The 57,671-nt window shown below is 55.7% G+C and carries 53 protein-coding genes, 2 tRNA genes and 1 other RNA gene (2 of these 56 cut by a window edge); 19 read left to right on the top strand and 37 right to left on the bottom strand.

Annotated features, from left to right (window positions below; genetic code table 11):
- The 12 genes from DW724_RS09665 to nifJ form a co-directional block, all read right to left on the bottom strand.
- Positions 1-334: the start of a purine-nucleoside phosphorylase gene (locus tag DW724_RS09665; RefSeq protein WP_118761311.1), read on the bottom strand. It extends 485 nt beyond the left edge of the window; only the first 334 of its 819 coding nucleotides appear in the window; its start codon is at positions 332-334; the stop codon falls past the left edge of the window.
- Positions 335-346: 12 nt separating this feature from the next.
- Positions 347-1,633 carry an amidohydrolase gene (locus tag DW724_RS09660; RefSeq protein ID WP_118761310.1) on the bottom strand — a complete coding sequence of 429 codons (1,287 nt, stop codon included), beginning with the start codon at positions 1,631-1,633 and terminating at the stop codon, positions 347-349.
- An 18-nt stretch (positions 1,634-1,651) separates the two neighbouring features.
- Positions 1,652-2,143: a GNAT family N-acetyltransferase gene (locus tag DW724_RS09655; RefSeq protein ID WP_118761309.1), complete on the bottom strand. Its 492-nt coding sequence runs from the start codon at positions 2,141-2,143 to the stop codon at positions 1,652-1,654.
- 552 nt (positions 2,144-2,695) lie between these two features.
- Positions 2,696-3,400 carry an RNA polymerase sporulation sigma factor SigE gene (gene sigE / locus DW724_RS09650; RefSeq protein ID WP_117751267.1) on the bottom strand — a complete coding sequence of 235 codons (705 nt, stop codon included), beginning with the start codon at positions 3,398-3,400 and terminating at the stop codon, positions 2,696-2,698.
- Between the two features lie 13 nt (positions 3,401-3,413).
- Positions 3,414-4,238 carry a sigma-E processing peptidase SpoIIGA gene (locus DW724_RS09645; protein ID WP_118761308.1) on the bottom strand — a complete coding sequence of 275 codons (825 nt, stop codon included), beginning with the start codon at positions 4,236-4,238 and terminating at the stop codon, positions 3,414-3,416.
- Positions 4,239-4,518: 280 nt separating this feature from the next.
- The gene (locus DW724_RS09640; RefSeq protein ID WP_118761307.1) at positions 4,519-5,523 is read right to left on the bottom strand and encodes a M42 family metallopeptidase; all 1,005 of its coding nucleotides are present in this window, start codon (positions 5,521-5,523) and stop codon (positions 4,519-4,521) included.
- Entirely contained in the window at positions 5,520-6,542 is a 1,023-nt protein-coding gene (locus DW724_RS09635; protein ID WP_118761306.1) for a M42 family metallopeptidase, read from the bottom strand. The genes DW724_RS09640 and DW724_RS09635 overlap by 4 nt, the downstream gene beginning before the upstream one ends.
- Positions 6,539-7,576, bottom strand: a complete 1,038-nt coding sequence (locus DW724_RS09630; RefSeq protein ID WP_118761305.1) for a M42 family metallopeptidase — start codon at positions 7,574-7,576, stop codon at positions 6,539-6,541. The genes DW724_RS09635 and DW724_RS09630 overlap by 4 nt, the downstream gene beginning before the upstream one ends.
- A 117-nt stretch (positions 7,577-7,693) precedes the next feature.
- Complete coding sequence (locus DW724_RS09625; protein ID WP_118761304.1) at positions 7,694-9,316, bottom strand: S-layer homology domain-containing protein; 1,623 nt, start codon at positions 9,314-9,316, stop codon at positions 7,694-7,696.
- Positions 9,317-9,435: 119 nt separating this feature from the next.
- The gene (locus tag DW724_RS09620) at positions 9,436-10,272 is read right to left on the bottom strand and encodes a hypothetical protein (protein WP_118761303.1); all 837 of its coding nucleotides are present in this window, start codon (positions 10,270-10,272) and stop codon (positions 9,436-9,438) included.
- Between the two features lie 12 nt (positions 10,273-10,284).
- Positions 10,285-11,118, bottom strand: a complete 834-nt coding sequence (locus DW724_RS09615) for a hypothetical protein (protein ID WP_118761302.1) — start codon at positions 11,116-11,118, stop codon at positions 10,285-10,287.
- Positions 11,119-11,764: 646 nt separating this feature from the next.
- A complete protein-coding gene (nifJ, locus tag DW724_RS09610; RefSeq protein WP_118761301.1) occupies positions 11,765-15,325 on the bottom strand; it encodes a pyruvate:ferredoxin (flavodoxin) oxidoreductase in 3,561 nt (1,186 codons plus the stop codon).
- Positions 15,326-15,643: 318 nt separating this feature from the next.
- Here nifJ and DW724_RS09605 point away from each other — a divergent pair, with 318 nt between their 5' ends.
- A complete protein-coding gene (locus tag DW724_RS09605) occupies positions 15,644-17,167 on the top strand; it encodes a YifB family Mg chelatase-like AAA ATPase (protein WP_118761300.1) in 1,524 nt (507 codons plus the stop codon).
- Positions 17,168-17,294: 127 nt separating this feature from the next.
- Complete coding sequence (locus DW724_RS09600) at positions 17,295-18,527, top strand: S-layer homology domain-containing protein (RefSeq protein ID WP_118761299.1); 1,233 nt, start codon at positions 17,295-17,297, stop codon at positions 18,525-18,527.
- Between the two features lie 411 nt (positions 18,528-18,938).
- On the opposite strand, the gene DW724_RS09595 is transcribed toward DW724_RS09600, so the two are convergent.
- Positions 18,939-19,172, bottom strand: a complete 234-nt coding sequence (locus tag DW724_RS09595; protein ID WP_118284956.1) for a helix-turn-helix domain-containing protein — start codon at positions 19,170-19,172, stop codon at positions 18,939-18,941.
- A 93-nt stretch (positions 19,173-19,265) separates the two neighbouring features.
- Between DW724_RS09595 and DW724_RS09590 the strand changes: the two genes are divergently transcribed.
- Positions 19,266-19,460, top strand: coding sequence for a hypothetical protein (locus DW724_RS09590; RefSeq protein ID WP_118761298.1), 195 nt, complete (start codon positions 19,266-19,268; stop codon positions 19,458-19,460).
- A 14-nt stretch (positions 19,461-19,474) separates the two neighbouring features.
- Complete coding sequence (locus DW724_RS09585; protein WP_118761297.1) at positions 19,475-19,783, top strand: hypothetical protein; 309 nt, start codon at positions 19,475-19,477, stop codon at positions 19,781-19,783.
- A 167-nt stretch (positions 19,784-19,950) separates the two neighbouring features.
- Here DW724_RS09585 and ssrS read toward each other — a convergent pair.
- Positions 19,951-20,145: non-coding RNA, 6S RNA (ssrS, locus tag DW724_RS09580), on the bottom strand.
- A gap of 74 nt (positions 20,146-20,219) precedes the next feature.
- Complete coding sequence (locus DW724_RS09575) at positions 20,220-20,492, bottom strand: DUF1292 domain-containing protein (RefSeq protein ID WP_117492244.1); 273 nt, start codon at positions 20,490-20,492, stop codon at positions 20,220-20,222.
- 395 nt (positions 20,493-20,887) lie between these two features.
- Between DW724_RS09575 and infC the strand changes: the two genes are divergently transcribed.
- The 4 genes from infC to DW724_RS09555 all read left to right on the top strand — a co-directional run bounded on the left by infC (position 20,888) and on the right by DW724_RS09555 (position 23,422).
- Complete coding sequence (gene infC / locus DW724_RS09570; protein WP_118360706.1) at positions 20,888-21,397, top strand: translation initiation factor IF-3; 510 nt, start codon at positions 20,888-20,890, stop codon at positions 21,395-21,397.
- A 46-nt stretch (positions 21,398-21,443) separates the two neighbouring features.
- On the top strand, positions 21,444-21,647 hold the full coding sequence (rpmI, locus tag DW724_RS09565; protein ID WP_054327617.1) for a 50S ribosomal protein L35: 204 nt from the start codon (positions 21,444-21,446) through the stop codon (positions 21,645-21,647).
- Between the two features lie 38 nt (positions 21,648-21,685).
- A complete protein-coding gene (gene rplT / locus DW724_RS09560; RefSeq protein WP_110436155.1) occupies positions 21,686-22,039 on the top strand; it encodes a 50S ribosomal protein L20 in 354 nt (117 codons plus the stop codon).
- A 123-nt stretch (positions 22,040-22,162) separates the two neighbouring features.
- Positions 22,163-23,422: a copper amine oxidase N-terminal domain-containing protein gene (locus tag DW724_RS09555; RefSeq protein ID WP_118761296.1), complete on the top strand. Its 1,260-nt coding sequence runs from the start codon at positions 22,163-22,165 to the stop codon at positions 23,420-23,422.
- Between the two features lie 561 nt (positions 23,423-23,983).
- Here DW724_RS09555 and DW724_RS09550 read toward each other — a convergent pair.
- The 7 genes from DW724_RS09550 to DW724_RS09520 all read right to left on the bottom strand — a co-directional run bounded on the left by DW724_RS09550 (position 23,984) and on the right by DW724_RS09520 (position 28,383).
- A tRNA-Gly gene (locus DW724_RS09550) sits at positions 23,984-24,059 on the bottom strand.
- Between the two features lie 24 nt (positions 24,060-24,083).
- Positions 24,084-24,159: transfer RNA gene (locus DW724_RS09545), tRNA-Gly, on the bottom strand.
- A gap of 174 nt (positions 24,160-24,333) precedes the next feature.
- Positions 24,334-25,347 carry an NAD(P)H-dependent glycerol-3-phosphate dehydrogenase gene (locus DW724_RS09540; protein WP_118761295.1) on the bottom strand — a complete coding sequence of 338 codons (1,014 nt, stop codon included), beginning with the start codon at positions 25,345-25,347 and terminating at the stop codon, positions 24,334-24,336.
- 1 nt (position 25,348) lies between these two features.
- Positions 25,349-25,984 (bottom strand): glycerol-3-phosphate 1-O-acyltransferase PlsY, encoded by a 636-nt coding sequence (gene plsY, locus DW724_RS09535; RefSeq protein ID WP_118360704.1) that lies wholly within the window; start codon positions 25,982-25,984, stop codon positions 25,349-25,351.
- A gap of 12 nt (positions 25,985-25,996) precedes the next feature.
- Entirely contained in the window at positions 25,997-27,325 is a 1,329-nt protein-coding gene (der, locus tag DW724_RS09530; RefSeq protein ID WP_118284961.1) for a ribosome biogenesis GTPase Der, read from the bottom strand.
- A 317-nt stretch (positions 27,326-27,642) separates the two neighbouring features.
- The gene (gene rpmF / locus DW724_RS09525) at positions 27,643-27,828 is read right to left on the bottom strand and encodes a 50S ribosomal protein L32 (RefSeq protein ID WP_110436149.1); all 186 of its coding nucleotides are present in this window, start codon (positions 27,826-27,828) and stop codon (positions 27,643-27,645) included.
- 45 nt (positions 27,829-27,873) lie between these two features.
- On the bottom strand, positions 27,874-28,383 hold the full coding sequence (locus tag DW724_RS09520; RefSeq protein ID WP_117751772.1) for a YceD family protein: 510 nt from the start codon (positions 28,381-28,383) through the stop codon (positions 27,874-27,876).
- 175 nt (positions 28,384-28,558) lie between these two features.
- Between DW724_RS09520 and DW724_RS09515 the strand changes: the two genes are divergently transcribed.
- Complete coding sequence (locus DW724_RS09515) at positions 28,559-29,527, top strand: RluA family pseudouridine synthase (RefSeq protein ID WP_118761294.1); 969 nt, start codon at positions 28,559-28,561, stop codon at positions 29,525-29,527.
- Positions 29,528-29,614: 87 nt separating this feature from the next.
- Here DW724_RS09515 and DW724_RS16030 read toward each other — a convergent pair whose 3' ends face one another.
- Positions 29,615-31,336, bottom strand: coding sequence for an ammonium transporter (locus DW724_RS16030; RefSeq protein WP_118761392.1), 1,722 nt, complete (start codon positions 31,334-31,336; stop codon positions 29,615-29,617).
- A gap of 133 nt (positions 31,337-31,469) precedes the next feature.
- On the bottom strand, positions 31,470-33,548 hold the full coding sequence (locus DW724_RS09505) for a glutamine synthetase III family protein (protein ID WP_118761391.1): 2,079 nt from the start codon (positions 33,546-33,548) through the stop codon (positions 31,470-31,472).
- 475 nt (positions 33,549-34,023) lie between these two features.
- On the opposite strand from DW724_RS09505, the gene DW724_RS09500 reads away from it, so the two are divergent.
- The 9 genes from DW724_RS09500 to DW724_RS09460 all read left to right on the top strand — a co-directional run bounded on the left by DW724_RS09500 (position 34,024) and on the right by DW724_RS09460 (position 44,262).
- Positions 34,024-35,121: a class II glutamine amidotransferase gene (locus DW724_RS09500; protein WP_110436145.1), complete on the top strand. Its 1,098-nt coding sequence runs from the start codon at positions 34,024-34,026 to the stop codon at positions 35,119-35,121.
- Positions 35,121-36,626 carry a glutamate synthase-related protein gene (locus tag DW724_RS09495; RefSeq protein ID WP_110436144.1) on the top strand — a complete coding sequence of 502 codons (1,506 nt, stop codon included), beginning with the start codon at positions 35,121-35,123 and terminating at the stop codon, positions 36,624-36,626. The genes DW724_RS09500 and DW724_RS09495 overlap by 1 nt, the downstream gene beginning before the upstream one ends.
- A 19-nt stretch (positions 36,627-36,645) precedes the next feature.
- On the top strand, positions 36,646-37,374 hold the full coding sequence (locus tag DW724_RS09490) for a glutamate synthase (RefSeq protein ID WP_118761293.1): 729 nt from the start codon (positions 36,646-36,648) through the stop codon (positions 37,372-37,374).
- A gap of 433 nt (positions 37,375-37,807) precedes the next feature.
- Positions 37,808-39,127, top strand: a complete 1,320-nt coding sequence (locus DW724_RS09485; RefSeq protein WP_118761292.1) for a glutamine synthetase family protein — start codon at positions 37,808-37,810, stop codon at positions 39,125-39,127.
- A gap of 37 nt (positions 39,128-39,164) precedes the next feature.
- Positions 39,165-39,737, top strand: a complete 573-nt coding sequence (locus DW724_RS09480) for an ANTAR domain-containing response regulator (protein ID WP_118761291.1) — start codon at positions 39,165-39,167, stop codon at positions 39,735-39,737.
- Between the two features lie 175 nt (positions 39,738-39,912).
- Positions 39,913-40,758 (top strand): diaminopimelate epimerase, encoded by an 846-nt coding sequence (gene dapF, locus DW724_RS09475; protein WP_243105724.1) that lies wholly within the window; start codon positions 39,913-39,915, stop codon positions 40,756-40,758.
- Positions 40,755-42,371 carry a CTP synthase gene (locus DW724_RS09470; RefSeq protein WP_117489902.1) on the top strand — a complete coding sequence of 539 codons (1,617 nt, stop codon included), beginning with the start codon at positions 40,755-40,757 and terminating at the stop codon, positions 42,369-42,371. Before dapF ends, DW724_RS09470 begins: the two co-directional genes overlap by 4 nt.
- Positions 42,361-43,539, top strand: coding sequence for an LL-diaminopimelate aminotransferase (locus DW724_RS09465; RefSeq protein WP_118761289.1), 1,179 nt, complete (start codon positions 42,361-42,363; stop codon positions 43,537-43,539). Before DW724_RS09470 ends, DW724_RS09465 begins: the two co-directional genes overlap by 11 nt.
- A 72-nt stretch (positions 43,540-43,611) precedes the next feature.
- Positions 43,612-44,262, top strand: coding sequence for a ComF family protein (locus DW724_RS09460; RefSeq protein ID WP_118761288.1), 651 nt, complete (start codon positions 43,612-43,614; stop codon positions 44,260-44,262).
- Positions 44,263-44,292: 30 nt separating this feature from the next.
- Here the strand turns inward: DW724_RS09460 and DW724_RS09455 are convergent, their stop codons facing one another.
- The 5 genes from DW724_RS09455 to DW724_RS09435 form a co-directional block, all read right to left on the bottom strand.
- Positions 44,293-45,354: a helix-turn-helix domain-containing protein gene (locus DW724_RS09455; protein ID WP_158580255.1), complete on the bottom strand. Its 1,062-nt coding sequence runs from the start codon at positions 45,352-45,354 to the stop codon at positions 44,293-44,295.
- Between the two features lie 337 nt (positions 45,355-45,691).
- Positions 45,692-46,900 (bottom strand): aspartate kinase, encoded by a 1,209-nt coding sequence (locus DW724_RS09450; RefSeq protein WP_118761286.1) that lies wholly within the window; start codon positions 46,898-46,900, stop codon positions 45,692-45,694.
- A 54-nt stretch (positions 46,901-46,954) separates the two neighbouring features.
- Positions 46,955-47,845, bottom strand: a complete 891-nt coding sequence (thrB, locus tag DW724_RS09445; protein ID WP_118360693.1) for a homoserine kinase — start codon at positions 47,843-47,845, stop codon at positions 46,955-46,957.
- A gap of 15 nt (positions 47,846-47,860) precedes the next feature.
- The gene (locus tag DW724_RS09440) at positions 47,861-49,072 is read right to left on the bottom strand and encodes a homoserine dehydrogenase (protein ID WP_118761285.1); all 1,212 of its coding nucleotides are present in this window, start codon (positions 49,070-49,072) and stop codon (positions 47,861-47,863) included.
- Between the two features lie 52 nt (positions 49,073-49,124).
- Positions 49,125-49,565, bottom strand: coding sequence for an ACT domain-containing protein (locus DW724_RS09435; protein WP_117489913.1), 441 nt, complete (start codon positions 49,563-49,565; stop codon positions 49,125-49,127).
- Positions 49,566-49,794: 229 nt separating this feature from the next.
- Here DW724_RS09435 and DW724_RS09430 point away from each other — a divergent pair, with 229 nt between their 5' ends.
- Positions 49,795-51,120 (top strand): sodium-dependent transporter, encoded by a 1,326-nt coding sequence (locus tag DW724_RS09430; RefSeq protein ID WP_118761284.1) that lies wholly within the window; start codon positions 49,795-49,797, stop codon positions 51,118-51,120.
- A 411-nt stretch (positions 51,121-51,531) separates the two neighbouring features.
- Here the strand turns inward: DW724_RS09430 and DW724_RS09425 are convergent, their stop codons facing one another.
- From DW724_RS09425 to dnaB, 8 genes are all read right to left on the bottom strand, one after another.
- Positions 51,532-51,732: a helix-turn-helix transcriptional regulator gene (locus DW724_RS09425; protein ID WP_117490013.1), complete on the bottom strand. Its 201-nt coding sequence runs from the start codon at positions 51,730-51,732 to the stop codon at positions 51,532-51,534.
- A gap of 2 nt (positions 51,733-51,734) precedes the next feature.
- Positions 51,735-52,187: a hypothetical protein gene (locus tag DW724_RS09420; protein ID WP_118761283.1), complete on the bottom strand. Its 453-nt coding sequence runs from the start codon at positions 52,185-52,187 to the stop codon at positions 51,735-51,737.
- 12 nt (positions 52,188-52,199) lie between these two features.
- Complete coding sequence (locus DW724_RS09415; RefSeq protein WP_117489919.1) at positions 52,200-52,655, bottom strand: hypothetical protein; 456 nt, start codon at positions 52,653-52,655, stop codon at positions 52,200-52,202.
- An 11-nt stretch (positions 52,656-52,666) separates the two neighbouring features.
- Positions 52,667-53,128, bottom strand: coding sequence for a hypothetical protein (locus DW724_RS09410; RefSeq protein ID WP_118761282.1), 462 nt, complete (start codon positions 53,126-53,128; stop codon positions 52,667-52,669).
- Positions 53,129-53,284: 156 nt separating this feature from the next.
- Positions 53,285-55,243, bottom strand: coding sequence for an ATP-dependent zinc metalloprotease FtsH (gene ftsH / locus DW724_RS09405; protein ID WP_118479254.1), 1,959 nt, complete (start codon positions 55,241-55,243; stop codon positions 53,285-53,287).
- A gap of 37 nt (positions 55,244-55,280) precedes the next feature.
- Entirely contained in the window at positions 55,281-55,835 is a 555-nt protein-coding gene (gene hpt / locus DW724_RS09400; RefSeq protein ID WP_243105723.1) for a hypoxanthine phosphoribosyltransferase, read from the bottom strand.
- Positions 55,825-57,177: a tRNA lysidine(34) synthetase TilS gene (tilS, locus tag DW724_RS09395; protein ID WP_118761281.1), complete on the bottom strand. Its 1,353-nt coding sequence runs from the start codon at positions 57,175-57,177 to the stop codon at positions 55,825-55,827. The genes hpt and tilS overlap by 11 nt, the downstream gene beginning before the upstream one ends.
- Positions 57,178-57,180: 3 nt before the next feature.
- A protein-coding gene (gene dnaB / locus DW724_RS09390) for a replicative DNA helicase (RefSeq protein WP_188886039.1) crosses the window boundary here: on the bottom strand, positions 57,181-57,671 show its final stretch. It continues 877 nt past the right edge of the window; only the last 491 of its 1,368 coding nucleotides appear in the window; its start codon lies off the right edge, out of view; the stop codon is at positions 57,181-57,183.

Genomic DNA, 57,671 nt, shown 5'->3' with positions numbered 1-57,671 from the left:
TCGTCACGACAAGCGCCTTCACGCCCAGCGCCTTCATCACATAAACCGGATACGCCACCTCGTCCGGCGCGTAGCCCTCGTAGCCGTGCAGACGGCCCTGCATGCAGATAACACGGCGTCCGGCCAGCGTGCCGCATACCATGCGTCCTGCGTGGTCAGGCGCGGTGGATACCTTAAAATGCGGAATCTCGCCGTAAGGTACATACGTCGGGTTCTCCACCTCATCCGCCAGCGGACCGATGCCCGAGCCGAGCACCAGTGCAATTTCGGGCACAAACGGCAGCTTTTCTTTAAGATATGCTGCAGATTCCGCTACATTTGCTTTTGTCAGCATAGGTCTCCCTCCTTACAGCTGGCGCAGGATAGCGTCCGTGCGCTTCTGCGTTTCCGCCTTTACCTTTTCAATGTCGATGGTCTTGAATTCACCATCGCGGTACAGCACCTCGCCGTCCACCATGGTCAGGCGAACGTCCGCGCCCTGAGCCGCATAGACCACGTTGCAGGCGGCGTCGGTCATCGGTGTAAACTGCGGTGTATCGGTGTCGATGACGCACAGGTCAGCCTTATATCCAACCGCCAGCTTGCCGCAGTCCGTGCGCCCCTGCGAGAGCGCACCGGCGCGCGTTGCCGTGTGCAGCACCTGTGCAGGCGTCAGCAGCGTAGAATCGTGATAGAACCCCTTGTAAACCACACCGAACAGGTAAATATCCTGCAGAATATTCAGGTTGTTGTTGGAGGCTGCGCCGTCTGTGCCGAGCGCGATATTGATGCCCTTCTCCAGCATTTTCGGGATATTCGCGTAGCCGGATGCCAGCTTGAGGTTGCTCGCCGGGCAGCACGCCACGGAAACGCCGTGCTTTTTGAGGATATCGAAATCCTCGTCCTCCAGCCAGACGCAGTGCGCCGCCGTGGTCGGGGAATCGAAAATACCGTGCGCCTCCATGTACGCCGCCGGCGTCAGGCCATGACGCTGCTTGCACTCCTCGTGCTCGGTCTGCGTCTCGGACAGGTGGATGTGGATACGCGCACCCGCGTCCTTCGCGTGGGCGGCTACCGCCTCGACCACTTTGGGTGTCGAGGTATACTCGCCGTGGATACACAGATCACCGATCAGACGGCCGCCCAGCTCACCGTTCCACTCGTTCAGCAGGCGCAGATTGTCCTTGTAGGCGGCAAGGCTCTCGTAGTCGCTGTCGTCAAATACGGTCAGGCCGCGGCTGAGGTTGCACTTGATGCCGCTCTCGCGTATCGCGGGCATCATGCCGTCGAAGAAGAAATACATATCCGAGAACGAAACCGTACCGCTCGCCAGCATTTCCGCGATGGAAAGCTGCGTGCCGTAGTACGCCGCCTCGTCGTCAATCTTGTCCTCAAACGGAAATACCTTCTCACCCAGCCAGCGCTGCAGCGGCAGATTTTCCGCGTAGCCGCGCAGCAGCGTCATCGGCGCATGGCTGTGCACGTTGTAAAAGCCGCTCATCAGCAGACGGTGTTTGCCGTCGTAACGCTCGCCGTAATCCTCCTGCGGCTCGGCATCGCCGATATAGGCAATCTTTCCGTCCTTCACGCCAACGTACTGCCCGCGCTTGAACGCAAAATTCTCATCCAACAGATCAATATTGCAAAAAAGCATTGTTTTCTCCTTTTCTCTTTATAGAACGTGGTAATGCGGGATAATATCCTCGTATTCGCCGTCCTTGTTCAAAAATCCGCCCGGAATCCCGCCAAGCTGTGTGAATCCCAGCTTTTTGTACAGCGCAAGCGCACCCGTGTTGCTCTTGACGACGGCGTTGAACTGCAGCACGCGGAATCCGCACGTTTTTCCCTGTGCAATGCAGTGCTTTACCAGTTTTTCACCGATATGCTGTCCGCGCACGGTCTTTTTGACGGCGTAGCTGGCGTTACAGATATGACCGCAGCGGCCCACATTGTTCGGGTGCAGAATATACAGACCGACCAGCTCGCCAGTTGCCGCGTCGTACGCTACGCCGGTATAGGTCTGCTCAGTGAAAAAGGCATGACCGGTCACCTCGTCCAGCTTTTCCATCTGCGGAAAGGCTTTACCGTCCTCAACGACCTCGTTCCAAATTTCTGCTGCCTGTGCAGCGTCACGCTGCTCGTACTGCCGAATTTCGATCTGCATGGTATCTCATCCCTTGGGTTTTCTTTTATTATAGCATAGTGCAGGAGAAAAGAAAACTGTCGCATCGGCTGCAAACCGAGGAAACGCGCTGACGCCGCGCGGGCGCACAGTGTGCGCCCATTTCTCTACCTCTACGCAACGTCAGATACCTTACCGCTACACATGCGGGTTACTCTCCGCAAGCGCGGCATACATGACAGTGTCGCGCAACTCGTTGGCCTGGAGAATATTCTGCACAACATTTGTGAATTATCTGCGACTTGCCGAACGATACCCCATTGCGTTCTCTCCCCTCTCAACTTTTCACTCCTCACTCTTTCTTAAGGCAACACCGCACAATTAAAGCGGCGGCTCCTTGCGCAGGCTCCGGTCGCGCTGCCGCGGTGCTTTGCGGAAATTTTGTGTCCTGACTTTGGCTTCGGTTCCTTGCGCGAGTTCCGTCCGCGCTGCCGAAGTTTCACGGTAATACATCAAGTATTACCGCAAAACTGTGCCTCGTCAGTACGCAAAATTTACTCGCAAATCACTCTTGTTCAATTATGCGGTATTGCCTTAAAACGCCGAATACTTCAAAATATCTTTTCGCATTCGCGCGATAATCCGCTTTTCCAGCCTTGAAATGTAGCTTTGCGAGATACCCAGCAAATCCGCGACCTCCTTCTGCGTCAGCGCCTTCGGCGTGCCGATGCCGAACCGCAGCGAGATGATCTGCCGCTCTCTCGGCGGCAGATGACCCAGTGCACGATGCAGCAGCATTTTGTCCACATCGTCCTCGAGCGGCCGCATGACGCTGTCCGGCTCGGTGCCGAGAATATCACTCAGCAGCAGCTCGTTGCCATCCCAGTCCGAGGACAGCGGCTCGTCGATGGAAACCTCGCTCCGCCGTCCGGCAATCTTGCGTAGATGCATGAGAATCTCGTTTTCGATACACCGCGATGCATATGTCGCCAGCTTGACGTTTTTGTCGCTCCGGTAGGTGCTCACCGCCTTGATGAGTCCGATCGTTCCAATAGAAATTAAATCTTCTGTTCCCACACCGCTCGACTCAAACTTGCGCGCCAGGAACACCACCAGCCGCAGATTGTGCTCGATAAGACAGTTGCGCGCCGCAACATCGCCCCCGCTGTTCGCCTCCACGGCAGCGGCCTCTTCCTCCGGAGACAACGGCGGCGGCAGAACATCGCTGCCGCCGATATAATGTACGCCTTGCGCTCGAAACCGCCGCAAAACCATCTTTAACCACTGCAGAAATTTCATTTTGCTCTCCCTTTCACACCCCGATAAGTCCCTCGTACGCGCCCTGTCCGATGGAGACCGCACTGACCGCACACACACAGTCGAGTGCCGTGCCGTCCGCTCTCAGCACGCTGTCCGGCCGGAAATACAGCAGCAGACCGCCATCCGTGCCGACCGCGTGAAACGGCAGCAGACCGCAGCGTGCAGCCAGATTTTCCGGCAGAGCCGTCAGCTGCGCGGACGCACTGCCGAACGGCAGTTTCGTGTCCAGCAGGCACTCGGCGGCCTTGTGCTCGAGCACCACGACCGGCTTTCCGGAAACCGGTTCGGTCAGGTCGTTGCCTGTGTCGTGCAGCACGCGCACGGCGGTCTGCCGAGTGCCGAACCGGATGGTCAGCGTTTCCGTTTCGCGGTGCAGCGCACCGTGCTTCGCGTCTCCGCGCAGGAGTATCCCGCTTGCCGCGTAGCCGACAGCTGCCGCCAGCACGAGCACCTGTATCGGCACCGCAAAGTAGTACCCGCATGAGAGCAGCAGCCTCCTGCCGCTTGCGGCACTCAGCGCCGCCGCCAGTCCGGCGAACGAGGCCGCGACTACGCCGTACAGTGCACACAGCCGCGCAAGGTGCCGCTCTCTGCCGAAAGCGACCATGCACAGGCCCAGTCCTGCAAGCAGGCGCAGCGGCGCGAGTGTCAGCACCGGCCAGACCGCACCCAGCACGGCATAGCCGCCGCCGAGTGCTGCTGAGAAAATCAGCCGCATTTTCCGCACCTGCACGCCGCCTAAGCGAGCCGCCGCAAGCAGTGTTGCGCCATCCATCAGCGCGTTGACGGCAAACAGCACATCCAGATAGACGACCATACCGCACCTCCCGAACAAGATTCAGTATAGCACGGACAACGTGCACGTTTTGCCGAATAAAGAGCGTAAAATGCCCAAAGCCGCTCTACCATAAGGTAGAACGGCTTCAGGCAAAGAGTAGTATGTAAGTAAGATGTGGTCGAAATGAGAAAGGGTATAAAAAAACAGCAAGAGTCCTGCACCTTTTATCGGTATCAGCCCCTTGCTGTGTCTTTATCATACTGCAAAATCGGCAGCTTGTCACCTGTCGTTTTTACAACATTCCCAGTAACTCTATCGGTTATTTTTGGAGTGCATACTGTGTCAGCAGTTTTGCCGCGTCCTCTACATCGGAAACCGCGCACAGCTCGCTCGGAGAATGGATATAGCGAGTCGGGATGGAGACCGCGCCTGCCTGCACGCCCGCGCGTGCCTTCTGCAGCGCCGACGTATCCGTGCCGCCGCACAGCAGGATTTCGCGCTGCGCGGATACACCGCAGTCCTTCGCCGCCTGCTCGAGCGCATCTACAACCGCCGGTGTGCAGATAACCGAGCGGTCCATCACCTTGACTGCCGGTCCCTTGCCCAGCTCGACCGCCATCGCGGACTTCATCTCCGGCAGGTCGCCGGTATCGGTCACGTCCACTGCGATAGCCGCATCCGGCTCAACTGCGAACGCTGCCGCGCCTGCGCCGCGCAGGCCAACCTCCTCCTGTGCCGTAAACACGAAGTACAGGTCGTTCTCGATTTCCTTATCCGCCAGCTGCTCCATCATCAGCAGGAGCGTCACACAGCCGATGCGGTTGTCCAGATACGGACCGCACAGCACGCCGTTCTGCTCGAACCGCGGTGCCTCGTACACAGCGAAATCACCGATCTGCACCAGCTTGCGCGCTTCCTCGGCGTTCTTTGCGCCGATGTCGATGAACAGATTATCCAGCGTCAAATCCTTGAGCGGCGTCTTTTCCTCGTACGAGATCACGCCGCGCGTGCCGTTGGCAAACTTCACCTGAATATTCAGCAGGTCACCGACATACAGGCCGCCGATCTGCGAAAAACGGATGAAACCCTTGTCCTCAATATAGGTGGCAACTACGCCGATGGAGTCCATATGCGCGGCAAACAGCAGCTTTTTGCCGCCCTTTACGCCTTTTTTACGGCAGATAAGATTGCCGAGCGCATCTGTCGTTACATCGTCGATATACGCGCCTGCAATCTCCGCGATGGTTTCGCGCACCGCATCCTCACGGCCGGAAGGGCCGAATGCACCCGCGACCGTGTTCCATAAATCAAAAATCTTGCTCATTCGTCGTTCCCTCCGAGTTCTTCCAGAAATGCGCGTGCGGCAGCGAGCACCGCTTCGCAGTCGGCTACTGCCGCCACCGAGGACGGCGAGTGAATATAGCGTACCGGAGCCGCGGCCGCGCACACGCGCACGCCCGCACGGCTCTTGTGGATGCGGCCTGCGTCCGTGCCGCCAGCTACGCGCGTTTTCGTCTGCCAGCGGATTCCGCGCTTGTCGCAGGCATTGCGCATAAGTTCAAACAGCTCCGCATCGTAGATAGTCGCGCCATCCATGAACGGCAGAACAACACCGCCGCGTACGCGGCAAACGGCTTTGCCGCCTTCCACTTCTGCGAGATCAGCAGCTGTCGTACCCTCGAGCACCATTGCAAATCCCGGGTCGAGCGCATACGCCATGCTTGCCGCACCGCGTAGACCGACTTCCTCCTGCACAGTAAAGCAGAACCAGGTGTCGATCGGCGGCTCGTCCTCGATGAGCTTGAGGAGCGCAGCACAGCCGACGCGGTCATCAATCGCCTTGGCCTTGATAAGACCGTCGCCGAACTCGACAACCGCCGAGTCGAACACGCCGTAATCGCCAAGCGAAACCTTGTCCTCGGCGGCAGCTTTGCTCGCTGCACCGATGTCGATATACAAATCCTTGGTCTTGGGCATGGTGCGGCGCTCTGCTGCGGTCGTCAAATGAACTGCCTTGATGCCGATCACGCCCTGCACATCACCGAAGCGAACCGGTCGGCCGATGACAACACGCGGGTCCACGCCGCCGACAAAGCCGAACTTCAGCATGCCGTCGTCCGTAATCTGCTTGATGATAACGCCGACCTCGTCCATGTGCGCGCACACAACGACCGGACGCTCGAGCGCCTTTTTGCCCTTTCGGAACACCATAATATTGCCGATGGCATCGGTCTTTATCTCGTCCGCGAACGGCTTTACCTTCTCGAGCACAAACTCGCGCACCGCATCCTCACAGCCGGACGGCCCCGGCAGTGCGCACAGCTGCTTCATCAGTTCGATCATGCGCCCACCTCCCCGTCAAATCCGCGCAGAAATTCCGCCATCAGGTCAGCAACCGCCTGCACATCAGACAGCTTCACAACCTCGACCGGCGTATGCATGTATTTTTCCGGAATGGACAGCAGGCCCATTGCGATACCGTGGCCGACGATCTGCATCGTCCACGCATTCGTGCCGGTGTTGCCCTCCATAATTTCAAGCGTATAGTCGATGTCGTTCGCCTTGGCGGTCTTGATGAGCGCCTTGGTGAAGCCGCGGTGCAGGTTCGGACCCATGCCGACCGCCACGCCGCTGCCGAGGTCGAACACACCGTCCGACGGACCATCCGGCGTTCTGCCGTGGGTCACATCCACTGCGATGGCGTACTCCGGCTGAACCGTAAACGCGCCGGTCTGCGCACCCAGTTCGGTGACCTCCTCCTGCGTGCTGATGAGCACCGCGACATTGCACTTCAGCTTGTCCTTTGCCGCGTGCAGCTTCTCCATCGCCAGCAGGATGGCGGCAACGCCCGCTCGGTCGTCAAGGCACTTGCTGCAAAGCTGACCGCCCGCCAGCTTGATCGGCTGCTGCGCGAACACGATCGGCGTGCCCACGCGAATGCGGCTTTTGGCATCGAGCAGACCGGTGTCAATCGCCATCTGGTCGATCGGCACGGCCTTGTTCTGCTCGCCTGTTTTGAGCAGGTGCGGCGGCATGCAGGATACCACGCCGTACAGCGGTTCGTCCGCGAGAATGGTCACCTCACCGCCGAGCAGCATGCGCGGGTCCACACCGCCGACCGGCGCGAACCGCAGAAAGCCGCCGTCCAGCACCTCGGTAACAAGAAAGCCGATCTGGTCGAGATGTGCGTCCAGCAGGACGGTTTTCGCGCCCTCTTTACCGCAGGACAGGCTGCCGATCACGTTGCCGTTCTTATCCGCGTCCACGGTGTCGCAGTACGGCCGGAACAGCTCCGCGACGGCCTTTGCCGCCTGCATTTCAAAGCCGCTGACCGCCGGCAGTGCACACAGCGTCCGCAGCGTTTGTTCTAACTGCAAGGAAATTCCTCCTTTTTTCGTCTTTTATCGTACAGGTTCTATTATAACCGTTTCATTGCTCGGTTACAAGGTACAGCAAATGAAAAAGGCACCGAGTCGGTGCCTTTTTCGTGTTTATCAGATTTCCTCACCGGTCGGGAGGTACAGCTTATCCATTACGCGGACACAGCCGTTTTCAAAGGTGATTTCCTGCGTCATTGCACCATCGTTCTTGATGGTGCCAAGCGTCGTGCCGAAGCGGTCAAAGCAGGTAACGGTGTGCGCATCCGTGCGAAGCGCATACACGCCTGCACCGTCGGTCGGCAGTGTGCCCGGACGGCCGTTCGGGCACTTTACGCGGAACAGAACCTTGTTCGTGCCGTCCGCATCACAGCGGATGTACTCGTATTCGGTATTGCTGATCCAGCGGCTGTAAATATTCTGACCGACCTCATTGAACGCATTCTGATAGGTCTTTGTCAGCTTTTTGCCCTTGAAGTTGTAGAGTGCGTAATAACCGGTCGATTCTGCGGCGATGTAGGTATCGCTGTACTGACTTACATCCAGCGCATGAGAGCTGGATGCAATGCGCTTGCCGCCTACGATAATCGTGTACGAGGTATTATCATCCATTGTTGCAACGAAGCGATCACCTGTGTTATCCGAAATATACATTTTCTTGTGATCGAGCGCAAAATTCATACTCCACACAGTTTTGCCCGCAGTATCAATAGCACGAATGGTCTTGCTGTCCACGCGAACAACTGCTTTGCCGTCCTTGAAGACGGTCAGGTGGTCATACGTTTGGTTAGCCTTGGTACCGTCCGTGAAAATCATATAATCCTTGCCGTACGTTATACTGTCAATATTCATCGGAATCGCCCAGCCTACCTGCTCACCGTCCACCGTAGCAAGTGCATAATTCTCCAGAGTTTCACCGGTTTTCATATTATATACAGTGTATTCCCGACTGTCCTCTCGATATAGATAGACCCACTCGCCAAATACCGTAATAGCTGTGAATTCACCATTGTATTTCTTGTAATTGGTCAATAGCTTGTTACCCTTGGCATCCTCAAGGTGCATCTGTACATTAAAACCGTCATCACTGTCAACAACAACAGTATACTTAGCCGCGGTCTTGCTCGGCACCTCGGCATACTTGGTATCATACAGGCGCAGCATGGTCGCGATGGACTGCTCGTGCGTATAGCTGTTATTCGGTGCAAAACGATTTCCGCTGACGCCGTTCATTACGCCCTGATTGTAGACCCAGTACACATCGCTGCGTGCCCACGCCTGAATGTCCGCGCCGTCCGCAAAAACGTGCGGCATACGGTCCTTTACGTTGTCCTTGGCATTCTTGCGCAGATTGCCCAGACGGTGCAGCATGCTTGCCGCCTGCTGGCGGGTCAGCTGCTGCTGCGGTGCAAACTTTCCGCCGCCGACACCGTTTACCACGCCCAGAGCCGCGCAGAGCAGCACATCCTCATCCTTGGTATCCGAGAAGGAGACCACAGCCTTATCAACGGATTTTACGTTGCCGCTCTTTTCCCAGGTGCGATAAACCGCTGCCGCCAGCGCACAGAAATCCGCTCGGGTGATGCTCTGCGTGTACGCCTGATCAACCTGCTCCGGCACAATGCCCGCGTTCCGCGCGGTATCCACCGCCGACTTCGCCCAACTGCTCGGCGCTTCCGCTGCCGCAGCTGCCGTTACCAGCATAGCCGCAGATAAAATCGCTGCAATCGTTCGTTTCATAGAAAATCCTCCTTTTAATTCAGCGGTCAGTGATTTTTTCTTTGTTTTGGATATTGCGCGCGCTGTTTTCTGATCGCTGCATTGTATTTGACGTTGGTATCTGCAAAAGGTTCCCAGATTTATCGGGTAATGTCAAAAAAATCATTGACGGTGCAGGTCTGCAAAATACCGTCCGGCGTGTAGTATTCATCCCGCAGGACGCGCTGCTGCTCGTCAAACCATATTTTCTCGGTTACGCCATCCTCGCTGACGCAGACTGCGGTGTGCTCGGCGTCGTCATACGTCCACTCGTTGTTCTGCATCATTTCGTAATTCGGATCATGCACATTGTTTTCCATGCGCAGTATGGAACCGCGTGCATCCTTCACCGTGATCCATGTACCGGTCAGCACACCCTCAAAAACCGTACTGGTTCTGGTCGTTTCTCCGGTTTTGGGATTGTATTCCGACACTGTCTGTGACTGCATGTTGCCTGCCGTGTCGTAACTCCGCTCCAGATACGGTTCTTTCTCGTCTCCGCGATAGGTGTAAGTCTCTATTCCGTCCTCATCCTCCGTGCGAACGATACGACCCTGCTCGTCATACTCTGTGTAAGAAACCGTCTTTACACCGCAGGTTGTGGAATAACATGTCATTTTGCTGCCGTTGTAAACCTTGCGTTCACTGGAACTCACACCGAACGGACGCTTGCAATTCAGCGACCAGATCTCGCGGTTCTGCGCATCGTAGCCGGTGATCTTGAGATAGTACCATTCCTTCTCATCCGGTATCACGCGCGTTATCTTTTGCTGTTCAATCCGAGCAGCAGGCTGCATATACGCCAGAAGTGTCCAGTTTTCCGCTGTCGGACGGACATACCGCAGTCCGTTCAGCGATAAGCCGCCGAAAACAGCACCGCAGCAGACCGCAGTGCTCGCCGCCAGCATTCCGGCTCGTTTGAAGATGTTCTTCTTCATAAACGTACCTCTTCAGCGAGTGACATCGGTGTATGTTGTTGTAATCTCACGCGAAAAACCATCCTCCGAAAAGCTATATGCATTTTTTATCCAGCGTCCCTGTTCGTCATACCAGTATTTCTCGGTCGTGCCCTCCGCCTCGTCCACACAGGTGGCCGTGCGCGCGGCATCGTCATACGTCCACTGATAGTCACAGGTTCTCATCTGTCCGCCCGCGCTGACATGCACTTGCTTTACGATGTTGCCATGCGAATCCAGTATGCAGTACTGCGAGGCAAGATAGGTACCATCGTCCTCGTATATGTCCATATTGGTGACGGTACTGCCTGTTTGCGGGTCGGTTTCGGTGATCTTGCGGCCGGTCAACGCGCCCTGCGCGTTGTGCGTTTCCTCCAGATACGTTTCAGTCGCATCGCCGCGGTAGTAATACGTCGATATGCCGCCATAGTCGGTTTCCATACGGATAAGCCGTCCCTGTTCATCATACTGGCAAACCGAGTCCGCTTTTCCGCCCTGACCGAAGAAATACCGCGCCGATGTATTGCCGATGTACACATCACGGCTGCTGCCGACCGATGCCAGTTTGCCGAATGTCGTGCGCGACCAAATCTCACGATTCTGTGCATCGTATCCGGTGACAGTGTAGGTCGGGTCGCCCTCACCGAAGTCCATAACGCACTGCTCGATGCGTTCCGCCGGTTCGACCCACGGCAGCAGCCACCAGTTATCCGCCGTTGGCCTCATGTAGCGTAAGCCATTGAGCGCCAGCGCCCCGAAAACACCGGCTGTACAGGCAGCAGTTGCCGCTGTCAACATTCCCACACGTTTCAACAGATCTTTTTTCATTATGATCCCGCCCTTCTCTATCCAATTGTCCTGCCTGTCTTATTGATTTCAGTATAGCATAAATTTTTCCGGAAGGATATATCTCTTTATATTTTGAAACAGAAATGTATCATGCAGCCGCAAAATCGTTTGTCCGCGTCTGGTTGTCGGTGATGCGAGAGCGCACTGTACTCCCCTACGATTGCGCGTGTGCAGATGAATTTACAGGCGGTACGCCGAGGTCGGCGCACCCTACAGCAAAGTCTAACATCAAACATAATTCGCAGGTGCCGTCCGCAGCCACCAGACCAACGAGTTGCGCAACACGGGTATGTTGCGCCTGCATAGAGTAAACCGCATGTATAGCAGTAATGTATCTGTCATTGCGAATAGGTTGAGAAAGACACGGAAGTAAAAATCCCTCTGCTGTTCTCCTTTTCGAAGCGGTCGCCGGTCTCTGGTCTGCGCCAGACCAACAAATAAAGGGAAACGGGAGTTAAGAGGGTAGAAACCGTAGGTGTCTGCCCTCTTGCCCACCGCCGTGGGTACGGCGAACTCCTGCGCTCCGCAGAGCGCAACTCTCCGCTTGATTAAAACGCAAAAAAATCCCGCAGAGAAAGCCTCTGCGGGATTTATTATGCTATTTCAGCAAGCGCTTTGCGCGATCTTACGCCTCGGGAGCGTACAGATCCTGCAGGCGCTTCAGGTGAGCGTAACGCTTGGTAGACTCTACCTCGGAACGCTCGAACAGGCCCTCTGCACGATCCGGGAACGAACGGGTCAGTGCGGAGTAACGAGCCTCGCCCATCATGAACTTGCGGTAATCCTCGGTCTTGGGCTCCTTGGACTCCAGAATGAACGGGTTCTTGCCCTCGTCAGCCAGCTGCGGGTTGAAGCGGAACAGGTTCCAGTAACCGCAGTCAACAGCCTTCTTCATCTCAGCCTGGCAGTTGGTCATGCCGCCCTTGATGGAGTGCATCTCACACGGAGCATAGCCGATTACCAGCGACGGGCCCGGATAAGCCTCAGCCTCAGCGATGGCCTTCAGGGTCTGAGCCGGGTTAGCGCCCATAGCTACCTGTGCAACGTAAACGTAGCCGTAGCTCATAGCGATCTCAGCAAGGCTCTTCTTCTTGGTGGTCTTACCGGAAGCTGCGAACTGTGCAACAGCGCCGATGTTGGTAGCCTTGGAAGCCTGTCCGCCGGTGTTGGAGTAAACCTCGGTATCGAATACCATAACGTTTACGTCCTTGCCGGAAGCCAGAACGTGATCCAGACCGCCGAAGCCGATATCGTATGCCCAGCCGTCGCCGCCGAAGATCCAAACGGACTTCTTAGCGAGGTATTCCTTATGAGCCAGAACATCCTTGCAGTCCGGGCAGCCTGCTGCTGCACCCTTTTCGAGCTCTGCAACCAGTGCCTTTGCCGGCTCAGCGTTAGCAGCGCCGTTGTCCTTGGTATCCATGAAGGTGTTGACAGCGTTCTTGAAGTCGTCGGTAGCGTTCTCGGAGCCAGCCATAACCTCGAGCTTGGAGATCAGGCGCTCACGGAGAGCTTCCTGACCATAGTACATGCCAAGGCCGTGCTCTGCGTTATCCTCGAACAGGGAGTTAGCCCATGCCGGACCGTGGCCGTTTGCATCAACGGTGTACGGGGAGGTAGCAGCCGGGCCGCCCCAAATGGACGAACAGCCGGTAGCGTTGGAGATGTACATGCGGTCGCCGCAAACCTGAGTGATCAGGCGGGCGTAAGAGGTCTCTGCACAGCCTGCGCAGGAACCGGAGAACTCAAGCAGCGGCTTCTTGAACTGCGAATCCTTTACGGAGTTCGTGGAGATCATGTCGGCCTTCTCGGAAACCTTTGCTACGCAGTAATCAAATGCATCCTGCTGAGCAGCCTCGTCAGCCTGCGGAACCATAGTCAGGGACTTGGTCGGGCAAACGCCGATACATACGCCGCAGCCCATGCAGTCCAGCGGAGATACAGCCATGGTGTACTTGTAAACGCCCTTGCCCTTGCCGGCCTTGATGTCAACCAGCTTGGTGGAAGCCGGTGCTGCAGCAGCCTCTTCCTCAGTCAGAGCGAACGGACGGATGGTAGCGTGCGGGCAAACGTAAGCACACTGGTTACACTGAACACAGGTAGCCTCGTTCCACTGCGGAACGGTAACTGCTACGCCGCGCTTCTCGTAAGCAGCTGCGCCGTGCTCGAAGGAGCCGTCAACATGCTCGCCTGCGAATGCGGATACCGGCAGGGAGTCGCCGTCCATGCGGCCGATCGGCTCCATAACGTCCTTGACCATCTTAACGACTTCCGGACGGCCCTGCAGATCGCGGGTATCAGCCTCGTCCTGTGCGTCAGCCCAGTCAGCCGGTACGTCGATCTTCTTGAATGCGGTAGCGCCGATGTCGATAGCCTTGTGGTTCATATCAACGATGTCCTGGCCCTTCTTCAGGTAGGACTTGGTAGCAGCATCCTTCATGAACTGGATAGCCTGCTCGCTCGGCATTACCTTAGCCAGTGCGAAGAATGCAGACTGCAGAATGGTGTTGGTGCGCTTGCCCATGCCGATCTCGATAGCGAGGTCGATTGCGTTGATGGTGTAAAGCTGAACGTCGTTCTTAGCAATGTAGCGCTTCTCGGAAGCTGCCAGATGCTTGCTCAGCTCTTCCGGAGACCACTGGCAGTTGATGAGGAATACGCCGCCCGGCTTAACGTCACGCACGATCGGGAAGTGCTTGGTGATGTAGGACGGGTTGTGGCATGCTACGAAGTCAGCCTTGTTGATGTAGTAAGGAGAACGGATCGGCTTGTCGCCAAAACGCAGATGCGAAACGGTTACGCCGCCGGTCTTCTTGGAGTCGTACTGGAAGTAAGCCTGTACGAACTTGTCAGTGTGGTCACCGATGATCTTGATGGAGTTCTTGTTCGCACCAACGGTACCGTCGCCGCCGAGACCCCAGAACTTGCACTCGGTCGTGCCTTCTGCTGCGGTGTTCGGTGCCGGCTTCTCCTCGAGGGACAGGTAGGTAACGTCGTCGTTGATGCCCAGAGTGAACATCTTCTTCGGCTCTGCCTTAGCCAGCTCCTCGTATACAGCGAATACGGAGGACGGGGGCGTATCCTTGGAACCCAGACCGTAACGGCCGCCGGTTACTACCTTATCGGTGATGCCTGCATCAGCCAGAGCGGTAACAACGTCCATGTAAAGCGGCTCGCCCTGGGAGCCCGGCTCCTTGGTGCGGTCGAGGACTGCGATCTTCTTAGCGGTCTCCGGGATAGCTGCGATCAGCTTGTCAGCACGGAACGGACGGTACAGACGAACCTTAACCAGGCCGACCTTCTCGCCGTGTGCGTTCAGGTAATCGATAACTTCCTCTGCAACGTCGCAGATGGAGCCCATAGCGATGATAACGCGGTCAGCGTCAGCAGCGCCGTAGTAGTTGAACAGCTGGTAGTTGGTGCCGAGCTTGGCATTTACCTTGCCCATGTACTCCTCAACGATGCCCGGAACAGCTTCATAGAACTTGTTGGAAGCCTCGCGGTGCTGGAAGAATACGTCGCCGTTCTCGTGAGAGCCGCGCATCATAGCGTGCTCCGGGTTCAGTGCGCGCTTGCGGAATGCTTCAACAGCATCCATGTCGCACATTTCCTTCAGATCCTCGTAATCCCAAACCTGGATCTTCTGGATCTCGTGGGAGGTACGGAAGCCGTCGAAGAAGTTGATGAACGGAACGCGGGACTTGATGGTAGCCAGATGTGCTACTGCAGACAGGTCCATGACCTCCTGCGGGTTGGTCTCAGCCAGCATAGCGAAACCGGTCTGGCGGCAAGCCATAACGTCGGAATGATCACCGAAGATGTTCAGTGCATGAGATGCAACGGTACGAGCGGAAACGTGGAATACACACGGAAGCAGCTCGCCTGCGATCTTGTACATATTCGGGATCATCAGCAGAAGACCCTGAGAAGCGGTGTAGGTGGTGGTCAGCGCACCTGCTGCCAGAGAGCCGTGTACGGTACCCGCCGCACCTGCCTCGGACTGCATTTCGATTACCTTAACGGTAGTACCGAAAATGTTCTTCTGACCTGCGGCAGCCCACTGGTCAACGCTGTCTGCCATGGGGCTGGACGGGGTGATCGGATAGATACCCGCAACTTCGGTAAACGCGTACGATACGTGCGCGGCCGCAGTGTTGCCGTCCATGGACTTCATCTTTCTTGCCATGTTGATGTCCTCCTATAAAAAATTATAATTCTCAATCGGAATTAAAAGCCCTCGTTTTGGTGTATTTTAACCTAAACTAAGCCTTACCTGCCCCTTCATTGTAGCACTCACGCACAAAGTTGTAAACAGTAAATATACTATTTTCCGCACTATTTTTCAAATTTTGATAAGCCGTTTCGTATTGTGAAACGTATGCAAACTTTTTATCATGGAATTTCTGTGTTTTTTCCGTGTTTTTTATTGCGTAATCTGATGACACATAGTATAGTATTAGATGTATAGTTATCTGGTTATGTCATACGTATCGGAGGGATCGGCATGGTATCTCGCGTATTCTCCGCAGGACTGAGCGGCATTGACGGCTACATTGTCACCGTCGAGTGCTTCCTCTCCGGCGGACTTCCCCGGCTGGATGTCGTCGGTCTGCCGACCGGCGCGGTATCCGAAGCCGGAGAGCGCGTCCGTGCCGCCGCAAAGGCCTGTGCCTTTGACTGGCCCGTATCCCGACTGACCGTCAACCTCGCACCTGCCGACACCAAAAAGGCAGGAACAGCATACGATCTGCCCCTTCTGCTTTCCATTCTGGCGGCAGCGGGCGAGATCGACGCACCGCCCGACAACGCTCTCTTCTTCGGAGAGCTTTCCCTCACCGGAGAGCTGCGGCCTGTCTGCGGTGCGCTTTCCATGGCACTTGCTGCGCGTGATGCCGGTTTCAAAACCGTGTTCGTTCCCGCGATGAACGCCGCCGAAGCATCCTATGCTTCCGGTGTGACAGTGTTTCCGATCCGTACATTAAATGAGCTTCTCGGACATTTGAACGGCAGAAAGCCGCTCACGCCGTGTGCTCCTCCGCCCAGGCCCGAACCGCAGGACGATGCGCTGGATTTTGCGCATGTGCTCGGTCAGCACGCGGTCAAACGCGCGCTTGAGATCGCGGCTGCAGGCGGACACAACGTGCTTCTTTCCGGACCGCCCGGTTCGGGCAAGAGCATGGCTGCAAAACGCTTTTCCACCATCCTGCCGCCGCTGTCCGACAGCGAACGGCTGGAGGTTATCCGTGTCTGGTCCGCCATTGGCAGAGGGCAGGAGGCGGTCGAGCGTGCCGAACGGCCGTTCCGTGCACCGCACCATAATTCCTCGGCCAACGCGATGGCAGGCGGTTCGGGTGCCGCAGGCCGGCTGCCCGTCCCCGGCGAGATCACGCTCGCGCACCGCGGTGTGCTGTTTCTGGATGAATTTCCGGAATTCCGCCGCGATGTGCTCGAAACCCTGCGCCAGCCGCTTGAGGACGGCAGAGTTACCATCTCGCGTGTCGCCGGCCAAGTGACGTATCCGGCACGGTTTCAGCTCATTGCCGCGATGAATCCCTGCAAATGCGGCTGGTACGGCACGGAACGCTGCACCTGCACCAAGTCCGCCGTTCAGCAGTATCTGCACCGTCTGTCCGGTCCGCTGCTCGACCGAATCGACCTGCAGGTTGCTGTGCAGCCGGTTGAATACGCCGCGCTTGCCGCACGAGGTCAGGCCAGCGAGGAACACTCTGCCGACATTCGTGCCCGTGTGCTCGCCGCGCGCGAGCGGCAGTATGCCCGACAGGGCTCTGACGTATGCAACGCCGCGATTCCGCCGCCGCAGCTTGCCGAGCACTGCCCGCTGAGCGCGGATGCGTCTCGTATGTTTGCGGCCGCATTTCAGCGACTGGGGCTGACCGCTCGTGCGCATGACCGCGTACTGCGTGTTGCCCGCACGATCGCCGATCTGGCCGACAGCAATGTCATCGAAGCAGAGCATCTCGCCGAGGCTCTGCAGTACCGTTCACTCGACAGAGCCGCAGGTTCTTGACAGCTTGTGGAAAAGTCTGTGGATGATGTGTATAAATTTACAATTACTGTAATTTCGTCTAAATTCGACCATTTCGTTTTATTTAATTTTATCAGCAAACCAACAACCAGTCAGGAGGAAAAATTCAATGTCTCATCCTATCGCTCGCCGTGCCGGTATGCTTGCGCTGACTGCCGCAATGCTCATGCCAAGCGCGGGAGCATTATCCGATGTGTCCAGCTGGGCACAGGAAGGCGTTGCCGCTGCGCAGAATGCCGGTCTGGCACCTTCGTCCCTGGCCAACAGTGCCGCTTCCGGCTCTATCACCCGCGCAGAGTTCTGTGCCGTTGCGCTGAACGCCTACAAGGCTGTCAGCGGCAAGGCTGTCTATGTTTCGGGCAAAAAGCCGTTCGAGGACTGCTCGGACCCCAATGTCACCGCAGCTTACCTGCTCGGCATTGTAAACGGCCGCACCAACGGCAACTTTGATCCAGATGCCAAGATCAGCCGTGAGGAAATGTGCACCATACTCGACAACATCCTCGCCGCTGCCGATATCGAAGCAACCGAGATCGCAGGTGATGCCTGCATCGAGGATTACCCCGATGTAAGCATGATCAGCGATTACGCAATGCAGCCGGTCGTTATCATGGTCGATCATTCGGTCATCAACGGCATCACCGATACCAGCACGGACACCACCATTCTGGCTCCGTCCGGCACCACCACCCGTGAGCAGGCGCTGATCATGGCAAACCGCTTCTGCACCGCCTTCAAGCCGGATAAGACGCCGATTGCAGCGGTTGACGGCTCCACTAACCTGCCGACCACCGCCGGTTCTTCCACCTCTGCCGCAACCGCCATCACCGGTCTGCCGAAGACCGAGGCCGAGAAGATGACCTACGTTTACGGCGCAGGCAACGGCAAGTACCAGTCCGCAGCTGAGGCTGAGGCTCACATGGTAGAGATCGTGGTTCCGGTATGGCATCTGCAGTCCGACGGCACCAAGGTGGCCTCCAAGGCTTACCTGCAGGTAAACGCTTCGCTGGCTTCCATCTATCAGGCAATCTTTGAGGAGATCTTCAACGGCTCCGAGAAGTTCCCGATCTATGATGTAGGCTGCTACTCGTGGCGCACCGGCGAGCACTCGCAGGGCACCGCAGTTGATATCAACCCGGACGAGAACATGGAAGCTACCATCAACTCGGACGGTTCCCTGTCTCCGACCTGCGGCACCCACTGGACGCCGTATATTGATCCGTACTCCATCCCTGAGGGCGGCGATGTTTACAATGCCTTCACCAAGTACGGCTTTACCTGGGGCGGCAACGGCTGGCGCACCAAGCGCGACTACATGCACTTCAGCTACTTCGGCCGCTAAGCACTACATACGAAATGGCAAAAGAAGGGACGGCTTATCGTTAGCCGCCCCTTATCTTTTGTGAAATTTGTGTAACTTTACAGGAATTTTATTTGCATTTTTAGAATAACATGCTATAATAATATATAGAGTACATTAGTAAGGAGGCATGACATCATGAGAAGACTTTCTATTCCGCAGAAGCCCGACCGTCCGGACATCGACGATCTGATCTTTGGTGATGACCATAAGACGCAGAGCGAAAAGTAACCGCACTTTTTGATCGGTTCCACGCAGGGCTTGCAGAGAAACAGCAGCCGCGTGGTTTTTTTATACCTGTTTTTGAAAGGAAACATATAAAAATGGAATCATCCAGTCCCGCGTCACGGACAAAAACGTAACACCCGAAGCATTTTTAATGCCTCGGGTGTTTTATTTTGGTCGTTTCGATGGTGGTAACGGTGTCGGTATATCGGTCAATCCAAGCAAATATTCCAGATTGACCTGATAGAAACGAGAAAGTAGAATCAGAATCTCCAACGGAAATTCACGTACACCGTTTTCATAATTGCTGTATGTGTTCTGCGCTACCTTTAGATATGCGGCAATTTCACGCTGTTTGATATCCCTGTCTTCGCGCAATTCTTTTATGCGGTTGTGCTCCATATGACCACCTCGCATTTACCTTAACTTATCTCGAAACAGGATATTGACTTTTATCTCATTTCGAGATATAGTGTATGTAAGGTGGTGGAAAACATGGCAAAATTGTCTATCGAATCGCAGATTGCAAAATATGAACACACGGCAGATTTTTGCAAGCAAAAAGCCGATCGCTGTTGGGCGTATGCCAAGAACGATAAAGGCGACCATTATTATGAAGAAGCGCGTCACTACTACGAAAAAGAAAAAGAGAACCGAGAAAAAGCGGCTGCCTTACGAGCAAAATTGTAATGAGGTGATTCATAATGGGATTCTTGGATAAATTATTTGAAAAAACAGAAAAAGCAAGTAAAAACATAGAAGCGGAATACGCACGTGCAGCATCCAGAGTAGCATATATGTCTATTGAGGATGTATTACGTAATTGTCCTCCTCCGAATACTACGCTGTATAATCCCGGTCAGATGAAGGCCTATACAGAGAAAATCGAGGAATGGGTTCTCGATAATATAGACGAGCCCGACCGCATCCGGGATATGGCGCGCACATGCCAAGAACGTAATTGGAATTACGGTCTACGCATGTTGGACGTTGTCTATAAAAAGTGTCGGTAATACACTTGCCTAATATACCAAGAAATAAAAACCACCACGTTTCCGTGGTGGTTTTTATGATGTAATTTACGACCATCTCCGCTTAACCCACTCCTATATCCTACCTTGCAGGATCTCTTCACTCTCTGCTCTAAAAATTCAATTTTAATTACATTAAGCGATAAAAATAAAACCCCACCCTGCCGATGCAATCCAATTAGTAACCTGCACGACTCATGCAGGTGGGTCCTCTGTTTGATACCTCTGCGCTTCCAACTTCCGTGTATACCCGGGAGGCCTGCTGCTCAGTATCAAAACTTTCCGAAGTCCCATACTAAAAATGTGGGTTAAAAAAGGACTGCTGTCGAACAGGGCAGGATCTTACCGAAATAAAATGCTTTGCTTCCGATAACGAAGCTGCGCTGTTTACTCTTATTTTATGCTCTCGGCCGGAGAATTACTCCTCCTCTGCCTCGGCGCGTTCCATAACGATGTTGAACACTGCATCTGCGATCTCGTCATCCTCGACCGCCTCGAGCAGCTCTTCGCCGTTCTCCTCAACGATCTGCATGATAACGACCTCTGCATCCTCCTCGATGGAGATCTCTGCAGGGATAAACGCCAGATAGGTCACGCCATTATATTCCACGGTGTCGATATGCTCAAACTCGACCTCGTTGCCGTCCTCGTCGATCAGGGTTACAAAATCATTGCCGTATTCCTCGCTCATGGGTCCGGCACCTCCTTAAATTCATAGTAAAGGGGAGCAATCAGGTGTTTCCTGTCCCTTGTATTAAGCATAACAAATTATGACGTATTTGTAAAGCCTTATGTTGTGCATTCAGCACTACACTTTACACGATCATAGTATGTCTGTTGCTGTAATAATCATACCAGTTAAAAAACATGAAATAAAGCCTTGACTTTGCAAATTAATTCTGGTATAGTAGTTGAGGTAACAAGGAAGAAGGCATGTCCTCACCCGCAGCGAAGCAAACGGGTCAATAAAGCACAGAAGCCGCTTTGCGCGCTCTGCGATTTTATTCTGGAGGACGGTCATTCGATCAGTCCTTTTTCTTTTTGTCTTAAACCGATTTCGTTTGGAGGTGCTTACCAATCAGCAGCATGGAACATCAAATCAATGAAGAGATCCGCGACAAGGAAGTTCGTCTGATCGGTGACGACGGCGAACAGCTCGGCATTCTGCCTATTCAGCAGGCACAGGATATCGCCGTAGAAAAGGGCATGGATCTGGTCAAAATCGCGCCGCAGGCTAAGCCGCCTGTCTGCAAGATCATGGATTACGGTAAATTCCGCTTCGAGCAGGCAAAGCGCGAGAAGGAAGCGCGAAAGAATCAGCGTGTCGTGGAGATCAAAGAGATTCGCCTGACGCCTAATATCGACATCGGCGACCTGAACACCAAGGTAAAGAACGCTTGCCGCTTCCTGCAGGACGGCAACAAGGTCAAGGTTTCGGTTCGCTTCCGTGGCCGCGAGGTCACGCACGCGTCGCTTGGTCAGGATCTGCTCCATCGCTTCGCGGAGCTGTGCTCGGAGTGCAGCACGGTAGAAAAGCAGCCCAAGCTCGAAGGCCGCCAGATGCTGATGTTTCTGGCGCCCGCAAAGGACAAGTAAAACCAACGCGCAGATATAGCGCAAATTCAGAGAGGAGCAAAACCTTATGCCTAAGATCAAAACGCACAGCGGTGCAAAAAAGAGATTTTCCGTTACCAAGAACGGTAAGTTCAAGCGCGGTCACGTTGGCAAGCGCCACCTGCTCAACGGCCATGGCAAGACCACTAAGCTGAAGCGCCACCTCCGCAAGGAAGGCTTCGCAGATTCTACCAACGTAGCACAGCTGAAGCGTCTGCTGCCGTACAAGTAAGTTAGAAAACAACATCTTTCATATAGGAGGCAAACACAATGGCAAGAGTTAAGGGCGCAATGATGACCCGTAAAAGAAGAAAGAAGATCCTGAAGCGTGCTAAGGGTTACTGGGGTTCCAAGTCTACCCACTACCGTGTAGCCAACCAGGCTGTAATGAAGAGCCTGAAGTACGCTTACATCGGCCGTAAGCACAAGAAGCGTGACTTCCGTCGTCTGTGGATCACCCGCATCTCTGCAGCTTGCAAGACCTGCGATATCAACTACAGCCGTTTCATGAACGGTCTGAAGAAGGCTGGTATCGACCTGAACCGCAAGATGCTGGCTGACCTGGCTGTAAACGATCAGGCTGCATTCGCTGCACTGGCTGAGAAGGCTAAGGCTGCACTTTAATTGCATAACAAAACGAGTCTGTGAAAACAGGCTCGTTTTTTGCATTCAGCGTTCCGCTCGGGACGCTGTTTTCATATTCCGCGTTCCTCTGCCCTATACTGTGATGGTAAGGAGCGTGATGAAATGGGTCCGTCCATTTACTTAGGGGTACAAGGCTACGGCTGCGCCCGTGCCGAGGATAAAGATCGGTTTGCGCATCGGTTTCGGCAGGACGACAGCGTATGCTGCTATGCCGTATGCGATAAAGGCCGATACGTCATCCAGAACCGCCTGCAGGAAGGTCAGGCGTATCATTTGACCATCCGGCAGAGAACGGTAATACAGGCCATTCTCAGCCGTCCGGACGCACAAGGCGTAATCCATGCCGTCAGCGGCAATTCCATCACAGTAGACGGCATGCACCTTCCCTGCCGCGCTGTGTTTGAAATCCGCACACGAGCCGGCGGCGCTGTCGTTCTGCCGTGCTTTCTCACCGACCGGATCGTCGGAAGTTATGCACAGGTATTCGGCGGTGCTGCGTATATCCGGCCTGCTCCCCAGATGTACCATCCGCCGGTTCACGGCATTCCCGGTCGGCGCACGCTGCAGAACCTGCTCCGAACTGCCTTGATGCCCGTCGGCACCGCGCTGTACGTCTACGGCGGCGGCTGGAACTGGCAGGATACCGGCTCCGGTAATACTGCCATGCACATTGGCCTGCCACAAAGCTGGATCGACTTCTTCGACTGTCAGAACGCCTGCTATACCTACCGCAGTGACAGCAATCCCGCGCACAGCTACTACCCGACCGGCGGCTGGAACCAGTACGGCTATGCCGGTCTGGATTGCTCAGGCTACCTCGGCTGGACGCTGTACAATACCCTGCATACCGAGAGTGCGTCTGTCTCCGACTGTGACGGCTATGTCACGCCCGCCGCCGAGTTTGCCCATACGCTTTCCCAAAGAGCCTGGGGTACCCTTCCCCGTCAGGACTGCGGCAACGGCCTGCAGGAGCCGTCCTCGTTCCGTCCCGGCGATATCTTCAGCATGGACGGTCATGTGTGGCTGTGCATCGGTCCCTGTCGAGACGGCAGCATCGTCATCGCGCACTCTACGCCCTCGCCCAGCAAAACCGATTGCAGAGGCGGCGGCGTACAGCTCAGCGCGCTCAATCCCGCGAGTGATGCGGATAAGGATTGTCAGGCGTATCGGCTTGCAGAACGCTTTATGCAGCGGTATCCGCGCTGGAGTGCAAGGTATCAGGTGCAGCTGCTGCCCTATTCGGTTTATGGGAAGCTGTCGGAGAATCCGCATGCAGGGTTGTTCCGGTGGAATGATTTTCTCTCAGATAAAGAAGGTGTTCGGGGACAGTTTGCGGAGGAGATTCTGCAAATTGAGAATTGAAAATGGAGAATGGAGAATTACGCAGCGGTAAAGCGTTGTGCGGGCGGCCAACGGCCGCCCCTGCGGTTACGCAAGGTGCAGATGGGTTACAAGCGGTGCGCCGAGGTCGCACCCTACGGTATCATCCGTTATCAAACAAAACCCGCAGATGCCGTCCATGACCACCGAGCAAACGAGTTGCGCGACACGGGTATCCCCCAGGGGACCCTCTCTTGCCCTTCGGGCAATTCACCTTGTGTCGCGCCTGCGTAGAGCTGCCGATATGTGTAGCAGTACGGAATCCGGCACTGCGCAGAGGTAAAGAAATGGGAGCACACTGTGCTCCCCTGCGGTAATAAAAATCCTCTGCTGTTCCCCTTTTTCGAAGCGGTCGCCGGTCTCTGATCTGCGCCAGACTAACAAACAAAAGGAAGTGGGAGTTAAGAGGGTAGAAACCTTGGTGTCTACCCTCTTGCCCCGCCGCAGGGTGCGGCGACTTCCCGCCAAAGATTGGCGCCCATTCCTCAATCTTCAGCGAACAGAAAAAGCAAAAAATCCACTTGCTTTCGCAAGTGGACTAACTGGAGCGGCTGACGAGGCTCGAACTCGCTACCTCCACCTTGGCAAGGTGGCGCTCTACCAGATGAGCTACAGCCGCATATGTGATTTTGAGAAGAAAAGGTGGAGCGGCTGACGAGGCTCGAACTCGCTACCTCCACCTTGGCAAGGTGGCGCTCTACCAGATGAGCTACAGCCGCATATTCCTTTCATCTCGCTTTCGGCTTACCGCCTCAAAGCAAGATTTATTATATCAGGTGATGTGTCCCCTGTCAACACTTTTTTCTCTTTTTCCGCAATTTTTTCCGAGCAGCAGAAAACCGGCAGTCTCCTGCCGGCTTTCCCTTCTCTTTTTCCTTTCGGCGCACTGCGGATCAGTGCACCCAGACCTCTTCGTGCTCGCCGCGGCGCGGACGATTGAGCAGATGCTTGATTGCCTCCTGTGCAGGCATGCCGCCGTACAGCACGGCATACATCGCTTCGGTGATCGGCATGGACACGCCCTGCTGCTGTGCAAGGTGATAGCCCGCCTCGGTCGCGTAATAGCCCTCGACCGTTGCGCCGACCTCCTTCATCGCCTCCTGCGCGGTCGCGCCCTTGCCGATCAGGATACCGGCACGGCGGTTGCGCGAGTGCATAGAGCAGCAGGTTACGATCAGATCGCCCACACCGGACAGACCTGCAAATGTCTCCTGCTTGGCGCCCAGCTTGACGCCCAGACGCGCGATCTCGGTCAGACCGCGGGTCATAAATGCCGCCTTGGAGTTGTCGCCCAGACCCAGACCATCCGAAATACCGGCGCCGAGTGCGATAATATTCTTAAACGCACCGCCCAGCTCACAGCCGATGATGTCGGACGAGGTGTACACGCGGAAATTGGTATCGTTCATGAACGCCGCCTGCGTCAGCTCAGCCGCCGCACGGCTCTCCGAAGCGGCTACGATAGCCGTCGGAATGCCGCGTGCAACCTCCTCGGCGTGCGTCGGACCGGTCAGTGCAACGACCGGATTGCTGCCGTTCATCGCGTTCGAGATGGTCTCGGAGAACCGGCAGTAGCCGTGCTTGGAGTCCAGACCCTTGCCGACGTTGACGATAACCGTATGCGGCGGCACGATCTTCGCCAGCTGCTCCGCCGTGCTCGCTACCGCGAAGGACGGCACCGCCAGCACGACCAGATCCACCTTGGCAGCGCCGGACATGTCAGTCGTAATCTCAATGCCCTCCGGAATGACAACACCCGGCAGCAGCTTCTCGTTGCAGCGCTCGCGGTGCAGCAGGTCACACTCCTCCTGCAGATAGGTCCACGAGGTTACTTCATGTCCGTTCTGGTGCAGCAGCATCGCCAGTGCGATGCCCCAGCCACCGGTACCCAGTACAAAAACCTTCATGTTACTTCTCCTCTCCGTCAGGCGATGCTTCGATCGTCTTTTTACTCTTAAAAGAGAATTTATTTTCCGTGCCGTGCAGGATGCGTCCGATATTCGAGCGATGCATGAAAACGACTGCCGCCGCCATGCCGAACGCCATCGCCGTCAGCACCGGATCGCGATAGAACAGCCATGTCGTGATCGGAAAGCTGACCGCGCCGAGGATCGAACCGAGCGAGATCCACTTTGTCAGCACGACCGACAGAATGAACAGTGCGAATGCAATGGCGAACACGCGCCAGTCAAAAAACGCGAGCATAACCGCGCCGACCAGTACGCCTTTACCGCCCTTAAAGCCGAAATACAGCGGAAACATGTGGCCGAGGATAACAAAAATACCCGCTGTCAGCTTGCCGACCGGACCGCCGAGCGCCCAACCGACCGAAACCGCTGCCGCACCTTTGGCAATGTCGCCGAGCAGAACGAACAGCGTCTTTTTCGCACCCATCGTGCGGTACGCGTTCGTCAGACCGGCGTTGCCGCTGCCGTAGTTGCGGATATCCTTGCCGAGCGTCACCTTGCTGACAATGATCGCAAAGCTGAGCGAGCCGAACAGATACGCGCACACGGCAATGATCGCAAAATGCGTAAGTGTCATGTTGCCCTCTCCTTACTGCGACTTGTCGCTGCGCTCGCGGATGACCATGCGTACCGGCGTACCGGTCAGACCGAACACCTCACGGATCTGGTTTTCCAGATAACGCTGATAGGAGAAATGGAACAGACGCGCGTCATTGCAGAAGCAGACGAATGTCGGCGGGCAGGTAGAGGCCTGCGTCATGTAGAAGATACGCAGACGGCGGCCCTTGTCCGTAGGCGGCTGCACGCGTGCGGTTGCCTCCGCGAGAATGGCGTTGAGTCGGCCGGTCGGAATGCGCATATGGTTCTGCTCATATACCTCATGGATGAGCGAGAACAGCTTGTCCACGCGCTGACCGGTCTGCGCGGAAATGAACAGCACCGGTGCATACGGCATGTATGCCAGACCCTCACGGACACGCAGCGTGTACTCCTTCATGGTGGAGCCGTCCTTTTCAACCAGATCCCACTTGTTTACCACGATGATGCACGCCTTACCGGCGTTGTGCGCCTCTCCGGCCACCTTGGTGTCCTGCTCGGTAACACCTTCGGTCGCGTCAATCATGATAACGCATACATCGGCGCGCTCTACCGCCAGCAACGAACGCATAACCGAGAATTTCTCGATCTTCTCGTCCACCTTGCTCTTCTTACGGATACCGGCGGTGTCGATGAACGTAAACTTGCCGTGGGCGTTGTCCACATCGGCGTCTACGCTGTCGCGGGTCGTACCGGCAATATTGGAAACGATAACACGTTCCTCGCCGAGCACGCGGTTGAGCAGGCTGGACTTGCCGACGTTCGGCTTGCCGATGAGGGCCACACGAATGCGGTCCGCGTCCTCCTCTTCCTCGTCTGCCGGCGGGAAGTATTCGTAAGCCGCATCCAGCAGCTCACCGACACCGTAGCCGTGCAGCGCAGAAATACCGTACGGCTCGCCCAAACCGAGGTTGTAGAACTCATAAAACTCCGCTGGAGGATCACCCGGCTTGTCGCACTTGTTGACAGCCAGCACGAGCGGCTTGCCCGAGCGCAGCAGCATGGACGCAACGTCCTGATCGGCGGCAGTAATGCCGGTGCGCAGATCGGTGATCAGGATAATGACATCCGCATGCGAGATCGCGGTCTCTGCCTGAAAGCGCATGAACTGCAGAATCTCGTTATCGTTCGACGGCTCAATGCCGCCGGTGTCGATGACAGTGAAATCGCGACCGCGCCAGTCGCTGTCAGCGTACAGACGGTCGCGGGTAACGCCCGGCGTATCCTCAACGATGGAAAGCCGCTTGCCCGCCAAGCGGTTGAACAGCTGCGACTTGCCGACATTCGGACGACCGACGATCGCAACAATAGGCTTTGCCATAAATTCCCCTCCTTTAAGGTCAGTTTAAGACATTTGCAAACAAATTGCAAGCAAGAAATTCGTTAAAACCGCGCGTCAGCGCGCATTCAATAGAATTTCCGCAGAAAATTCACAAAAAGCCGCAGCATGTATGTGGCTTTTGATACAAGAAAGCAAATCAGTATGCCCGCAAGGACGCGCTGATTTGCGCCCGGAACATATCCAAGCCGTGCTCGGTACGTCCCTCTCGATGCAAAGGCGAGCCTTTTCATCGAAACCTGAAAAAAAATGGAGAAAGCTATCCGGCCTTCTCCATTTTTCCTGTTCTGTTTTAAGGCTTACGCTTCCTTAACGGACTTAACCTCACGACCGTTGTAATAGCCGCAGGCCTTGCACATTCTGTGCGCCAGCTTCATCTCGCCGCACTTCGGGCACTTAGCCATGCCGGGCAGAGAGAGCTTCCAGTGGGAGTTACGACGCTTGTCGCGGCGTGCCTTAGAAATTTTACCCTTAGGTACTGCCATGTTGGATACACCTCCTACTCTATCGTCTTATTTTTCAATACGAACTCATTCGCCCTTGTCGGAATCGAGCAGGGCGCGCAGCGCGGCAAATCGCGGATCGATCTGCTTTTTATCGCAATCGCAGTCGGTCACATTGCGGTCGGCGCCGCAGTGCGGACAGAGGCCTTTGCAGTCCTCTTTGCACAGATAGGTCATCTGTACCTGCAGGATCAATGCCGGCACCAATACGTCCGCAGGATCCACGCTGTCGCTGGTCAGCACAAAAAGATCGTCCTCTTCCTCCGCCTCGGGGTCATCCGAGAGCATCATGTCAGCCTCGGCTGAAAGCGGAATCTCGAGCGGTTTCAGGCAGCGTGCGCATTCGGTGGAGTAGATCGTTTCGATCGAACCCGCCAGTCTCACAACACCGCTTTCATTGGAAACCACGCCTTTGATGTGGACAGGGCTTTGAAACGGCTTCGCGCCATAGAGCTTTTCGTCCGTCAGGTCGATCGTTTCATCGAACGGAATCGACGCATGTGCAGACGCGTTCAGCTTTTTTAAGTCAATCTTCATGTCAACCTCACATGGTACTAAGATAGTATACTACAAACAATCGGTCTTTGTCAACCAAAAAATCTACAAAACACGGTATTTTTCCGAACTGTCCGCCCGCACTTTTCTTTTTTCGGAAAATGCGGTATACTGGTTTCACCCAAACGGGCAAATTAACGGAAAAGGATACCCTGCCTTGAGAGAATATTATATCACAAAAAACGACAGTGGACAACGTCTGAATAAATTTTTAGAAAAAGCCGTGCCGCTTTTATCCGGCGGCATGATGCACAAATACCTGCGGTTAAAGCGCATTAAGGTCAATAACAAGCGCACTGAAGCTGCCTACAAGCTCGCTGAGGGCGATTCCGTACAGCTTTACCTCAACGACGAATACTTTGACGCGCCCAAGGAGGAAGAAGCCTTCCGCCGTATTGCCAAGCCGCGCGTGCGCGTTGTGTATGAGGACGAGCACATCCTGTTGGCGGATAAGGCGCCGGGCATGGTCGTTCACGCAGACGAGCACGGCGACACAGATACGCTCATCGCGCACATTCAGGCGTACCTGTTTCAGTCCGGTGCGTGGAATCCGGATGATGCCGCGTCATTTGCACCAGCCCTCTGCAACCGCATCGACCGCAACACCGGCGGCATTGTCATCGCGGCAAAGACCGCTGAAGCGCTGCGCATATTAAATGATAAGATCAAGGACCGCGAGATGGAAAAGCGGTATCTGTGCATCGTGCACGGCAGACCCAAGCCGCCCGAGGGGCTGATCGAGAACTATCTCCGTCGTGATGAAAAGCGCAAGCAGGTCACGCTGCACAAAACCCGCGTTCCCGGTGCAAAGACTGCACGCACGCGCTACCGCACACTGGCCTCCCATGGGAAACTGTCGCTCGTTGAGTGCGAGCTGCTGACCGGCCGCACGCACCAGATCCGCGCCCATATGGCCTCCATCGGCTGTCCGCTGCTCGGCGACGGCAAGTACGGCACAAACGAACTCAACCGTCCCTACGGCGAAACCGGACAGGCTCTGTATGCCTATTCCCTCACGTTCCGCTTCGCACAGGATGCCGGTGCGCTGCAATATCTGAATGGCAAAACCTTCATGGTAAAGGATATTCCGTTCGTCAAAAAGTATTTTCCGAATTTCAAGCCGTGAGTAATGGAAAACGTAGAATGAACACAACGGTTTCATTCCGCAAAAAGAAAACGCTGAGCCACCGCTCAGCGTTTTCCTTTATGCGATTTAGTTATCGTCCTGCAGAGCATCAAAGCCTTCTGCGCCGGTACGAACCTTTACGACGTTCTCCACATCGTAAACGAAGATCTTGCCGTCACCGATATGACCGGTATACAGAACCTTCTTGACCGTTTCAACAACGGTTTCAACCGGAACCTTGGATACAACAACCTCCATTTTCATCTTGGGCAGCAGGGTTACGTCAACCTCAGCGCCGCGGTAATACTCGGGAGCGCCCTTCTGCACGCCGCAGCCGACTACGTTGGTCACGGTCATACCGGATACGCCGATGGATGCCAGTGCTTCCTTCAGAACCTCAAACTTGGACTGCTTTGCAATGATAACGATCTTGCTGAGCTTATGCTCGTGCGAAGCGCCCTCGGTCGTCACCTTGGTGACCGGAACAGCCTTCTCGACTGCAACCGGAATGGTGTCCTTGATCTTCGCAGCGGTTTCGCCAGCCTTGGTGCCCAGAACAGCAGGAACGACCGGCATAAAGTCTGCGTATGCGGAGGACAGGCCGTGCTCCGGCTTATCCAGACCCATGATCTCCTCAGCCTCGCTTACGCGCAGGCCGATGGTGTGCTTGATAACATTGAATACGATGGTCATGGTGATTGCAACCCATGCGATGACTGCAACAACACCGAGAACCTGAATGCCGAAGAAGTGGAAGCCGCCGCCGTAGAATACGCCGAGGGGCTCAACCTCGGTGCCATTATAGTAAGCGAACAGACCGGTAAGAATCGTGCCCAGTGCACCGTTGATGCAGTGCACGCCGACAGCGCCGACCGGATCATCGACCTTGAGCTTCTGATCGACAAATTCGATACCGAATACCACGGCAAAGCCTGCGCAGATACCGATGATAACCGAACCAAACGGAGTAACCACATCGCAGCCTGCGGTGATAGCTACCAGACCTGCCAGAGAGCCGTTCAGCGTCATAGAAACATCAGGCTTCTTGTAGCGGATCCAGGTGATGCACATAACGGTAACGGTTGCAACAGCAGCCGCCATGTTGGTGGTTACAAATACACGGGATGCAACCTCAGCACCGCCGCCCGACAGTGCAACGGTAGAGCCGCCGTTAAAGCCGAACCAGCAGAACCACAGGATAAAGCAGCCGAGTGCGCCGAGCGTCAGGGAGTGACCCGGAATTGCACGAGCCTTGCCATCCTTAGTGTACTTGCCGATACGGGGACCGAGGATTGCAGCGCCGACCAGAGCGGCAACGCCGCCGACCATGTGTACCGCCGTGGAGCCTGCAAAGTCGTGGAAGCCAAGTTCTGCGAGCCAGCCGCCGCCCCAGATCCAGTGACCGGAAACCGGATAGATAACCGCAGAAATAATCATCGAGTAAATGCAGTATGCAGAGAATTTGGTGCGCTCTGCCATCGAACCGGAAACGATGGTCGCAGCAGTTGCACAGAATACGGTCTGGAAGATCAGGGTCGTCCAGTCGTAGCCCTCACCGACAACGCCGTCAGCGAAGAAATCAAAGCCGCCGAAGAACGGGCTTGCCGCGCCGAACATGATGCCGAAGCCGAGGATCCAGAAGATCGGCGTGCCGAGCGAGAAGTCCATCAGGTTCTTCATAATGATGTTGCCGGCATTCTTTGCTCTGGTGAAGCCGGTCTCAACCATTGCGAAGCCGGCCTGCATGAAGAATACCAGCGCCGCCGCAACAAGCGTCCAGCCTACGTCCATCGACGCAGCAAGTTCCATGATATCCATTTTTAATGACCCCCTTGGAAATAGAAATGGCGTATATCTCCACCATCCCCGAAGGAACAGCGGAAATACACGCCATTGTGTATAGAAATATATTTTCTAACGAATGTAATTGATGTCTGCTCTATTAAACGTAGAACAGAATGTCGGAGTAGGTCGGGAACGGCCAGAACTTCTTGCCTACCAGACCCTCCAGCTTATCAGCCGGTACGCGAACCGCATCCATTGCGGAGATGACAACATCGTGGTAGTAATGTGCTGCCTTCTGGCTATCATCGGTCGGAACGGCTGCAACAGCCTCGTCGAGTGCTGCGCTCTTGGTGTACAACTCCTCGGTCAGCTCGGAAACCTTGCCCAGCAGACCGGCCTCCATGCCGCCGGTAACGCCTGCTGCCTTCTTGGCATTGACGGTGCCTGCCAGCTCGTTTTCAAATGCGATGCACGCCGGAGTGATCTCCTCGCGTACCATATCGCTCATGGTCATAGCCTCGATGTGCAGGATCTTGTTGTACTCCTCAAGCTGGGTCTCCATACGGGAATGGATCTCCTCGGCGGTGTAAACGTTGTGCTTTGCGAACAGGTCGAGGTTCTTCTGGTCAACGTAATGCGGGAATGCGTCCGCTGCGCTCTTGAAGTTGAGCAGACCGCGCTTCTCCGCTTCTGCTACCCAGGAATCATCGTAGCCGTTGCCGTTGAAGATGATGCGCTTGTGCGCCTTGATCTCGCGCTTTACGAGTGCCATCAGCGCCTTCTCGAAGTCCTCGGCGCCCTCCAGCTCGTCAGCGAACTGGCGGAGCTCCTCAGCGACTGCGGTGTTCAGCATAACGTTTGCGCACGCGATGTTGACCGCAGAGCCCAGCGAACGGAACTCGAACTTGTTGCCGGTGAAGGCGAACGGAGAGGTACGGTTGCGGTCGGTGGTGTCCTTCGGAATCGCCGGCAGAACCGCAGCGCCCAGATCCATCTTGGTCTTGTAAACGTCGGTGTAGTCCTCGCCGGACTCGATGGAATCCAGAATAGCCTGCAGCTCGTCGCCGATGAACATGGAGATGATCGCCGGAGGCGCTTCGTTCGCGCCCAGACGGTGGTCATTGCCTGCAGAAGCGACGGAAATGCGGAGCAGATCCTGATATTCGTCAACCGCCTTGATAACGGCGGTCAGAAACAGGATGAACTGGCTGTTTTCGCTCGGGTTCTTGCCCGGCTCGAGCAGGTTCTCGCCTGCATCGGTGGAAATCGACCAGTTGTTATGCTTGCCGGAGCCGTTTACGCCTTCAAACGGCTTCTCATGCAGCAGGCAGGTGAAGCCGTGCTTCTGTGCCACCGTACGCATAACCTCCATGGTCAGCTGATTGTGGTCAGTAGCGATGTTGGTGGTGGAGAAGATCGGCGCCATCTCGTGCTGGCACGGTGCAACCTCGTTATGCTTGGTCTTGGAGAGGATACCCAGCTTCCACAGTTCCTCGTCAAGATCCTTCATGAAGGCAGCTACACGCGGACGGAGTGCACCAAAGTAGTGATCGTCCATTTCCTGACCCTTCGGCGGCATTGCGCCGAACAGAGTGCGGCCGGTGAAGATCAGGTCCTTGCGCTTCGTGTAATCCTTGCGGTCGATCAGGAAGTACTCCTGCTCAGGGCCTACGGTGGTGGTTACACGCTTAACATCCTTGCCGAACAGCTTGAGGATGCGGCACGCCTGTGTGCTGATGGCGTCCATCGAGCGCAGCAGCGGCGTCTTCTTATCGAGGATCTGACCGGTGTAGGAGCAGAATGCGGTCGGAATGTAAAGGGAACCATCCTTTACAAATGCGTAGCTGGTCGGGTCCCATGCGGTGTAGCCGCGTGCCTCGAAGGTTGCGCGCAGACCGCCGGACGGGAAGGACGATGCGTCCGGTTCGCCCTTGATCAGCTCCTTGCCGGAGAACTCCATCATCACATGACCGTCGTCGGTCGGCGTGATGAACGAGTCGTGCTTCTCGGCGGTGATGCCGGTCATCGGCTGGAACCAGTGCGTGTAATGGGTTGCACCCTTGCTGATCGCCCAGTCCTTCATTGCCGTTGCAACAACAGCAGCAACATCAGCGTCGATCGCGGTGCCCTCGCGCATGGTCTTCTTCAGCTTCTTGTAAACGTCCTTGGGAAGACGTTCTTTCATCACAGTGTCGTTAAACACCATGCTGCCGAACAGCTCGGGAACATTCGTAATGCTCATGAATGGTTCGCTCCTTACATATGTTAATTTTAATAGCAAACAAACTGAATAAAACAAAACAGGCGCTGCGGGTCGTGTGCCCACAGCGCCTTTGCTGTTTACACTTTGCATTATAGCTGTCCTGCCTTGCTTTGTCAAGGGAGATTATGGTGTTTTTTTCATTTCCGGAAGATTTGCTACAACATACTTAATTTTCGCTTGTCCGCACTGTCACTTCCTGTGCAAAATGTGAAAATTCACTTTTTTATGTTCTTTGCGCTTGACGATTCCCGGTTCCCTGCTATAAAATATGAAGCGAACAAAGGTGTTCGCCATAGCTGAGGATTTAAGGCTTTTGATCCTCTGCTGCGGCGAGCACCTTTTTATTTTGTTAAGCAGCCGGTACATATCGCCTTCTATCTGAAAGCACCCGCCGAAGCCTGCTTCTCTGAATCCGTAATTTCAGCGCAACATATAAGGAGGAAGCACCATGTTACAAAAAGAAGGGCAAGTCCGCATCCCCGCAGGCTGCGCGATCTCCGGTATCTTCCACAAGGACGGCACCCGTGAGAACGGCACCCGCATTATCGACTCTATCCGCACCATGCATGATCGTTCCAACGGCCTGGGCGGCGGCTTCGCCGGCTACGGCATCTACCCTGAATACGCCGATTACTATGCGTTCCATGTATTCTATGATACACAGGCAGCTAAGGAAGAGTGCGAGCGCGAGATCGAGCGTCACTTTGACATTGTAAACCTGTCCAAGATCCCGACCCGACGTCATCCGCGCATTACGGATGCCCCGATGATCTGGCGCTACTTCGTTACGCCCCTGCCGACCAAGCTGGCAGCCAGCCAGCTCGAGGAGCGCGAGTTCACCTCCCGCTTTGTCATCCGCATCAATCACACGCTGAACGGCGCTTACATCTTCTCCTCCGGCAAGAACATGGGCGTTTTCAAGGCAAACGGCTTTCCCGAGGACGTCGGCGAGTACTACATGCTGGAAAACTACGAGGCCTACTCCTGGACCTGCCACGGCCGTTATCCAACCAACACACCGGGCTGGTGGGGCGGCGCGCACCCGTTTGCACTGCTCGACACCACGGTCGTTCACAACGGCGAGATTTCCTCTTATGATGCAAACCGCCGCTTCATTGAGATGTTCGGCTACTCCTGCGACCTGCTGACCGACACCGAGGTCATCACCTACATTATTGATTACCTCGGCCGCAAGCTGGGCCTGACGTACAGCGAGATTGCAAATGTCATTGCGGCTCCGTTCTGGTCCACCATTGAAAAGCAGGAGCCGAAGGAGCGCGAGCGTCTCACCTATCTGCGCAATGCCTTCGCTTCCCTGATGGTTACCGGTCCGTTCTCCATTCTGGTCGGCTACACCGGCGGCCTGATGGCGCTCAACGACCGACTCAAGCTGCGCAGCATGGTTGTCGGCGAAAAGGACGACACCGTATACATCGCCTCCGAGGAATGCGCGATCCGCGTCATCCAGCCTGAGCTGGATAAGCTGTGGGCGCCCAAGGGCGGCGAGCCGGTCATCGTTAATCTGAAGAACGGAGGGAACCAGTAATGGCTATCGATTTCTTATATCCGCAGTATGAGGTCGTCCGCAACAACGACCGCTGCATCAACTGCCGCGCCTGCGAGCGTCAGTGCGCGAACGAAGTACACTTTTGGGACGCCGACAACAACCGCATGCAGGCGGACGAGTCCAAGTGCGTAGCCTGCCACCGCTGCGTGGCGCTGTGCCCGACCCGTGCCCTTAAAATCGTAAAGACCGACCACACGTTCCGCGAGAACGCCAACTGGACCGGCAAGGCCATCTCCGAGGTTTACCGTCAGGCAGGCTCGGGCGGCGTGCTGCTGTCCTCGATGGGCAACCCGGACCCGCACCCCATCTACTGGGATAAAATCCTCATCAACGCTTCGCAGGTTACCAATCCGTCCATCGACCCGCTGCGCGAGCCGATGGAGACCAAGACCTTCCTCGGCAAAAAGCCGGGTAAGATCGAGCGTGACGAGAACGGCAATCTGGTTCCCAATCTGGCGCCGCAGCTGGAGCTCAACCTGCCGATCATGTTCTCCGCAATGAGCTACGGCTCGATCTCCTACAACGCACATGCCGCACTCGCACGCGCTGCAAGCGCACTCGGCACCTACTATAATACCGGTGAGGGCGGTCTGCATCAGGACTTCTACCAGTACGGCCCGCACACCATCGTGCAGGTTGCATCCGGCCGTTTCGGCGTACATAAGGATTATCTCGAAGCCGGTGCTGCCATCGAGATCAAGATGGGGCAGGGCGCAAAGCCGGGTATCGGCGGCCATCTGCCCGGACTCAAGGTCGGCCCGGATATCTCCAAGACCCGTATGATCCCGGAGGGCACGGACGCGATCTCTCCGGCGCCGCATCATGATATCTACTCCATCGAGGACCTGCGTCAGCTGGTTTACTCGCTGAAGGAGGCTACCGAATATAAGAAGCCGGTTATGGTCAAGATTGCAGCCGTAAATAATGTAGCAGCAGTCGCTTCCGGCGTGGCCCGCTCGGGTGCAGACATCATCTGCATTGACGGCTACCGCGGCGGCACCGGCGCGGCTCCGACCCGCATCCGCGACAACGTCGGCATCCCGATCGAGCTGGCGCTCGCCGCTGTCGATCAGCGTCTGCGCGATGAGGGCATCCGTGATGAGGTTTCGGTCGTTGTCGGCGGCTCCATCCGCAACTCCGCCGATCTGCTCAAGGCCATCGCGCTCGGCGCGGACGCATGCTACATCGGCACCGCGGCTCTGCTGGCAATGGGCTGCCACCTGTGCCGCACCTGCCAGACCGGCAAGTGCAACTGGGGCATTGCAACCCAGCGTCCGGAGCTGGTCAAGCGCCTGAATCCGGATATCGGCTCCCAGCGTCTCATCAACCTGCTCACTGCATGGGATCACGAGCTCAAGGAAATGATGGGCGGCATGGGCATCAACTCCATCGAGGCACTGCGCGGCAACCGTCTTATGCTGCGCGGCATCGGCCTGACCGACCGTGAGCTGAACATCCTCGGCATCAAGCACGCAGGCGAATAAGCACAGGAGGTGCGCAAAAATGACAACTGTACAGGCAGGACTTACCTATTATAAACAAGTAAACGAGCAGATCCGCGCAGCGCAGGACAGCGAGATTACGGTTGAAAACGTGATTGGCCAGCGCTACATCGGCTGCGGCTCCACCGACCGCAAGATTACCGTGCACGGCACGGCAGGCAACGGTCTCGGCCAGTATCTGAACGGCTCCACCATCGAGGTCTTCGGCAACGCGCAGGAGGCCGTCGGCGACACCATGAACGCCGGTGAGATCGTTGTGCACGGCAACGTCGGCGACGCCTGCGGCTACGCGATGCGCGGCGGCAAGATCTATATCAAGGGCGACTGCGGCTACCGCGCCGGCATCCACATGAAGGCCTACCAGCAGCACTTCCCTGTTATGGTAGTCGGCGGCAAGGCGGGTTCGTTCCTCGGCGAGTATCTCGCCGGCGGTCTCATTCTTGTGCTCGGCATCGGCCAGAACGGCGCGTATCCGGTCAACAATTTCTGCGGGACCGGTATGCACGGCGGCAAAATTGTGTTAAGATGTGATAAAGCACCGACCGATCTGCCGCGTCAGGTCCTCGTGAGCGAGGTCTCCGAGGACGATATGACCGAATTTGCACCGTATATTAAGGAATACGCGCTGCTGTTCGGTGCAGACGCGGAGAATCTGCTTTCGCAGAAGTATTTCGTCCTCACGCCGAACCCGGAGGCAGGATATAAGCAGCTTTATACCTTTGAGGCTTGATTTTGCTCTCAGAGTGAAAAACTCCTGCAAGGCAGGAGTTGGAAATGAGGAGATGGGAGTTACCTGATAGGTGTAACTCGCAGGTGCCGTCCGTAACAACACGCAAACGAATTGTGCGACACTGTTCTGTCGCACCTGCGTTGATTTAACCGTATGTGTAGCAGAACGGTATCTGACACTGTGTATGGGTTTCGACAGGGGAGTACACTGTGCTCCCCTGCGGTAGAAAAAATCCTCTGCCGTTCCCCTTTTCGGAGCGGTCGCCGCTCTCTGATTTTCGCCAGACTATGAAATAAAGGAAACTGGAGTCCCAAGAGGATAGAAACCTTGGTGTCTATCCTTTTGGTGCCCCAGCCAAGGTTTGGCACCCATTCCGCATTCTTTAGCAAAAAATTTATTCCTCAAGATACATTATGAAAAGGAGGCTTGCCCTATGGACACCACCATGAGCGAAGTCGTACAATTTATTCAGGAGAACGACGTAAAGTTCATTCGTCTTGCGTTTTGCGATATTTTCGGCAACCAGAAGAATATCGCCATCATGCCGACCGAGCTGGAACGCGCCTTCGAGCAGGGCATTCACTTCAACGCCGCCGCACTGCGCGGCTTCCTCAACGTGGATGCCTCCGACCTGCTGCTGTTCCCCGATCCGGCAACGCTTTCCGTTCTGCCGTGGCGTCCGGCTCAGGGCCGCGTGGTGCGCTTTTACTGCGACATCCGCTATCCGGACGGCACGCCGTTCGAGGGCGACGGCCGTCATTTGCTGCGCGAGGCTAACCGCCGTGCACGCCGCGCAGGCTATTCGCTCACCATCGGCACGGCAAGCGAGTTTTACCTGTTCGAGCTGGATGAAAACGGCCATCCAACCACCATTCCGCACGATCACGGCGAGTATTTTGATGTAGCGCCGCTCGACAAGGCGGAAAACGTGCGCCGCCAGATCTGCCTGACGCTCGAGGAGATGAACATCCAGCCGGAGTCCTCCCACCACGAGCAGGGCCCCGGCCAGAACGAGGTTGACTTCCGCTACGCCGAAGCCCTTGAAGCGGCCGACAATTTCGTCACCTTCAAGTGGGTCGTCAAGTCCATGGCGTCCTCAAGCGGCCTGTTTGCGTCCTTCCTGCCCAAGCCGCTCCCGCATGCGCCGGGCAGCGGACTGCATCTGTCTGTTTCGATAAACAAAAACGGCAAGAACCTGTTCCAGCCCTCGTTTGAAGAATCTGCCGAAGGCCAGAGCTTTGTGGCGGGCATTCTGCAGCGTGCCGCCGAGATGACCATCTTCTGTAATCCGCTCACCAACTCGTTCCAGCGTCTGGGTGAGTTTGAAGCGCCGAAGTACATCACATGGTCGCACCAGAACCGCTGTCCGCTCATCACCGTGCCGCTGACCGGTGATCACTCTGCCAACCGCATGAAGCTGCGTGCATTCGACGGCTGCATTAACCCGTACATCGTATTTGCCCTGCTCATCCACGCCGGTCTTGACGGTATCGAGCAGGGACTGCCCCTGCCGCCCGCTTGCGACGAAAACCTGTTCACCGCTTCCAATGAAGTGCGTGCCAGGTACGAAGCACTGCCCGGCGCCCTGTGCGACGCGATCCGCATCGCCAAGGACAGCGACTTTATCACCAAGTACCTGCCCGAAAAGGCACGCACGGCCTTTTTCGCCGCCAAGCAGGCCGAGCACGACCGCATCGTACTTGCCGACGACCGCACGGCTGCCGAACGCTCCCTCTATTTTGAACGCTACTAATCCCACATAATATCGTTTGAAAGGAGGAGCACACCGCATGGAACGCATTCTTCTCGTTTCTGCAACCGAAAAATCCCGCACCATGCTTTCTCAGTTTTTAACGTCCTGCGGCGTACAGGCTCAGCTTGCACCTGCTTCCTCCGGTGCGGAGGCTCGGCGCATGCTGGTAGACGGCTCGTTTGATCTAATCCTCGTTAACACGCCGCTGCCCGATGAATTCGGGCATGATATGGCGCAGCAGGCTGCAAATGATACGCTTTCCGGCGTGATCCTGCTCGCTAAGGCCGAGATTGCGGACAGTGTTGCCGAAAAGGTCGAGGACGACGGCGTGTTCGTCGTACCCAAGCCACTCTCGCGCGTGCTGTTCATGCAGGCGCTCCGCATGACGCGCGCCGCACGCAGCCGTCTGACCGGCCTGCAGAGCGAAAACCGCCGTCTGCAAAAGCGCATTGAGGATATCCGTCAGGTGGACCGCGCCAAGTGTCTGCTCATCGAGTGCTGCGGCATGACCGAGCCGGAGGCGCATTCCTACATCGAGCAGCAGGCTATGAACCAGCGCCGCTCCAAGCGAGACATCGCCGAGGACATCATCGGTGGAAAAACGCCGTGATTTGTGCGATACCGCTTAAAAACATCTCATATCTCACGCGAAAATTTTTTCGGTTTTTTCGATTTTATAGAGAAATTCCCGACAGATTATGATATACTAAATGGTGTATGAGCAGAGAAGCTCTGTCTTTCCCTGCCTATATGCCATTTTGTTATTTTCTAAGGAGGGAATCCGTGTGAAGCTGGCTTTCACCAAGATGCACGGCTGTGGCAACAATTATATCTATTTTAATTGCTTCGACCAGACTGTGCCCGATCCCGAGTCGCTTTCGATCAAGCTCAGTGAACCGCACTTCGGTATCGGCGGCGACGGCATTATCCTTATTTCTCCTTCCGACAAGGCGGATGCGCAGATGCGTATCTTCAACGCCGACGGCTCGGAGGGAAAAATGTGCGGCAACGGCATCCGCTGCGTGGGCAAGTACCTGTACGACAACGGCATGACCGATGGCCGCACCACCATCACCATCGACACGCTTTCCGGCGTAAAAACGCTTGAGCTGACCGTCAAGGACGGCAAAATGCAGTCCGCCCGCGTGGACATGGGTGCAGCCATTCTTGCTCCGCGGGAGATTCCCGTTAATATGGACGGCGAGAACGTCATCAGCGCACCCATCGTTGTGGACGAAAAGGTCTACCACATGACCTGCGTTTCCATGGGCAACCCGCACTGCGTTATCTTCCAGAAGGAGGATGTGGACGACCTCGACCTTACGCGCATCGGACCCAAGTTTGAGCATCATCCGCTGTTTCCGGAGCGTGTCAACACCGAGTTTGTCAACGTCCTGCCGGACGGCAGCCTGAAAATGCGCGTCTGGGAGCGCGGCTCCGGCGAAACATGGGCGTGCGGCACCGGCTCCTGTGCGACCGGCGTGGCAGCATGTCTGAACGGCTTTGCAAACAAAAACGAGGATATCGTCGTGCACCTGCGCGGCGGCGACCTCACCATTCGCTATACAGATGAAACCGTGTTCATGACGGGCGCGGCAACGACCGTATTCAAGGGGGAAATTGAGATATGACAAAGTACATCTTCGTGACCGGCGGCGTAGTTTCCGGTCTGGGCAAGGGCATTACTGCCGCATCTCTCGGCCGTCTGCTGAAAAGCCGCGGCCTGAAAATTGCAGCGCAGAAGCTCGATCCCTACATCAACGTAGACCCGGGCACGATGAGCCCGTTCCAGCACGGCGAGGTTTACGTTACCGACGACGGCGCAGAGACCGACCTCGACCTCGGCCACTACGAGCGCTTCATCGACGAGGACCTGAACAAGTTCTCCAACCTGACCACCGGCAAGGTATACTGGAATGTTCTGAACAAGGAGCGCGCCGGCGAGTACCTCGGCGAAACCGTGCAGGTTATCCCGCACATCACCAACGAGATCAAGTCCTTCATCTACTCGGTAGGCAAAAAGACCTCGGCTGACGTTGTTATCACCGAGATTGGCGGCACCACCGGCGATATTGAGTCCCAGCCGTTCCTCGAGGCGATCCGTCAGGTTGCTGCTGAGGTTGGCCGCCGCAACTGCCTGTTCATCCATGTAACGCTGGTTCCGTTCATCTCCGGCTCCAATGAGCCGAAGTCCAAGCCGACCCAGCACTCGGTTAAGGAGCTGCGCGGTCTGGGCATCTCTCCGGACATCATCGTAGCCCGCGTTGACCAGCCGATGGATGACGATATCAAGCGCAAGATTTCCATGTTCTGCACCGTACCGGAGGACTGCGTAATCGAAAACCGCACCCTGCCGGTTCTGTATCAGGCACCGATGATGCTCGAGGAGAGCCATCTGTCCGACATCGTCTGCCGTGAGCTGTCCATCGGCGCAGGCAAGGGCGATATGACCGAGTGGCAGGAAATGCTCGAGCGCATCGCAGCCCGCAAGGACCATGTGAAAATCGCACTGGTCGGCAAGTACGTCAAGCTGCACGACGCATACCTTTCGGTTGCAGAGGCACTGCAGCACGGCGGCTACGAGACCGGCTGCTTCGTCGATATCGACTGGGTAGACTCCGAGGAGATCAACGACTCCACCGTGGACAAGCTGCTCGGTGAGGTTGACGGCATCATCCTGCCGGGCGGCTTCGGCGCACGCGGCGTGGAAGGCATGATTTGTGCGGCAAACTATGCGCGCACGCAGGGTATCCCCTACTTCGGCATCTGCCTCGGCATGCAGATCGCGGTTATGAGCTACGCACGCAACGTGCTCGGCTACGCGGATGCAAACTCCAGCGAGTTTGACCCGGATTCCACCCATCCGGTCATCGACCTGATGGAGAGCCAGCAGGGCATCTCCAAGAAGGGCGGCACGATGCGTCTGGGCGCTTATCCGTGCAAGATCCGTCCGAATACTATCATGGCATCGGCGTACGGCGAGGAAATGATTTCCGAGCGTCACCGCCACCGTTACGAGTTCAACAACAATTTCCGCGAGGAGATTGAAAATAAGGGCATGCAGATCACGGGCACCTCGCCGACCGGCGAGCTTGTGGAGACCGTTGAGATCCCGAACCATCCGTTCTATATCGGCGTACAGTTCCACCCCGAGTTCAAGTCCCGTCCCAACCGCGCTCATCCCCTGTTCAAGGCGTTCGTCGCGGCATCTCTGAAAAGGAGCCAGAACAACAATGCAGACTAACAAGAACTACGACAATCTCGAGCAGAGCTATCTGTTCTCCACCATCGCACGCAAGGTGCGTGAGTACTCCGAAGCACATCCGGAGGCTGATATCATCCGTCTGGGCATCGGCGACGTAACCCGTCCGCTGGTACCGGCTGTTATCGACGCACTGCACGCAGCCGTTGAGGATCAGGCCAAGCAGGAGACCTTCCACGGCTACGGCGATGAGCAGGGCTACGGCTTCCTGCACGAAGCACTGGTCGGCTACTACAAGACCCACGGCGTAGAGCTCGCCACCAATGAGATCTTCATCTCGGACGGCGCAAAGAGCGACCTCGGCAACATCCTCGACATTTTCGGTACCGACAACACTGTTCTGGTTCCGGACCCGGTTTACCCGGTTTACGTTGATACCAACGTTATGGCGGGCCGCAAGATCGTATTCGCTGACGCAAATGAGGCAAACGGCTTCCTGCCGCTGCCGGACGAGTCCGTTCAGTGCGACATCATCTATATCTGCTCTCCGAACAACCCGACCGGCGCTGCTTACGACCGTGCAGGTCTGAAGGCTTGGGTAGATTACGCCAACAAGCAGAACGCCGTTATCCTGTATGACGCAGCTTACGAGTGCTTCATCGAGGATGAGACTCTGCCGCGCTCCATTTACGAGATCGAAGGCGCTAAGTCCTGTGCAATCGAGTTCTGCTCCTTCTCCAAGATGGCAGGCTTCACCGGCACCCGCTGCGGCTGGACCGTTGTTCCGACCGCTCTGCTGGACGGCAAGCTGAACAAGATGTGGCTGCGCCGTCAGACCACCAAGTTCAACGGCGTTCCGTATATCGTACAGAAGGGCGCTGCTGCCTGCTTCACCGAGGAAGGCATGAAGCAGATCAAGGAGACCCTCGGCTACTACAAGCAGAACGCTAAGGTTCTGGCTGAGACCCTTGATGAGCTGGGTATCTGGTACACCGGTGGCAAGAGCAGCCCGTACCTGTGGCTCAAGTGCCCGAACGGCATGGATTCCTGGACCTTCTTCGACTACCTGCTTGAGAATGCCAACGTCGTTGGTACGCCGGGTGCAGGCTTCGGCAAGAACGGCGACAGCTTCTTCCGTCTGACCGCATTCGGCGATCAGGCACGCACCAAGGAAGCTGCTGAGAGACTCAAGAAACTCCTCAAGAAGTGAGTTTCCGCAATATCGCATAATCAAAGAGCTGTCCCGCGCGGACAGCTCTTTTTGCATAGTTGAGGTGATTCGATGGGCATTCTTTATGGTCACAGGTGCGTTTTATGCGGCGCGGATTTTCCGGTGACGACCAGCCGCACGCTGCAGCTTTGTCCGGACTGTGCCGCTACAGTCCGGCGGGAATACCGCTGCAATGAGGTCATCTCCATTGCTGGAGCGGACGGTACGATCGCTCCGCTGTATTACCGCGGCACAGTACGCAATGCCATGAAACGGTTCAAATTCAGCAGCGCCGCCTACTGTGCGGACTGGTTTGCGGCGCAAATGTCCGTGGCTCTCACGTCTCAGCTGGAGGAATGGCAGCCTGATTTGATTACCTACATGCCGATTGGATTCCTGCACTACCGCAAGCGCGGGTACAATCAAGCGGAGCTGCTTGCAAAGCTGACGGCAAAGCCGCTTTCTCTTCCATGCGAAGCCACCTTGCGCAAGCGATGGTTTGTCGGCAAGCAGTCCGCGCAGAAGGATTACGCCGCGCGGCAGAGCAACGCAAAAGATGCCGTTCTGCCGAAGGGCAGCGTGGATTTGACCGGAAAATCCGTTGTGCTGGTCGATGATATTATCACCACCGGCGCAACGGCGGCTGCCGCCGTCAAAGCCCTGCGGGAGATGGGCGCAAGCCGTGTTTACGTCCTTGCCGCGACATTTACACCGAGGAAATAACAAAAAAGACCGCTTTCGCGGTCTTTTTTGTTAGCGGAAAAACTCACTGCTGTACACTCTGCCGTAATTGTCGGTAATCTCGGCTTTCAGCTGGTACTGATCAAATCCACCTTCCAGATCACGCCAGTCAACCTGTGTATAATAATAAACGTCTCCACCAAATCTAGTTTCTATGTTCTCGATCTTCTTCTCTTTGATTTGCTTGCCGTTCTGATACAGGAGTATGCGACCGCTGGCCAGTGGTACACTGTCATCGCCGCAGTAAATATACGTTGCCACATTGCCGCTGGCTGATGTGGTCTTACCATTAAAGCTAAAGCTACCGTTCTCCCACCACGCACGCACTTCGAGAGAAAAACGCTGCTTCAGGTCATACTCAGAGGCAACCATAATATTACGGATTTCTCCGTCCGTACTTGTCAGCGTCAAATAAACAGAAAACGTATCCACCAGCGGCACGCTGATTTCGCCGCTGTAACCGTTCTTGTTTTCTGCGTCGCACTCCCACGACTGATCGCCGCTGCGGACAACAAACTTTGCGGTTTCGCCGTCCCGCATTTCTTTCGGCACGGCGCTCACTGTCACAAGAAGGTTATCCGCGTTCTGCGGATCTACGGTCACATTCTCCGACCAGTCGGCTAAATCGCTGTTCTCAGCGCTCGTATTATCCGGATAGTAAATCGTACTCGGCCCGCTCTGCATCCGCAGCGTGTCGATCTGCTGCTGCATGGCGAGCACGCGCCACAAGCTGACCGCGCTGCACACCACGCTGACGCACAGCAGTCCCGCCGCTGCGATTGCCGCAATTTTCCACTTGCGGTTTTCGTTCCTGACCGGCGGGTTCTCTGCACCCGGCCACGATTCATCCGAGTCCTCTGCTTTTGGCATTAGCTCCGCATCCGGACGCAGCAGCGTATCCACCGGAACGCCGAACAGCCTGCTCAGTTCCATCAAGTTATCCATTGTGGGCACTGCCTGATCCGCCTCCCACTTGCTGACCGCCTGACGGCTGAGACCCAGCTTTTCGCCGAGCGCCTCCTGACTCATGCCCTGCTCTTTTCGCAGTACCGCGATTTTCTCACCTGTTGTCATCTCTGCCACCTGCCTTTCTTTTCTGTCTCCAGTGTGCCTGAAATGCCGCAAAAGCGCCACCAACCCATCGTTTCTTTTTGTCAACCGACGGTTGCGTACGTCTTTCCGGTTGCAAAAAAGTCCCGAAATATGCATTTCGGGACTTTGAGGCTATCTGGGAAAACACTTATGGGCATTACCACACGATTCAGCGGTGAGCGGTTGGCGAGTAACTTTTGCGTGCTGATGCGGCGCGGTTCCGCAGCAATACTTTGTGTATTGCAAGGGAACGCAACAAAATCAGCGCACAAAATTTCCGCCAAACGCCGCCGATGCAATCGTGTGGTATTGCCCCCAATTAGGCGTTGAAAAACTCCTCGTGGATAGCCTTAACAGCCTTCTCGCTGTCCTCCTCATTGATGAGGACAGAGATCTTGATCTCAGAGGTGGAGATCATACGGATGTTGATGCCGGCGCTTGCCAGAGCCTCGAACATATTGGAAGCAACGCCGGTAGCGGAAGCCATGCCTGCACCAACAATGGAAACCTTTGCGACCTTGGTGTTGATGGAAATATCCTCGTAGCCGAGCATCTCCTTCGCGTCGCGCAGGATCTTCTCGACGCGCTCTGCATCGTCCTGACGGATGGTGAACGAGATGGACTTCTTGTTATCGCGGCCGACGGACTGGAGGATGATGTCGATGTTGACATTGTGCTTCGCCATCAGCGAGAATACCTTGAATGCAGTGCCCGGCGTATCGTCCAGATTGATGATTGCTACACGCGCGCAGTTATTATCACGGGCAACACCCGAAACCAGCAGTTTTTCCATATTAGAACCCTCCTTGACTTTGGTACCCGGATTGCGGGTAAAGCTCGAAACGACCTCAAGATCGACATTGTACTTCTTTGCCATCTCAACCGAACGGTTGTGCAGCACCTGTGCACCCAGAGATGCCAGCTCCAGCATCTCATCATAGGTGATGGCGTCCAGCTTCTTGGCATCCTTTACGATGCGCGGATCGGCAGTGTAAACGCCGTCTACGTCGGTGTAAATCTGGCAGAGATCCGCGCCGAGCGTTGCTGCAATGGCAACTGCGGTGGTGTCCGAGCCGCCGCGGCCGAGCGTGGTCACGTCGCCCATCTTGTTGATGCCCTGGAAGCCTGCAACAATAACGATTCGGCCGTTATCCAGTTCTGCCTTGAGGCGCTCGCCTGCGATACGCTTGATGCGGGCATCCGAGTAGTTGCTGTTGGTCTCCAGACCGATCTGCCAGCCGGTCAGGGATACAACCGGAAAGCCCAGCTTCTGGATGGCCATGGCCAGCAGAGACATGGAGATCATCTCGCCGGTGTTAAGCAGAACGTCCATCTCGCGCTTGGAAGGACGGTCGTTCAGCTCGGCAGCCTTTACGATCAGATCATCCGTGGTATCGCCCTGAGCGGATACAACTACAACAACCTGATTGCCTGCCTGTGCGGTCTTGGTAACAATGTCCGCAACATTCTTCAGTCGCTCGGTGTTGGCAACCGAAGTGCCGCCGAACTTTTGCACAATAAGACTCATACTAACTATGTTTCCTCCTTATATACACGGACGAGAGCACTCATCCGTCCCCTATTACAGTCGTTTTACGGTCGCACCAACCTCATCACAGCGCAGCTGCACGGCTTTCCAGTGCGGATAGTGCTTTTCGCACAGCTCCTGTGCACGGGTGATGTAGTCGCGGTCGCCCTTGTAGACGATAGCCACGATGGACGGACCTGCGCCGGAAATGAACGCGCCGAGCGCGCCCAGCTTCTTGGCCTCACGCACGATGTCCTCGCCGTTTTCGATCAGACCGAAACGGTACGGCTGGTGCAGACAGTCACCGGTTGCCGCGTCAAGGTTTTCCAGCTTGCCGGTAGTCAGGCTGCCCGCGAGCAGCGCTGCGCGCGCCAGATTGTAAACCGCATCATGATGGTCGATGGTCTTTGGCAGCGCCGCACGCGCCTTTTCGGTGGACAGCTGGAAATCCGGAATGAATACCACGAAGTCGATCGCGCCGTGAACCGGCACACGAACGTGATGCACATGGCCGTTTTCGAGCAGCGCCACGCAGAAGCCGCCGAGGATCGCCGGTGTGGAGTTATCCGGGTGACCCTCGATGGTAGCCGCCAGATCAATGACCGCGTTGCGGTCGAGCGGCTCACCGAGCAGCATGTTTGCACCCATGATACCCGCAACCGTGCACGCCGAGGACGAACCTAGACCGCGAGTCTGCGGGATAGCACAGTCCTCAACGATGGTCAAACCGGAAAGCGGCTTGCCGCACTCATCGTAGACGCGCTTCGCACACTGATAGATCAGATTGCTCTCGTCCTGCGGAACATACTGACCGTTTTTATCCGAAATATCAATATGATCGTTCTCTGCGAGGTCGATCACGTTGTACAGCTCGAGCGCAATGCCGATGCTGTCATAGCCCGAGCCCATATTGGCGCTCGTAGCAGGAACGGTTACACGAACCATTGTATTTTCTCTCCTTTACAGAATACGCATTGCCGCACGAACTTCACCGCGTGCGTTCAGCTTTTCGGCTGCGGCGTTCATCTCTGCGGTGGACAGCTTGCGGGTCTGCACCACGAATACGCCCTCAGCAGGCTCAGTCAGACTCTCAACCGGCAGCAGCTCCTCAACATCCTTCTGTGCGCCCTTGAAGCGAACGTACCATGCACTCTGCAGGGTATCCAGCGGACGGAGCAGGTGCTTGGAGCCATCGCCCCAGAAGATACGGCGGCGTTTGTCCTTGTGCTCGATGCTGTCCAGCATATCGGCAACAACAGCGGAAGCGGTAGCCAGCTTGCCGGCGCCCTTGCCGTAGAACATAACCTCACCGGTCGCATTGCCATCGATCATGATGGCGTTGAATACATCCTCAACAGCGGCCAGCGGGCTTTCCTTGTGGATGAGATGCGGTGCAACATAAGCGTAAGCGGTGCCGTCCTCGCAGCGGACCGAGCGGCCCAGCAGCTTGATAACGCAGCCCAGCTTGTCGGCGTTTGCTACGTCCTCGAGGGTGATCTTAGTGATACCCTCGCAGGAAACCTGATCCGGATCGAACTTATCGCCGTAAGCAAGGTCGGACAGAATGCAGATCTTGCGGCAGGCGTCGTGACCCTCGATGTCAGCGGTCGGGTCCTTCTCGGCATAGCCGTTGAGCTGTGCCTGCTTGAGCGCATCCGCAAAGGTAACGCCGTTGTGGATCATCTGGGTGAGAATGTAGTTGGTCGTGCCGTTCAGAATGCCGCAGATTTCGTTAAACTCGTTGGCAGCCAGGCACTGCAGCATCGGACGGATGACCGGAATGCCGCCGCCGACGGATGCCTCGAACATGTAGTTTACGCCGTGCTCCTCGGCAATCTTGAGCAGCTCCTCACCCTTGGTAGCAACCAGTTCCTTGTTGGAGGTGCATACGCTCTTGCCAGCCTCGAGGCAGCGCTTGGTGAACTGGTACGCAGCGCCCACGCCGCCCATTACCTCGGCAACGACTGTTACCTCGGGGTCGTTCTCGATGATAGAAAAATCGGTTACAAATTTATTGCCATACGGCAGAGAGGAGAAGTCGCGCAGGTCGAGGACATACTTTACCTCAACCGGCTCGCCAACGGTCTTGGCGATCTTGTCGGCGTTCATATCAAAAACCTCGTATACGCCCGAACCGACAGTGCCGTGTCCCATGATTGCTACTTTAATCATATGCTGATTTCCTTTCATCAGTTAAATTAGCGTTCTGTATACCGCCGGACGGTCATTCAGATGCCAGAATTTCCACTTTGCTGACGCCTTCCATTGCTTCTGCACGGTGCACAAGCTCTTCGGATGAGTATTTCATCTCACCGGTGCGGGCCGAAATAGTGACCGATGCCATTCCTCTCATCGGAATGGACTGGTTCACCGTCAGCAGGTTTGCACCCGAGCGTGCCATCAGTCCGAGGATGCTCGACAAGACACCCGGCTGATCGTGCAGCATGAAGTGGTAGGTGACGATACGGTCGGTGGTTGCCTCAAAGAAAGGGCGAACGCCGTCCTTATATTTGTAGTACGCACTGCGCGACAGACCGGCGATCTTTGCCGCTTCGCTTGCCGTAGCCGCCTTGCCCGAAGCGATGGCTTCATTCGCTTCGATCACGCGCTGAAATACCTCCGGCAGCAGGGTGCGCTCCACGAGATAATACTTTGGTTTTATCATGCGATGTCTGTCCTCCCTAAAAAGACACTTGTCTTTTTCACGCTCATTTATCATACCATATCCATCCACCGAGCGCAAGAGAATAACTGATAAATTTCCCTAAATTCCGACGAGTGTTTTGTTACTTCTGTCAAAAGCTCCCGCTTTTCCTGTGAAAAGTGTAAGTGGCTTTTTGCTTTATTTTGTGTTATACTATGTTTACATCTGTAAACAATCGGAGAGTTTTATTATGCATCAGAAAAACGAAAACGGAACCTTTACCTCAAAAATCGGCTTTGTGCTGGCGGCGGTCGGCTCTGCGGTCGGCATGGGCAACATCTGGATGTTCCCTTACCGCACCGGTCAATACGGCGGCGCGGCTTTTTTAATCCCCTACCTGCTGTTTATCGCACTGTTCGGCTATGTCGGCCTGTCCGGCGAGTTCGCCTTCGGCCGCATGACCGGCACAGGTCCGATCGGCTCGTATGAATTTGCGATGAAGTCCCGCGGTAAAAAGGGCGGCGCCATCCTCGGTACGATTCCTCTGCTCGGCTCGCTCGGTATCGCCATCGGCTACGCCATCATCGTCGGCTGGGTGCTGCGGAGCGCGTTCGGTGCACTGACCGGCTCGCTGATGAGCACCGAACCGGAGCAGTTCTTCACGGAAATGAGCAGCACGAATTTTTCCAGTGTGCCGTGGCACACCCTGGTTATCCTGCTGACGGCGGCTGTGCTGATCTTCGGTGTGTCCGGCGGCATTGAAAAGATCAACAAGGTGATGATGCCCGCATTCTTCATCCTGTTCATCATCATTGCTATCCGCGTAGCCTTCCTGCCGAATGCGATCGAAGGCTACAAATACCTGCTCGTACCGCAGTGGGAATACCTGTTCAACCCGCGCACATGGATCATGGCGATGGGTCAGGCGTTCTTCTCGCTGTCGATCACCGGCTCGGGCATGATCATTTACGGCTCTTACCTGCCGAGAAATGAGGATGTTGTACATTCGTCGTGCATGACCGCTGTGCTCGACACCTGCGCGGCTATGCTGGCCGGCTTCGCCATCCTGCCGAGCGTGTTCGCGTTCGGCTTGGACCCGGCCTCCGGCCCCAAGCTGCTGTTCATCACCCTGCCGCGTGTATTCCAGCAGATGCCGTTCGGCCGTCTGTTCGCGTTCTTCTTCTTTATTTCCGTGCTGTTCGCGGGCATTACCTCACTGGCGAACATGCTGGAAGCAGTCTCTGAAGCCGCGCAGACGCGCCTCAAGCTGAGCCGAAAGGCCGCTGTCCTGCTGTCGTGCGGCGCCGCATTGGCGGTTGGCCTGTTTATCGAGCGCGATACACTCATGGGCACGCTGATGGACGTTATCACCATTTACGTCGTGCCGATCGGCGCAATCCTCGGTGCGGTTATGGCGTACTGGGTGCTCGGCATCGACAAGATGGAGCAGGAACTGATGAACGGCCGCAGCAAGCCGCTCAGCCGCGCCTTTGCGCCGCTTGCGAAGTATGTGTATATCTTCCTTGCCGCACTCGTCGTATTCTTCAGCTTTATTATCCCGGGCGGTATTGGGTAAATCTGTGCTATAAAAAAGGACTTCCTGCGGGAAGTCCTTTCAGTCTGTCAAAAAATATTATTTTAATTTTTACGCTTCGTGCGGCAGCACGTATAAAATAGAATTTGCGAAGCAAATTCATAAATTCCGGGAGCATGGTCCAGACCACCCTCTCTTGCCGCTATGCGGCAATTCACCTTGTGTATCTCGGAATTTATACAAGGGAAGAAAAAATGTGCCCGTAGGGCGCGGTTTTTCTTCGGTATTCGCTCGAAAGCGTGGTTTCGAGCGAGAGGCTGCTCGGAAAACGTTAGTTTTTCGACAGCCTCAAAGGACTTCCTGCGGGAAGTCCTTTTTTCATGCAGGAATGGAGAATGGGAAATGCCCCATCTATACGTTCATTCTCCATTTTCAATTTTCAATTCTCAATTTTCACGATTCTTCATCGAGGAAGAATATACTCTCCACCGGCTGTTCCAGCAGCCGCGCGGTTTTAATCGCCAGCTCGAGGGTTGGGTCGTATTTATCGTTCTCCATCGCCACGATGGTCTGCCGCGATACCCCGAGCAGCTTTGCCATGTCCTCCTGCCGCAGGCCGCGTGCCTTGCGGAGTTCTTTAATATTGTTCTTCATCTTCAGTGCCAGAACTTCCATATCAAATCTGCGAATATCACGACCGGAATGAAAATACGCTTTACAATATCCCCGGCAAGCGCACTTTGGGACGGCGGATTTTCCTCGTCATCTTTTGTGGCACGGTAGGTCGCGATTGCTCTGTAAACACCCTCGAACACCATGCACACGAACCACAGAATTGCAAACTCGCTCACATTTTTGCCGAATGCAATGATATCCACCAACATCACCACGAACAGTCCGACCGTCATCAAGCGATAGGCGATAATCGCACCATTGCGTGTGATTGTGTTCTGCATTTCGTCCTGCTCCCAGCCGTTGGCCTTCGCGGAAGCGCGTGCACGAGCGGTTTTTCCGGCCTGTCCCCAGTCCTCCCAGAGCATAAAAGCCAGCCAGAATACCGCAAAAACGACCATTACGACCACGCCTATACCGGTTTCGGTTGTAAACATAGGTGCACCTCCCTACATCCAGAAAACCTTCACCACAATCCACAGATACATCAGATTATTGAACACACTATGTCCCATCTGTTTCCACATTTGCGTTTTATCCTCATCGCCCGCCATATTGCGAATGGTTTTGATGATAATAAACAGCACCTCAGCAACAATGGACACGATTGCCAAAACACTGAGTTCAATCGAGCGATAATCACGGAAAAAGCGGCTGTAACCAAGATAAATGATAACACCGGCCTGCAGCACACGGTAGCCAATCAAGCGACCCTTCACATTGACGGCGTGCGCCATCTCATCGATATTCCATTCCCAGTCTTTCATGATTTTTCTCGCTCTCGGCGATTGTCCTTCTTCTACCCAATCGTGCCACAGGCTCGCTGCAAGAATGACCAGCGGCAGAACAATCGCAACCACAACAACCTGCACCTTCTGTGTCATATCGTACATATCCCAGCTCATAAGCGCACCTCCTACCAGTTTTGCGTTAGAACCGTCATTCCGATGGCCAATCCGATCAGCACCGCACAGAACATCAGCTTTGCGATAAGGAAAGTCAGTCTCGGCGGATGCTCCTCGTCGTCCTTTGCTTTGCGGAACGTCTGCACAAGCATAATAGCCGCCTCCACCATGCCGGACACGACCAGCAGCGCACACAACTCCATTGCCGCCTGCCCTTTTATCAGCAGCCGATAATACAGGCACCCTAAGATACCCGTCTGCGTCACGCGGTATGCGACCGCCTGTGCCTGTGTGATGATGGCGTGCTCCATCTCATCGGTCCTGCTGCCGAGTGCTTTGGCGATCCTGCGGGCCTTTTCGATCTTCCGGCATCCATCCAGTCTTTTACCAACCATGCCGCCAGCAGAAGCACCGGCAAGCCGATGCAGACCCACAATACCTGCATTTTCTCGGCTGATGTGTATAAATCCCACCGCATAAAAGCACCTCCTACCCTTGATGCCGTTCGCTAAAATGTAAAATTCTCTTTACATCTTCAAGATAACAGGCGGACAGCAAAATGTCAAGAGTATTTGACATTTCAGGCAAGGAAAAACCCCACAGAATTTTCTGTGGGGTTTTGTGAATGTTTACTGATCCTGCTTATCCGGGTCGAGATCCTTTTCGGCTTCTTCAACCTTGGCAAGCTCCTCTGCGGATTCCGCAGGCTTGCTTACCTTGGCGTGCAGCTCCTGCTGCAGCTCGGTCATCAGATCCTCACCGACAATCTTATCCGGAACGATTTCGCCGTTATAGACCTTAACAAAGGTCTCGCCGTCCATCGTTTCGTTGCGGATGAGATACTCGGCAACGCGCTTCATCTCGTCCATGTGCTCGCTCAGCAGCTTTTCACAGGCGTGATATGCGTGCTCGATAATGCGGTGAATCTCATCGTCGATCTCCGCCGCCTTGACCTCGGAATAGCCCTTGCCGGCTGCCAAATCGCGGCCGAGGAACACCTCACCGTTATCCGAACCGTAGTCGATCGGGCCGATACGCTCGCTCATGCCGTAGCTGGTGACCATGGCGCGTGCCATCTGGGTTGCCTGCTTGATGTCGCCATAAGCACCGGTGGAGATATCCTCCATCGTCAGCTGCTCGGCCACGCGGCCGCCCAGACAAACAATGATGTACTCCTCCATATACTTCTTGGTGCGGTAGGCCTGATCCTCCTCGGGCAGCGGCATGGTAAAGCCGCCTGCACCGGACGAACGCGGGATAATGGTAACATGGTGTACCGGATCCTGCGTCGGCAGAACGTGGAAACAGATCGCGTGACCGGCCTCGTGGTACGCGGTCAGGCGCTTGTCATGCTCATTGATGATGTGGCTCTTCTTCTCCACGCCCATTACGACCTTGAGCAGCGACTCCTCGATTTCCTCCTGCGAGATCAGCTTCTTGTTGCGGCGTGCCGCAAGCAGCGCTGCCTCATTGAGCAGGTTTTCGAGGTCTGCACCGGTGAAACCTGCGGTCGTCTTGGCAATTTCAGAGAACTTGACATCCGGGTCGAACTGCTTGTTGCGGGCATGTACCTTGAGCACAGCCTCACGGCCCTTGACATCCGGTGCGCCGACATAGACCTGACGATCAAAGCGGCCCGGACGCAGCAGCGCGTTATCCAGAATATCCTTGCGGTTGGTAGCTGCGATGACGATAACGCCCTCGTTTGCACCAAAGCCGTCCATCTCAACGAGCAGCTGGTTGAGCGTCTGCTCGCGCTCGTCATGGCCGCCGCCGAGACCTGCGCCGCGCTGACGGCCTACCGCATCGATCTCATCGATGAACACGATAGCCGGTGCGTTCTTCTTGGCCTGCTCGAACAGGTCGCGCACACGCGATGCGCCGACACCGACGTACAGCTCAACGAAGTCCGAACCCGAAATAGACAGGAACGGTACGCCCGCCTCGCCTGCAACCGCACGCGCGATCAGGGTCTTACCGGTGCCCGGAGGGCCGACCAGCAGCACGCCCTTCGGAATACGCGCGCCGATCTGCACGAACTTCTGCGGATTCTTGAGGAACTCGACAATTTCCTGCAGCTCGGCCTTTTCCTCGTCCGCGCCTGCCACATCATTGAAGGTGACCTTGCGCTTATCGTCCTGCGCCAGCTTTGCACGGGCCTTGCCAAACTGCATCGGACCTGCTCCACCGCCGGACTGCTTGTTCATCATAAAATACCAGAACGCGATCAGCAGCACGATCAGGATCACATACGGCAGGAACTGTGCCCACCACGGAATGGTCGCCGTGCGGTAATCGACCTTGGTCAGCGTGCCATCCCGCATCTGCTGCTGAATAGTCTCACCCAGATCATTATAGAACACGCTTCTGTAGTCGCCCAAATCGTAAGTGTACGTCTGGTTTTCCTTTTTCAGATGCATGGTCAGCGTGGTGTCGTCCACGTCGTACTGGTCAACATCGCCATCCATAAAGTAGTTGTAGATCTGATTATAGGACAGCGTTTCTGTCTGCTGTGTCTGGCTGACCACATAGCTGACGCCCGCCAGCAGGCACACCAGTATGATCAAGTAAAGGCCGAAGCCTTTCATTTTGCCTTTCAAATCGGTTTAACACCTCTTCCCTAAATTACTCGCCGCCGTAAACATACGGCTTAAGTATGCCGATATACGGCAGATTGCGATACTTTTCCGCGTAGTCAAGACCGTAGCCGACTACGAATTCGTCCGGAATCTCAAAGCCGAGGTAATCCACATCGACGTTGATCTTGCGACGCTCCGGCTTGGAGAGCAGCGTGCACAGGCGGATGGAGTTCGCGCCGCGTGCTGCCAGAATCTGCATGAGATAGTGCAGCGTTACGCCGGAATCCAGAATATCCTCCACGATCAGCAGGTCGCGGCCGTCGATCGGCTGTGCGATATCCTTGATGATCTGCACCTCGCCGGAGGTCTTGGTGCCCTTGCCGTAGCTGGATACGACCATGAAATCCACGTTGCACGGCGTATCAATGGCACGGGTCAGGTCTGCCATGAACACATAGGAGCCCTTGAGCACACTGACGATCAGCGGGTTCTTATCGCGGTAATCCTCCGTGATACGCGCACCCAGCTCTGCTACCTTTTCGTGAAGCTGCTCCTCGGTAAAGTAAACTTCCTTGATGTCATCTCGCATATTATAAGCCATTTTTTGATAACCCCTTTACTGTAATCTGCAGTGTATTTGCGTTATTTTTGGCTGTTCTGCTGCAGTCCGCACCGATATCCTGCACCGCGATCACGCCGTTTTTATCCGCGATAACGGCCATCGCATTCCGCATATAGCGCGGAATCTTTCGGTCGATCATCAGCTTTTTGAGCGATCTGCTGCCGCCGTTTTCGGTCAGCCGCAGAGTGTCTCCGGTGCGTCGTGTGCGAACACACAGCGATTCAAAATCTATTGTACCACAATCCAGACAAAAAGTATTGAATGTTTTGTAAAAAACTTCGGATTTTTCTAATTTCTTTGCAGTCAGCCTTACCGTGTCCTTCCAGATCATCCCTGCAAATGGTACGGTAAACGGGATTTCCGGCCGCTCGACTGCGGTTTCCGCCTTGGGAATGATGCGCAGAACGTCATATTCACGTCTTGCGAAACAGCCGTTCGGTAAATCGGTTTCCGCAGACGGAGACGCGGTTTCCAACAGATGCTCGAGCGCTGAAATATGCTTTGCGGTTACGTCTTTGAGCGGCATATCCGCGTTTTCGAGCAGCAGACGCAATGCTCGGCTGCGAACCGCCGATGCGGCCTCCCGCAGAGGCTGAATCTTCCATGCGCCGTTCCCGGCTGCACAAAGCTGTACACAGGTCTGTGCATAACTCTGCAGGCAAGTCTCGTCCTGCCGAAGCTGACGCGAAAGCCGTGCTGCCGCCTGCGCCGCCTGCGGATTCAATTCCCGCAGAATGGGAACGACCTCTTGACGGAGGCGGTTGCGCGTATAAGCCGTGTCCGCATTGGTGCTGTCCGTGACGAAATCCTGTCCGCGCTCGCGCAGAAAGGCTTCGATTTCCCGCCGTTCAACCTCGATGAGAGGCCGAATGATGCGTCCGCGCACCGGCGGAATGCCCGTGAGACCTTTCGCACCTGTGCCGCGCACCAAATGGAACAGCATGGTCTCCAGATTGTCGTCCGCATTGTGCGCCACTGCCACTTTATCGCCATGGGCCGCCGCTTCGAGCCGCGCATAGCGAATACGCCGCGCGGTCTCCTCCACCGCGGAATCGCCTGCGGCAGCGGCTATGTCCACGCGCTCGACCGTCAGTTCCACGCCGAGCTTCTCACACAGCCTGCGGCAGAAGGCTTCGTCCCGGTCGGACTCTGCACCGCGCAGACAATGGTTGAGGTGAAATGCCCGCACCGGATACCCCAGCTCGCGCAGACTCAGCAGAAGCGCTACGGAATCCGCACCGCCGGACAGGGCTACAAGCACATTTTCGCCGGTTTCGAGCATCGTATAGTCGGAAATCGTTCGCTTTACCGTATCCAGCATGGCTTACTCCTCGTGAATGCGGTCCGGGTTGGAGAAGGTCGTGTACTGACCGACCCACTGCAGCTCAATGGTGCCGGTCGCACCGTGACGGTTTTTCGCAATGATAATTTCTGCGATATTTTTGTTCTCGCTCTCGTCATCGTAGTAATCATCGCGGTAGATAAACATAACGATGTCGGCGTCCTGCTCGATCGCGCCGGACTCTCGCAGGTCGGACAGCATCGGGCGCTTATCCGAGCGCTGCTCGGACGCACGCGACAGCTGCGACAGACACACGACCGGAACATTGAGTTCCTTCGCCATAATTTTCAGTGAACGTGAAATCTCTGCGACCTCCTGCACACGATTATCCATGTGACGGCCGCCGACGTGCATCAGCTGCAGATAGTCGATGACGATCAGGCCGAGTTCGTCACCCAGTCTGCGGCATTTCGCCTTGATCTCCGCAACCGTGATGGCCGGATTGTCGTCCACATAGATATTCAGTCCTGCCA

Origin of the sequence: Butyricicoccus sp. AM27-36 (assembly GCF_003480945.1) — a bacterium.
Taxonomy (GTDB): Bacteria; Bacillota; Clostridia; order Oscillospirales; family Butyricicoccaceae; genus Agathobaculum; species Agathobaculum butyriciproducens.
Note: the sequence above shows the minus strand (reverse complement) of the source record. Positions and strands in the feature narration are given on the sequence as shown.

Coding starts and splice junctions, on each gene's coding strand:
- DW724_RS09660 (WP_118761310.1), bottom strand. CDS start 1,633: ATGCTTTTTTGCAATATTGATCTGTTGGATGAGAATTTTGCGTTCAAG.
- DW724_RS09655 (WP_118761309.1), bottom strand. CDS start 2,143: ATGCAGATCGAAATTCGGCAGTACGAGCAGCGTGACGCTGCACAGGCA.
- sigE (WP_117751267.1), bottom strand. CDS start 3,400: ATGAAATTTCTGCAGTGGTTAAAGATGGTTTTGCGGCGGTTTCGAGCG.
- DW724_RS09645 (WP_118761308.1), bottom strand. CDS start 4,238: ATGGTCGTCTATCTGGATGTGCTGTTTGCCGTCAACGCGCTGATGGAT.
- DW724_RS09640 (WP_118761307.1), bottom strand. CDS start 5,523: ATGAGCAAGATTTTTGATTTATGGAACACGGTCGCGGGTGCATTCGGC.
- DW724_RS09635 (WP_118761306.1), bottom strand. CDS start 6,542: ATGATCGAACTGATGAAGCAGCTGTGCGCACTGCCGGGGCCGTCCGGC.
- DW724_RS09625 (WP_118761304.1), bottom strand. CDS start 9,316: ATGAAACGAACGATTGCAGCGATTTTATCTGCGGCTATGCTGGTAACG.
- DW724_RS09620 (WP_118761303.1), bottom strand. CDS start 10,272: ATGAAGAAGAACATCTTCAAACGAGCCGGAATGCTGGCGGCGAGCACT.
- DW724_RS09615 (WP_118761302.1), bottom strand. CDS start 11,118: ATGAAAAAAGATCTGTTGAAACGTGTGGGAATGTTGACAGCGGCAACT.
- nifJ (WP_118761301.1), bottom strand. CDS start 15,325: ATGGCAAGAAAGATGAAGTCCATGGACGGCAACACTGCGGCCGCGCAC.
- DW724_RS09605 (WP_118761300.1), top strand. CDS start 15,644: ATGGTATCTCGCGTATTCTCCGCAGGACTGAGCGGCATTGACGGCTAC.
- DW724_RS09600 (WP_118761299.1), top strand. CDS start 17,295: ATGTCTCATCCTATCGCTCGCCGTGCCGGTATGCTTGCGCTGACTGCC.
- DW724_RS09595 (WP_118284956.1), bottom strand. CDS start 19,172: ATGGAGCACAACCGCATAAAAGAATTGCGCGAAGACAGGGATATCAAA.
- DW724_RS09590 (WP_118761298.1), top strand. CDS start 19,266: ATGGCAAAATTGTCTATCGAATCGCAGATTGCAAAATATGAACACACG.
- DW724_RS09585 (WP_118761297.1), top strand. CDS start 19,475: ATGGGATTCTTGGATAAATTATTTGAAAAAACAGAAAAAGCAAGTAAA.
- DW724_RS09575 (WP_117492244.1), bottom strand. CDS start 20,492: ATGAGCGAGGAATACGGCAATGATTTTGTAACCCTGATCGACGAGGAC.
- infC (WP_118360706.1), top strand. CDS start 20,888: ATGGAACATCAAATCAATGAAGAGATCCGCGACAAGGAAGTTCGTCTG.
- rpmI (WP_054327617.1), top strand. CDS start 21,444: ATGCCTAAGATCAAAACGCACAGCGGTGCAAAAAAGAGATTTTCCGTT.
- rplT (WP_110436155.1), top strand. CDS start 21,686: ATGGCAAGAGTTAAGGGCGCAATGATGACCCGTAAAAGAAGAAAGAAG.
- DW724_RS09555 (WP_118761296.1), top strand. CDS start 22,163: ATGGGTCCGTCCATTTACTTAGGGGTACAAGGCTACGGCTGCGCCCGT.
- DW724_RS09540 (WP_118761295.1), bottom strand. CDS start 25,347: ATGAAGGTTTTTGTACTGGGTACCGGTGGCTGGGGCATCGCACTGGCG.
- plsY (WP_118360704.1), bottom strand. CDS start 25,984: ATGACACTTACGCATTTTGCGATCATTGCCGTGTGCGCGTATCTGTTC.
- der (WP_118284961.1), bottom strand. CDS start 27,325: ATGGCAAAGCCTATTGTTGCGATCGTCGGTCGTCCGAATGTCGGCAAG.
- rpmF (WP_110436149.1), bottom strand. CDS start 27,828: ATGGCAGTACCTAAGGGTAAAATTTCTAAGGCACGCCGCGACAAGCGT.
- DW724_RS09520 (WP_117751772.1), bottom strand. CDS start 28,383: ATGAAGATTGACTTAAAAAAGCTGAACGCGTCTGCACATGCGTCGATT.
- DW724_RS16030 (WP_118761392.1), bottom strand. CDS start 31,336: ATGGAACTTGCTGCGTCGATGGACGTAGGCTGGACGCTTGTTGCGGCG.
- DW724_RS09500 (WP_110436145.1), top strand. CDS start 34,024: ATGTTACAAAAAGAAGGGCAAGTCCGCATCCCCGCAGGCTGCGCGATC.
- DW724_RS09495 (WP_110436144.1), top strand. CDS start 35,121: ATGGCTATCGATTTCTTATATCCGCAGTATGAGGTCGTCCGCAACAAC.
- DW724_RS09490 (WP_118761293.1), top strand. CDS start 36,646: ATGACAACTGTACAGGCAGGACTTACCTATTATAAACAAGTAAACGAG.
- DW724_RS09485 (WP_118761292.1), top strand. CDS start 37,808: ATGGACACCACCATGAGCGAAGTCGTACAATTTATTCAGGAGAACGAC.
- DW724_RS09480 (WP_118761291.1), top strand. CDS start 39,165: ATGGAACGCATTCTTCTCGTTTCTGCAACCGAAAAATCCCGCACCATG.
- DW724_RS09470 (WP_117489902.1), top strand. CDS start 40,755: ATGACAAAGTACATCTTCGTGACCGGCGGCGTAGTTTCCGGTCTGGGC.
- DW724_RS09465 (WP_118761289.1), top strand. CDS start 42,361: ATGCAGACTAACAAGAACTACGACAATCTCGAGCAGAGCTATCTGTTC.
- DW724_RS09460 (WP_118761288.1), top strand. CDS start 43,612: ATGGGCATTCTTTATGGTCACAGGTGCGTTTTATGCGGCGCGGATTTT.
- DW724_RS09455 (WP_158580255.1), bottom strand. CDS start 45,354: ATGACAACAGGTGAGAAAATCGCGGTACTGCGAAAAGAGCAGGGCATG.
- DW724_RS09450 (WP_118761286.1), bottom strand. CDS start 46,900: ATGAGTCTTATTGTGCAAAAGTTCGGCGGCACTTCGGTTGCCAACACC.
- thrB (WP_118360693.1), bottom strand. CDS start 47,845: ATGGTTCGTGTAACCGTTCCTGCTACGAGCGCCAATATGGGCTCGGGC.
- DW724_RS09440 (WP_118761285.1), bottom strand. CDS start 49,072: ATGATTAAAGTAGCAATCATGGGACACGGCACTGTCGGTTCGGGCGTA.
- DW724_RS09435 (WP_117489913.1), bottom strand. CDS start 49,565: ATGATAAAACCAAAGTATTATCTCGTGGAGCGCACCCTGCTGCCGGAG.
- DW724_RS09430 (WP_118761284.1), top strand. CDS start 49,795: ATGCATCAGAAAAACGAAAACGGAACCTTTACCTCAAAAATCGGCTTT.
- DW724_RS09425 (WP_117490013.1), bottom strand. CDS start 51,732: ATGAAGAACAATATTAAAGAACTCCGCAAGGCACGCGGCCTGCGGCAG.
- DW724_RS09420 (WP_118761283.1), bottom strand. CDS start 52,187: ATGTTTACAACCGAAACCGGTATAGGCGTGGTCGTAATGGTCGTTTTT.
- DW724_RS09415 (WP_117489919.1), bottom strand. CDS start 52,655: ATGAGCTGGGATATGTACGATATGACACAGAAGGTGCAGGTTGTTGTG.
- ftsH (WP_118479254.1), bottom strand. CDS start 55,243: ATGAAAGGCTTCGGCCTTTACTTGATCATACTGGTGTGCCTGCTGGCG.
- hpt (WP_243105723.1), bottom strand. CDS start 55,835: ATGGCTTATAATATGCGAGATGACATCAAGGAAGTTTACTTTACCGAG.
- tilS (WP_118761281.1), bottom strand. CDS start 57,177: ATGCTGGATACGGTAAAGCGAACGATTTCCGACTATACGATGCTCGAA.